At 68.9% G+C, this 56992-nt stretch carries 51 protein-coding genes (1 of these 51 cut by a window edge); 26 read left to right on the top strand and 25 right to left on the bottom strand.

What is annotated here, in order from left to right; all coding sequences use genetic code 11:
* From JR064_RS14655 to JR064_RS14620, 8 genes are all read right to left on the bottom strand, one after another.
* A protein-coding gene (locus JR064_RS14655) for an MFS transporter (RefSeq protein ID WP_206230204.1) crosses the window boundary here: on the bottom strand, positions 1-1590 show its 5' portion. 45 nt of this gene lie to the left of the window's left edge; only the first 1590 of its 1635 coding nucleotides appear in the window; it begins with the start codon at positions 1588-1590; the stop codon falls past the left edge of the window.
* Positions 1583-2002: a DoxX family protein gene (locus JR064_RS14650; RefSeq protein WP_206230203.1), complete on the bottom strand. Its 420-nt coding sequence runs from the start codon at positions 2000-2002 to the stop codon at positions 1583-1585. Before JR064_RS14650 ends, JR064_RS14655 begins: the two co-directional genes overlap by 8 nt.
* 93 nt (positions 2003-2095) lie before the next feature.
* Positions 2096-3988 carry an amidohydrolase gene (locus JR064_RS14645; protein ID WP_206230202.1) on the bottom strand — a complete coding sequence of 631 codons (1893 nt, stop codon included), beginning with the start codon at positions 3986-3988 and terminating at the stop codon, positions 2096-2098.
* Positions 3981-4262, bottom strand: a complete 282-nt coding sequence (locus JR064_RS14640; protein ID WP_179570223.1) for a DUF1427 family protein — start codon at positions 4260-4262, stop codon at positions 3981-3983. Before JR064_RS14640 ends, JR064_RS14645 begins: the two co-directional genes overlap by 8 nt.
* A 13-nt stretch (positions 4263-4275) precedes the next feature.
* Positions 4276-4929, bottom strand: coding sequence for an isochorismatase family protein (locus JR064_RS14635; RefSeq protein ID WP_206230201.1), 654 nt, complete (start codon positions 4927-4929; stop codon positions 4276-4278).
* 115 nt (positions 4930-5044) lie between these two features.
* Positions 5045-6451 (bottom strand): alginate export family protein, encoded by a 1407-nt coding sequence (locus tag JR064_RS14630; protein WP_206230200.1) that lies wholly within the window; start codon positions 6449-6451, stop codon positions 5045-5047.
* A gap of 26 nt (positions 6452-6477) precedes the next feature.
* Entirely contained in the window at positions 6478-7401 is a 924-nt protein-coding gene (locus tag JR064_RS14625) for a VOC family protein (protein ID WP_179570229.1), read from the bottom strand.
* 152 nt (positions 7402-7553) lie between these two features.
* Entirely contained in the window at positions 7554-8015 is a 462-nt protein-coding gene (locus JR064_RS14620; protein WP_206230199.1) for a winged helix-turn-helix transcriptional regulator, read from the bottom strand.
* A gap of 161 nt (positions 8016-8176) precedes the next feature.
* On the opposite strand from JR064_RS14620, the gene JR064_RS14615 reads away from it, so the two are divergent.
* The gene (locus tag JR064_RS14615) at positions 8177-9085 is read left to right on the top strand and encodes an SDR family oxidoreductase (RefSeq protein WP_206230198.1); all 909 of its coding nucleotides are present in this window, start codon (positions 8177-8179) and stop codon (positions 9083-9085) included.
* Between the two features lie 27 nt (positions 9086-9112).
* Here JR064_RS14615 and mnmE read toward each other — a convergent pair whose 3' ends face one another.
* From mnmE to rpmH, 5 genes are all read right to left on the bottom strand, one after another.
* Positions 9113-10453, bottom strand: coding sequence for a tRNA uridine-5-carboxymethylaminomethyl(34) synthesis GTPase MnmE (gene mnmE, locus JR064_RS14610; RefSeq protein WP_206230197.1), 1341 nt, complete (start codon positions 10451-10453; stop codon positions 9113-9115).
* Positions 10454-10482: 29 nt separating this feature from the next.
* On the bottom strand, positions 10483-13227 hold the full coding sequence (locus JR064_RS14605; protein WP_206230196.1) for a polysaccharide deacetylase family protein: 2745 nt from the start codon (positions 13225-13227) through the stop codon (positions 10483-10485).
* A gap of 94 nt (positions 13228-13321) precedes the next feature.
* A complete protein-coding gene (gene yidC / locus JR064_RS14600; protein ID WP_206230195.1) occupies positions 13322-15061 on the bottom strand; it encodes a membrane protein insertase YidC in 1740 nt (579 codons plus the stop codon).
* Between the two features lie 18 nt (positions 15062-15079).
* Complete coding sequence (gene rnpA, locus JR064_RS14595; RefSeq protein ID WP_206230194.1) at positions 15080-15517, bottom strand: ribonuclease P protein component; 438 nt, start codon at positions 15515-15517, stop codon at positions 15080-15082.
* A 38-nt stretch (positions 15518-15555) separates the two neighbouring features.
* Positions 15556-15696, bottom strand: a complete 141-nt coding sequence (rpmH, locus tag JR064_RS14590) for a 50S ribosomal protein L34 (protein ID WP_003469983.1) — start codon at positions 15694-15696, stop codon at positions 15556-15558.
* Between the two features lie 258 nt (positions 15697-15954).
* On the opposite strand from rpmH, the gene dnaA reads away from it, so the two are divergent.
* From dnaA to JR064_RS14530, 12 genes are all read left to right on the top strand, one after another.
* Positions 15955-17295, top strand: coding sequence for a chromosomal replication initiator protein DnaA (gene dnaA / locus JR064_RS14585; protein ID WP_179570243.1), 1341 nt, complete (start codon positions 15955-15957; stop codon positions 17293-17295).
* Between the two features lie 325 nt (positions 17296-17620).
* Entirely contained in the window at positions 17621-18721 is a 1101-nt protein-coding gene (gene dnaN / locus JR064_RS14580) for a DNA polymerase III subunit beta (protein WP_179570245.1), read from the top strand.
* A gap of 362 nt (positions 18722-19083) precedes the next feature.
* The gene (gene recF, locus JR064_RS14575; RefSeq protein ID WP_206230193.1) at positions 19084-20184 is read left to right on the top strand and encodes a DNA replication/repair protein RecF; all 1101 of its coding nucleotides are present in this window, start codon (positions 19084-19086) and stop codon (positions 20182-20184) included.
* A 113-nt stretch (positions 20185-20297) separates the two neighbouring features.
* Positions 20298-22760, top strand: a complete 2463-nt coding sequence (gene gyrB, locus JR064_RS14570) for a DNA topoisomerase (ATP-hydrolyzing) subunit B (RefSeq protein ID WP_206230192.1) — start codon at positions 20298-20300, stop codon at positions 22758-22760.
* Positions 22761-22841: 81 nt separating this feature from the next.
* A complete protein-coding gene (locus tag JR064_RS14565; RefSeq protein WP_179570251.1) occupies positions 22842-23693 on the top strand; it encodes a CPBP family intramembrane glutamic endopeptidase in 852 nt (283 codons plus the stop codon).
* 67 nt (positions 23694-23760) lie between these two features.
* The gene (locus tag JR064_RS14560) at positions 23761-24567 is read left to right on the top strand and encodes a M48 family metallopeptidase (RefSeq protein WP_179570253.1); all 807 of its coding nucleotides are present in this window, start codon (positions 23761-23763) and stop codon (positions 24565-24567) included.
* 157 nt (positions 24568-24724) lie between these two features.
* Positions 24725-25918 carry a tetratricopeptide repeat protein gene (locus JR064_RS14555; protein ID WP_179570255.1) on the top strand — a complete coding sequence of 398 codons (1194 nt, stop codon included), beginning with the start codon at positions 24725-24727 and terminating at the stop codon, positions 25916-25918.
* Positions 25919-26069: 151 nt separating this feature from the next.
* A complete protein-coding gene (locus JR064_RS14550) occupies positions 26070-26693 on the top strand; it encodes an energy transducer TonB (RefSeq protein WP_206230191.1) in 624 nt (207 codons plus the stop codon).
* 93 nt (positions 26694-26786) lie between these two features.
* On the top strand, positions 26787-27551 hold the full coding sequence (gene exbB / locus JR064_RS14545) for a TonB-system energizer ExbB (RefSeq protein WP_179570259.1): 765 nt from the start codon (positions 26787-26789) through the stop codon (positions 27549-27551).
* A gap of 42 nt (positions 27552-27593) precedes the next feature.
* Positions 27594-28019, top strand: a complete 426-nt coding sequence (locus tag JR064_RS14540; protein WP_184414452.1) for an ExbD/TolR family protein — start codon at positions 27594-27596, stop codon at positions 28017-28019.
* A gap of 3 nt (positions 28020-28022) precedes the next feature.
* Complete coding sequence (locus JR064_RS14535; protein ID WP_039004766.1) at positions 28023-28436, top strand: ExbD/TolR family protein; 414 nt, start codon at positions 28023-28025, stop codon at positions 28434-28436.
* Positions 28437-28857: 421 nt separating this feature from the next.
* On the top strand, positions 28858-29265 hold the full coding sequence (locus tag JR064_RS14530) for an ExbD/TolR family protein (protein WP_179570263.1): 408 nt from the start codon (positions 28858-28860) through the stop codon (positions 29263-29265).
* Positions 29266-29753: 488 nt separating this feature from the next.
* On the opposite strand, the gene JR064_RS14525 is transcribed toward JR064_RS14530, so the two are convergent.
* The 3 genes from JR064_RS14525 to cls form a co-directional block, all read right to left on the bottom strand.
* Entirely contained in the window at positions 29754-30506 is a 753-nt protein-coding gene (locus JR064_RS14525) for a pyridoxine 5'-phosphate synthase (RefSeq protein WP_206230190.1), read from the bottom strand.
* A 13-nt stretch (positions 30507-30519) separates the two neighbouring features.
* Positions 30520-30789 carry a hypothetical protein gene (locus JR064_RS14520; protein ID WP_179570267.1) on the bottom strand — a complete coding sequence of 90 codons (270 nt, stop codon included), beginning with the start codon at positions 30787-30789 and terminating at the stop codon, positions 30520-30522.
* Positions 30790-30969: 180 nt separating this feature from the next.
* A complete protein-coding gene (gene cls, locus JR064_RS14515) occupies positions 30970-32442 on the bottom strand; it encodes a cardiolipin synthase (RefSeq protein WP_206230189.1) in 1473 nt (490 codons plus the stop codon).
* Between the two features lie 108 nt (positions 32443-32550).
* On the opposite strand from cls, the gene JR064_RS14510 reads away from it, so the two are divergent.
* A complete protein-coding gene (locus tag JR064_RS14510) occupies positions 32551-33636 on the top strand; it encodes a PA0069 family radical SAM protein (protein ID WP_206230188.1) in 1086 nt (361 codons plus the stop codon).
* 210 nt (positions 33637-33846) lie between these two features.
* On the opposite strand, the gene JR064_RS14505 is transcribed toward JR064_RS14510, so the two are convergent.
* The gene (locus JR064_RS14505; protein ID WP_206230187.1) at positions 33847-34554 is read right to left on the bottom strand and encodes a 2OG-Fe(II) oxygenase; all 708 of its coding nucleotides are present in this window, start codon (positions 34552-34554) and stop codon (positions 33847-33849) included.
* Positions 34555-34612: 58 nt separating this feature from the next.
* On the opposite strand from JR064_RS14505, the gene JR064_RS14500 reads away from it, so the two are divergent.
* The gene (locus JR064_RS14500) at positions 34613-35179 is read left to right on the top strand and encodes a nucleoside 2-deoxyribosyltransferase (protein ID WP_338123897.1); all 567 of its coding nucleotides are present in this window, start codon (positions 34613-34615) and stop codon (positions 35177-35179) included.
* Between the two features lie 152 nt (positions 35180-35331).
* Here the strand turns inward: JR064_RS14500 and JR064_RS14495 are convergent, their stop codons facing one another.
* The 5 genes from JR064_RS14495 to JR064_RS14475 all read right to left on the bottom strand — a co-directional run bounded on the left by JR064_RS14495 (position 35332) and on the right by JR064_RS14475 (position 39147).
* The gene (locus JR064_RS14495; RefSeq protein WP_206230186.1) at positions 35332-35598 is read right to left on the bottom strand and encodes a hypothetical protein; all 267 of its coding nucleotides are present in this window, start codon (positions 35596-35598) and stop codon (positions 35332-35334) included.
* A 70-nt stretch (positions 35599-35668) separates the two neighbouring features.
* On the bottom strand, positions 35669-36109 hold the full coding sequence (locus JR064_RS14490; protein ID WP_206230185.1) for a DUF2267 domain-containing protein: 441 nt from the start codon (positions 36107-36109) through the stop codon (positions 35669-35671).
* 142 nt (positions 36110-36251) lie between these two features.
* Complete coding sequence (locus JR064_RS14485; RefSeq protein ID WP_191826680.1) at positions 36252-36884, bottom strand: LysE family translocator; 633 nt, start codon at positions 36882-36884, stop codon at positions 36252-36254.
* 199 nt (positions 36885-37083) lie between these two features.
* Positions 37084-37950: a hypothetical protein gene (locus JR064_RS14480; protein WP_206230184.1), complete on the bottom strand. Its 867-nt coding sequence runs from the start codon at positions 37948-37950 to the stop codon at positions 37084-37086.
* A gap of 180 nt (positions 37951-38130) precedes the next feature.
* On the bottom strand, positions 38131-39147 hold the full coding sequence (locus tag JR064_RS14475) for a class 1 fructose-bisphosphatase (protein WP_191826678.1): 1017 nt from the start codon (positions 39145-39147) through the stop codon (positions 38131-38133).
* Between the two features lie 97 nt (positions 39148-39244).
* On the opposite strand from JR064_RS14475, the gene JR064_RS14470 reads away from it, so the two are divergent.
* Positions 39245-40480, top strand: a complete 1236-nt coding sequence (locus JR064_RS14470; RefSeq protein WP_206230183.1) for an MgtC/SapB family protein — start codon at positions 39245-39247, stop codon at positions 40478-40480.
* A gap of 130 nt (positions 40481-40610) precedes the next feature.
* Here the strand turns inward: JR064_RS14470 and JR064_RS14465 are convergent, their stop codons facing one another.
* The gene (locus tag JR064_RS14465) at positions 40611-41813 is read right to left on the bottom strand and encodes an amino acid aminotransferase (protein WP_179570288.1); all 1203 of its coding nucleotides are present in this window, start codon (positions 41811-41813) and stop codon (positions 40611-40613) included.
* Positions 41814-42152: 339 nt separating this feature from the next.
* Here JR064_RS14465 and JR064_RS14460 point away from each other — a divergent pair, with 339 nt between their 5' ends.
* The 4 genes from JR064_RS14460 to JR064_RS14445 all read left to right on the top strand — a co-directional run bounded on the left by JR064_RS14460 (position 42153) and on the right by JR064_RS14445 (position 46289).
* Positions 42153-44279: a TonB-dependent receptor family protein gene (locus JR064_RS14460; RefSeq protein ID WP_191826677.1), complete on the top strand. Its 2127-nt coding sequence runs from the start codon at positions 42153-42155 to the stop codon at positions 44277-44279.
* A gap of 144 nt (positions 44280-44423) precedes the next feature.
* On the top strand, positions 44424-44759 hold the full coding sequence (locus JR064_RS14455; RefSeq protein WP_191826676.1) for a hypothetical protein: 336 nt from the start codon (positions 44424-44426) through the stop codon (positions 44757-44759).
* Between the two features lie 277 nt (positions 44760-45036).
* Entirely contained in the window at positions 45037-45561 is a 525-nt protein-coding gene (locus JR064_RS14450; RefSeq protein WP_206230182.1) for a hypothetical protein, read from the top strand.
* A 338-nt stretch (positions 45562-45899) separates the two neighbouring features.
* On the top strand, positions 45900-46289 hold the full coding sequence (locus JR064_RS14445) for a hypothetical protein (protein WP_225210138.1): 390 nt from the start codon (positions 45900-45902) through the stop codon (positions 46287-46289).
* A gap of 270 nt (positions 46290-46559) precedes the next feature.
* Here the strand turns inward: JR064_RS14445 and JR064_RS14440 are convergent, their stop codons facing one another.
* On the bottom strand, positions 46560-48500 hold the full coding sequence (locus JR064_RS14440; RefSeq protein WP_206230181.1) for a sigma-54-dependent Fis family transcriptional regulator: 1941 nt from the start codon (positions 48498-48500) through the stop codon (positions 46560-46562).
* 245 nt (positions 48501-48745) lie between these two features.
* On the opposite strand from JR064_RS14440, the gene adh reads away from it, so the two are divergent.
* From adh to JR064_RS14425, 3 genes are all read left to right on the top strand, one after another.
* On the top strand, positions 48746-50275 hold the full coding sequence (gene adh / locus JR064_RS14435) for an aldehyde dehydrogenase (RefSeq protein ID WP_179570300.1): 1530 nt from the start codon (positions 48746-48748) through the stop codon (positions 50273-50275).
* A 268-nt stretch (positions 50276-50543) separates the two neighbouring features.
* Positions 50544-51572 carry an alcohol dehydrogenase AdhP gene (gene adhP / locus JR064_RS14430; RefSeq protein ID WP_058363131.1) on the top strand — a complete coding sequence of 343 codons (1029 nt, stop codon included), beginning with the start codon at positions 50544-50546 and terminating at the stop codon, positions 51570-51572.
* Positions 51572-51967 carry a DUF779 domain-containing protein gene (locus tag JR064_RS14425; protein WP_206230180.1) on the top strand — a complete coding sequence of 132 codons (396 nt, stop codon included), beginning with the start codon at positions 51572-51574 and terminating at the stop codon, positions 51965-51967. Before adhP ends, JR064_RS14425 begins: the two co-directional genes overlap by 1 nt.
* Before the next feature lie 142 nt (positions 51968-52109).
* Here JR064_RS14425 and JR064_RS14420 read toward each other — a convergent pair whose 3' ends face one another.
* Positions 52110-52406, bottom strand: a complete 297-nt coding sequence (locus tag JR064_RS14420) for a hypothetical protein (RefSeq protein ID WP_206230179.1) — start codon at positions 52404-52406, stop codon at positions 52110-52112.
* Positions 52407-52571: 165 nt separating this feature from the next.
* Here JR064_RS14420 and JR064_RS14415 point away from each other — a divergent pair, with 165 nt between their 5' ends.
* The 3 genes from JR064_RS14415 to ligD are packed head-to-tail and all read left to right on the top strand — an operon-like array spanning position 52572 to position 56695.
* On the top strand, positions 52572-52967 hold the full coding sequence (locus JR064_RS14415) for a hypothetical protein (protein WP_206230178.1): 396 nt from the start codon (positions 52572-52574) through the stop codon (positions 52965-52967).
* On the top strand, positions 52967-53944 hold the full coding sequence (ku, locus tag JR064_RS14410; RefSeq protein WP_206230177.1) for a non-homologous end joining protein Ku: 978 nt from the start codon (positions 52967-52969) through the stop codon (positions 53942-53944). The genes JR064_RS14415 and ku overlap by 1 nt, the downstream gene beginning before the upstream one ends.
* Positions 53945-53950: 6 nt before the next feature.
* Positions 53951-56695: a DNA ligase D gene (ligD, locus tag JR064_RS14405; protein WP_206230176.1), complete on the top strand. Its 2745-nt coding sequence runs from the start codon at positions 53951-53953 to the stop codon at positions 56693-56695.
* Positions 56696-56992 lie beyond the last annotated feature (297 nt).

Here is a 56992-nt window from a genome sequence, read left to right as displayed (position 1 = left end):
ATCCAGCGCCAAAAAATGGTGCACCACCGGCCGCTCCGGGCCGATGTGGTAGCGCAGCGCGGCGTCCTGCAGGTCGGCGTCGGCATGCGAGACGCGCTGATGCTGGCGCAGATGCTCGGCCCAGGATTCGACCAGGAACCATTCCATCACCCGCTCCGGCTCGTTGCTGTGCTCGGTGATGCCCCAGGCGTAGGCGCCGTCGCGGCGCCGCTCCTGCGACAGCTCGCGCAAGGCATGCAGGAACGGCGGCCGGTCGGAAGCACGCACGCGGTATTCGATCTGCACCATCACCGGGCCGCGGTCGTGCGCCACCGGTGCGTTGAGCAAGGGCTCGGGCCAGTGGTTGGATGGCTGCAGGTCGGCCTCGCCCTTGGGCAGGCGCAGGCGATGGAACACCAGCGCGACCAGCAGCAGCGCGCCGGCGCCGAGCAGCAGCGTGGCGGCGATGCCGAGCTGCGCGGCGATCAACCCCCAGCCCAGGCTGCCGCCGGCCATGGCGCCGTTGAACACGGTCAGGTACACCGCCAGGCCGCGGCCGCGCACCCAGTTCGGCAGCACCGCCTGCGCCACGCCGTTCAGCGTGGTCAGCGCCACGATCCAGCCGACGCCGAGCACCAGCAACAACAGCACGGCGACCGTCTGCGACGGCGTGGCCGCCAGCGCCGCCATCACCGCCGCGGTCAGCACCGCGGCCAGCAGCACCAGGCCATCGGCGTCCAGGCGCTTGCGCAACTGCGGCAGCACGATCGCGCCGAGGATCGCGCCGACCCCGACCGCACCGAGCAGCACGCCGTAGAACCCGGCGCTGCCGCCGAGCATGCGCCGCGCCACCAGCGGCAGCAGCGCCCACACCGAACTGGCGAACACGAAGAACACCGCCGCGCGCAGCAGCACCACGTGCAACTCGCGGCTGGCGCGGGCATAGCGCAGGCCGGCACGAAAGGCGCCGAAGAACTGCTCGGACAGGCCGCTGTCGGCGACCTTGGCGCGCGGCCACCACAGCAGCGCAGCGACCACGAACACGTAGCTGAGCACGTCGCTGGCGTAGGCGGCGGCCGCGCCCAGGCTGGCCAGCAGCAGGCCGCCGCCGGCCGGGCCCAGCGCGCGCGCGATGTTGATGCCCAGCGAGTTCAGCGCCACCGCGTTCTTCAGGTCGGCGCGCGGCACCAGCTCCGGCACGATCGCCTGCCAGGTCGGCCCCATCAGCGCGCTGCCGATGCCGCCGACGAAAGTCAGCGCGACCAGGTATTCGACCGTGAGCGCGCCGGTCTTGGACAGCAGCAGCAGGCTGGCGCTGACGCTGGCCAGCAGCAGCTGCACGCAGATCAGGAAGCGGCGCCGGTCGAGGATGTCCGACAACACGCCGGCCGGGATCGCCAGCAGGAACACCGGCAGCGTCGCCGCGGTCTGCATCAGCGCCACCGCGGCAGGATTGTCGGACAGGTCGGTGACCAGCCAGGAACTGGCGACGTCGCGCATGAAGCTGCCGACGTTGCCGAGCACGGTGGCCGCCCACAGCACCGCGAACACGCGATGCCGCAGCGGGGCGAAGCTGCCGGTCGCCGGCGCGGGTGCGGTGGACTCAGCCATGCGCGCGCTCGCGCAGGTCGTGCCAGGCCACCAGCACGAAGCCGCCGACCAGGCCCAGGTGTTCGTAGAACGCGTTCATCGCCGCAAAGCGTTGCATGCCGCTCATCTCCCAGTAGCGGTTGGCCACGCACGCGGCCACCAGGGTGAAGCCGGCCAGCGCCATGGCGCCCAGCCAACGATACGCGCCGCTCAGGATCAGCAGCGACGCGCCCAGTTCCAGCACGATCACCGCCGCCGCCAGCGGCGCGGCCGGCGCCATGCCGAAGTGCACCATTTCCGCCACTGCGCCGTCGAAGGCGAAGGCCTTGACCAGCCCGCCCTGCAGATAGGCCGCGCACAGGCCGAGCAGCGCCAGCCAGCGCAGCCATGCCGGGGTGAGGCGCGTGCCGACCGAGCGGGTCGCCTCACGCATGGCGCACGCTCCGCGCGATGCCGGCGGCGCGCGGCACGCCAAGCGCACCGCTGCCGGCCTGCGTGCAGATCGCGCGCGTCGTACGCATCCGGCTCATACCGCCCAGCACGCGCAGCCCAGCGCGCCCCAGAAGCTCTTCAGGTCGGCGATCGGCAACTGGCTGCTCCACGCGGTGGCGTGCTGGTGCCCATGGATCGTGCAGTCGTGGGCGCAGCCGCAACTGGCCGCGATCCGTTGCGACAGTGCCGCCGGCGGCGCCTCGCCCCAGGCGCCGTAGCCGCGGAAGCTGCGCGCCGGCGACCAGTCCGGCAGCGCCGGCGGCGGCGGCGCTTCGTCGTGTTCGGCGAACGCGCCGCTGGCCCACACTACCTTGCCGCCGACCATGGTCAGTAGCGCGGTGGTATCGGCGATGTCGCTTTCCGCGCAGCCGAAGAAGTCGCGGTCCGGCACCACCAGATCGGCGAACTGGCCGGCCTGGATGCGGCCCTTCTTGCCTTCCTCGTTGCTGAACCAGGTGACGTGTTCGGTCCACATCCGCAACGCGGTCTCGCGGTCCACGCAATTGCGCTGCGGATACAGGCGCAGGCCGCCGACGGTGCGCCCGGTCACCAGCCACGCCAGCGACACCCACGGGTTGTAGGAGGCCACGCGGGTGGCGTCGGTGCCGGCCGAGACCTTGACCCCTTTCTCCAGCATGCGCTTGACCGGCGGCGTGGCCTGCGCCGCGCCGATGCCGTAGCGCTCGACGAAATACTCGCCCTGGTAGGCCATGCGGTGCTGCACGGCGATGCCGCCGCCGAGCGCGGCGATGCGGTCGATGGATTTTTCGGAAATGGTTTCGGCATGGTCGAAGAACCAGTGCAGCCCCTGCAGCGGGATCTCGCGGTCCACGCGTTCGAACACGTCCAGCGCGCGGCTGATGGTCTCGTCGTAGGTCGCATGCAGGCGCCACGGCCAGCGGTTCTGCGCCAGGATCCGCACCACGTCTTCCAGCTCGGTCTCCATCTGCGGCGGCATGTCCGGCCGCGGCTGGCGGAAGTCCTCGAAGTCGGCGGCGGAGAACACCAGCATCTCGCCGGCGCCGTTGTGGCGGAAGTAGTCGTCGCCCTGCTGGTAGCGCGAGCTGGCGGTCCAGTGGAGGAAGTCTTCCTTCTCCTGCTGCGGCTTCTGGGTGAACAGGTTGTAGGCCAGGCGGATGGTGAGCTGGCCGGCGTCGGCCAGTTCCTGGATCACCTTGTAGTCGTCCGGGTAGTTCTGGAAACCGCCGCCGGCATCGATCGCGCCGGTGACGCCGAGCCGGTTCAGTTCGCGCATGAATTGCCGGGTCGAATTGACCTGGTAGTCGTAGGGCAGCTTCGGGCCCTTGGCCAGCGTCGCGTACAGGATCGACGCGTTCGGCTTGGCCAGCAGCAGTCCGCTCGGGTTGCCCTCGGCGTCGCGCACGATCTCCCCGCCCGGCGGCGCCGGCGTGTCCTTGCCGTAGCCCACCGCGCGCAGCGCGGCACCGTTGAGCAGCGCGCGGTCGTACAGGTGCAGCAGGAACACCGGCGTGTCCGGCGCCACCGCATTGAGTTCGGCGATGGTCGGCAAGCGCTTCTCGGCGAACTGGTGCTCGCTGAAGCCACCGACCACGCGCACCCACTGCGGCGCCGGGGTGATCGCCACCTGCCGGCGCAGCATGTCCATCGCGTCGGCGAGGCTGCGCACGCCGTCCCAGCGCAGTTCCAGGTTGTAGTTGAGGCCGCCGCGGATCAGGTGCAGGTGGTTGTCGATCAGGCCCGGCAGCACGCAGCGGCCCTGCAGGTCGATGCGCCGGGTGTGCGTGCCGGCCAACGGCAGGATCTCCTCGTCGCTGCCGACCTGCAGGAAGCGGCCGTCCTGGATCGCCACCGCCGTGGCACTGGGACGCGCGCGGTCCAGGGTGGTGAAGCGGCCGCGGTACAAGATCAGGTCCGGCGCGGCGTCGGTCGCATGCGGCTCAGCCATTGTCGTGCTCTCCCCGTTCCGGTTGCGCCGGCGCTTGCGTGCGCTGCGGCAGTTCGCCGAACACGTGCGGCTTGACCTGGTGGTGGAACCACGAGGTCGGGTGGGCGTCGCTGCGCAGCAGCCGCTGCACCAGCGGCGGCAACTGCTCGCCCAGCAGGATGCCGAGCAGGCCGACCAGCGCGATCACCGGCGGCGCCGGCGAACGCACCTTGAACAGCGCGTAGATCACGCCGACCAGCAGGCCCAGGCCCAGCGATACCAGATAGGTCTTCATCGGCGCGCTCCGCTCAGCCTTCGTGGGCACCGAACATGGTCCGGGCATAGACGATGCCCAGGCCGTAGGCGCCGCCGTACTTGCGCGCCACCTCGGTGGTGGTGGCGTAGGTGTCGGTGCGCGCCCAGTCGCGCTGCAGTTCCAGCAGGTATTGCAGCGCGGTCATCGGCCGGCCGCCGGCCTGCACGATGCGCTCGATGGCGCGGTTGTGCGCCTCGGCCGAGACGTCGCCGCAGGCATCGGCGATCACGTAAACCTCGAAGCCCTGATCCAGCGCCGACAGCGCCGGGCCGACGATGCACACACTGGTCCACAACCCCGCCAGCACGATTCGCGGCTTGCCGATCTCGTTGACCCGCTGGATCACCGCCGCGTCTTCCCAGGTGTTCATCGACGTGCGGTCGAGCAGCGCCTGGCCCGGGAACGGCGCGACCACTTCGTCGAACATCGGCCCGGAGAAGCTCTTTTCCGCCACCGTGGTCAGGATCGTCGGCACGCCGAAGCTGGCCGCGGCGTTGGCCACCAAGGCGGCGTTGGTGCGCAGCGCGCCTGCGTCGATCGAGTGCGTGGCGAAGGCCATCTGCGACTGGAAGTCGATCATGATCAGGGTGTGGTCGCCCGGCGTGAGCAACGTGGCGCCCGGAACGGGCAGAGCGGCGAGCGGCATGGCGACATCCTGGTATGCGGGGGAAAGCGCGATGCTGGCGCGCGATGGCGGCGGCGTCTTGGAGATTCGTGTCGCGTTGTGCGCCAAGTGCAGGGCGGCGGCGTCCAGCGGACGCCTACCAGGCCCAGCGCAGTTCCACGCCGACATAGTCGCTGTCGCGCGCGCCGGCCTGGCGCAGCGCGCGGCCGACGTCGTAGCGCACCGCTTCCAGCGCTGCGGTGAGTTGCGGCGACAACGGACGCTGCAGCCGCAGCTGGGTGTAGCGGCCGGTCCAGCGTCCGCCATGGCCGGCGCTGCCGGCCACCGGCACAGTGGGCTGCAGGTACACGGCATCGGCGGTGCTCTGCCGCCACAGCAGGCCCACGCCCAGGGTCGCGGTCAGCGCCGGCGCGGCCTGCCACTGCAGCGACGGCTTGAAGTGCAGCAGATTGCTGTAGCCGGTGTAGCCGGCGAGCGCGAAGTAGTAGCCGTTCGGGAACAGCGGATTGAACGTGCCCACGCGGCCGTCGCCGGCGTGCGCGTCGCCGGAGGCGGCATCCAGTTGCAGACCCAGGCGTGGCTGCGTGGCGGGCCGCTGCCACGTGTAGCCGGCACGCGCGCCGACCGCCCAGGCACGGATCGCTTGCTGGCCGACGCTGCCGCGCTGCGCCATCGTTTCCAGGTCCCAGTCCGCGCCGCTGGCGGCGCCGGCGAAACGCAGGTCGAGCACATGGCGGCGCTCGCGGCCGCTGCCATCCAGGTAGTGCGCCTGATCGCGCGAGTACAGCGCGTAGTAGACGGACAGTTCGTTGTCGCCGAGCACTTTGCGCTCGGCGCGCAGCGTGCCGAAGCGCACGCGGCGGCTGGAGCTGTCGTCGAAGGCGCGCGCATCGGCGTACTGCACCGGCTGGCTGACGAACCCGAGCACGCGCCAGCGCGCGGTTTCCCAGTCGGCCCACACCGCATCGAACGACTGCCGCACGTTGGGGCCATCGCGCGAAGACACGAAGCGTTGCAGGTCGAAGGCGAAATCCTGCCGCCCCACGCGCGCCTTGAAGGTACCGGCGGCGAAGGCATGCTGGTAGGCGACGAAGGCCAGGCGCAGGTCGAGCCGGTTCTGGTCCGCGCCGGAATGCACGCGCTTGGCATAGGCGCGTACGTCCTCGAGTTGCGCGAACGCCTGCCAGTCGCTGCCCAGGCGCAGATCGGCGTGCAGCTGCAGCCGCTGCAGCAGGTAGGCATCGGCCGCGTCGCCGGTGCCCAGGCCGGGCGCGTCGTTCGACTCGAAACGCTCGCGCAGGTTGGCGCCCAGCGACAGGTAGCGTTGCGTGTCGTCGGCAGCCAACGGCAGGTACTTCAAGCGGTCCAGCGGCGTTTGCCGCAGGGCCGGATCGGCCAGCGCCAACCAGTCTTCCTGCCAGCGGTTGGTACTCGGCCGCGGCCGCGTCGCCGGCGCGTCCGGCTGCGGCGCTTGTTCCTCGGCGCGCACCGGCGCCGCGATCGCGATCGTGCCGGCCAGCGCCAGCAACGCACCGTGCCGCATGCGCCGGGCGCCGTGCACGTCCCCGCTCAATGCGCCAGCGGGCTATGGATCTCGGCGACGTAACCGCCCGGGAATTCCACCACCGCGCTGCGCCGGTCCTGCGCGGCGAACGGCGCCACCAGCACCCGCACGCCGGCCGCCTTGGCCTTGTCCAGGGTCTGCTGCAGGTCCTCGACTTCGTAACCGGTGGTGTCGCGGCCGTACGGATACGGCAGGTGACCGTCGCTGACCGCCACCGTGGTCTTGCCGAAATCCGAGAGCAGGCGGATGCGCCGGTAGTGTTCGCCGGGGCGGCCGATCTCCTGTCCCGGCGCCTGCCGCGCATCGTCCACGAGCTTGCCGTGGGAGAAGGCGAGGAAGCTGCGCACGAAGGCGTCGGCGCGGTCCGGCGACAGATACACACGGTTCTCCGGCAGCGTGCGGAACGCCGCGTACGACGGCGCGGTGGTATGCCAGTACAGCTGTGTGTTGACCCCACCCGGCCATTGCACCACCGCATCGCGGCCGATCGGGTCGGGGAACGGCGCGACCAGCACGTCGGCACCGGCGGCGCGCGCCGCGGCCACCGCCTGGTCCAGGTCGCGCACCAGCAGGCCGTTGCGCTCGGCGCCGAACGGATGCGGGACCGGCGTGGTGAAGCCGAACAGCGAGACCGTGCCGACCGGGGTCTGCAGCAGCTGCGAGGTGGTGCTGCTCGGCGTCGGCGTCACCGTCGCCACCACCTGGCGCGTGCTGGTGCCACCGAAGGTGGCCAGGAAGCTGGCGACGAAGCGGTCCACATCGGCCGGCGCGACGTAGACGTGGGTGGTGTCGTACTGCGGGGCGACCGCGACCGGCGGCGTGGCGGCGGAGCGCACGGCCGCCGACGGCGAGTGCGCGGCCATCGCGGCGAACGCGCCGAGCGACAGCAGGCTCGACGACAGCAGGGCGGCGGCGATTTTCGAACGCATACGGACTTCCTCGGCTGCACGAAGGCCGGCGCCGCGGCAACGGCGCTGGCAACCGGCACGCGATGCGCCGGCAACGGCATGCTGCGCGAGCGCGCGGCGGAGGTATTGGAAATTGGCGCGGTCTTGCGCCGCCGTGCGCGGCGCGGCGCCGGCTACGCGCGGCGGCGGCTGTCGCTGGCCGTGGCATCCGCCAGTGCGCTTTCGAACGCGGCGCGCGCCGCGCGCACCGCGGCGTGATTGGCCTCGGCCCACTGCACCAGCTGCGCCAGCGGCGCGGCCAGCGACTGCCCCAGCATGGTCAGCCGGTATTCCACGCCCGGCGGCACCAGCGGCAGCACCGCGCGCGCGACCAGGCCTTCGCGCTGCAGGTCGCGCAGGGTCTGGGTCAGCATGCGCTGGGAAATGTCCGGCACCGCGCGGCGCAGTTCGCCGAAGCGGTGCGGGCGCTCGGCCAGCAGCAACAGGAACAGGGTGCTCCACTTGTCGCCGATCTGCGCCAGCACGTCGCGCACCGGGCATCGGTCGATCGGCATGCCCTCGCCGCGGTAGTCGCGCAGCTTCTGGCTCAGCGGTGGCGCGGCCGACACGGCGGCAAACGGCGCGGAGGCGGACATGGCGGTTACCTCGAGGTAATCAGGGGCGGGAAAAGTGCCGTCTTTACAGCCCTGCGGCGATCCCTACTATGCACCTGGTTCCTTTTCCAGACCACCACGGTCGGGTTGCACGGCAGCGCCGCTTGGCGAGCTCCGGCACCGGCCACTCCCCAAGGAAACCCATGTCCACTCATCCCGACTCCCTGCTCGTCACCGGCGCCGGCGGCCAGTTCGGCCAGCGCGTGCTGGCCCACCTGCTGGACACGCTGCAGCTGCCGCCGGCGCGCATCGTGGCCCTGACCCGCCGTCCCGAGACCCTGAGCGCCTGGGCGGCGCGCGGCGTCGAGGTCCGCCACGGCGACTTCGACGCACCCGCATCGCTCGACACCGCGTTTGCGGGCGCGGGACGCCTGCTGCTGATCAGCACCGACGCGATCGACCGCCCCGGCCATCGCCTCGCCCAACACCAGGCGGCGATCGCCGCGGCCGCACGCGCCGGCGTGCGCCATGTGGTCTACACCTCCTGCCCCGAACCGCAGGATTCGCCGCTGCTGATCGCCGCCGACCACGCCGGCACCGAGGACGCGTTGGCCGCCAGCGCCCTGCCCGGCTGGACCGTGCTGCGCAACCACTGGTACTTCGAGAACCTGTTCATGAGCCTGCCGTCGGTGCTGGCCTCGGGCCATTGGTACAGCGCCGCCGGCGACGGCCGCATCGCGCATATCGCCCGCGACGACCTGGCGCGCGCTGCCGCGGTCGCGCTGGCCGGCGGCGGCGAGGCCAGGCGCACGCTGACCCTCAGCGGCGCGCGCGCCTACAGCACCGCCGAGATCGCCGCGTTGGTCGCGCAGACGCTCGGCAGGCCGATCCAGGTCGTGCCGGTCCCGGTCGAAGGCCTGGTCCAGGGCATGGTCGGCGCCGGGCTGCCGGAGCCGCTGGCGCGCGTGCTGGCCTCGTTCGACAGCAACACCGCCGCCGGCCGCGTGGCCACCGTCACCGGCGACTACCAGGCGCTGACCGGGCAGGCGCCGCAGCCGTTCGAACAGTGGCTGCAGGCCAACCGCGCGCAGCTCGCCGCGCTGGCGCCCTGAGCGCCGCGGGCAAGGGGGGAGCGTGCCCTACTTGCCGATGCAGAAGCTGGAGAAGATCCGTCCCAGCAAATCGTCGGCACTGAGATGGCCGACGATCTCGCCGAGCGCGGCGTGCGCCAGGCGCAGTTCCTCGGCGGCCAGTTCCAGCCGCTCGTAGCCCAGTTCGGCGGCTGCGGCCGCGGCGTGCTCCGCGGCGCGCTGCAGCGCCTCCACATGGCGTGCACGCGCGGAGAATTCGCCGTCGCTGCCGTCGCCGGCGGCATGCCCGGCGATCGCACGCAGGTGTGCATGCAGTTGCGCCAGGCCGCTGCCCGTGGCGGCGGAAACGTACACGCTGTCGGCTGTCGCCTGGGGTATCGCCTCGAGCAGGTCGCTCTTGTTGTGGATCCACAGCCGCTGCGGCACGTCGGCGATGGCTTCGGCGATGGCGGCGCGGCCGGCGTCCGCAGCGCGCGCATCGAGCACGATCAGCGCCAGGTCGGCGCGCTGCAGTTCCAGCCGCGCGCGGCGCATGCCTTCGCGCTCGATCGCATCGCCGCCGTCGCGCAGGCCGGCGGTGTCCACCAGGGTCAGTTCCACGCCATCCAGGCGCACCGTCTCGCGCAAGGTGTCGCGGGTGGTGCCAGCGATGTCGGTGACGATCGCGCGCTCGCTGCCGGCCAGCGCGTTGAGCAGCGAACTCTTGCCGGCGTTCGGCGGCCCCACCAGCACCGCGTGCAGGCCGTCGCGCAGACGCCGGCCGCGCTCGGCGTCCAGCAGCAGTTGCACGAGGTCCGCACGTGCCTGTTCCAGGCCGGCGCGGACCTGTTCGCCGCCCAGCGTGTCCAGCGATTCGTCGGCGAAATCGATCGCCGCCTCGGTGTGGATGCGCAGCCGGACCAGATGCTCGGCCAGGGCTTCGACGCGGCGCGAGAACACGCCGTCCAGCGACCGGCGCGCCGCGCGCGCCGCGCGCAGGTCGCCGGCGGCGATCAGGTCGGCGATCGCCTCGGCCTGGGCCAGGTCCAGCTTGCGGTTGAGGAAGGCGCGCTCGCTGAACTCGCCCGGCCGCGCCGGCCGCGCGCCGAGTTCGCAGCAGCGCGCAACCAGTTGCCGCAACAGCACCGGGCTGCCGTGCGCCTGCAGCTCCAGCACGTCCTCGCCGGTGAAGCTGCGCGGCGCCGGGAACCACAGCGCGATGCCGTCGTCGAGCGTCTCTCCCTGCGCATCGCGAAAGCGCGCATAGCGCGCCGTGCGTGCGGGCAAGGTACCCAGGCCGAGACCGGCGCCGATCGCCGCGGCCAGGCGCCCGGACACGCGCACCACGCCGACCCCGCCCGCACCCGGGGCGGTGGCGATGGCGGCGATGGTGTCGGCGGCGTGCGGCATGGCGAAGAACGTTCCGGCGGCGCTGCAGGCTACAACGTCTGCAGCTGGGTGCGCGCGTAGGCCGCCGAGGCGCCGCTCGGCTGCAGTTCCAGATAGGTCTGGAACGCGTGTTTGGCCTTGGCCGCATCGCCCATCTGCCGGTACGCATCGCCGAGATTGATGTAGGCCACCGCGCGCGAGGGATCGATCTTCAGCGTGTTCTCCAGCCAGCGCGCGGCCTGTGCGTACTTGCCCTGGCGGTAGTAGATGAAGCCGAGATTGTTGGCCGCCAGCGCGAAGTCCGGTCGCAGCTTCAGCGCTTCGGTGAACTGCGCCTCGGCCTCGTCGTAGCGCTTTTCCTTGTACAGCTGCAGGCCGCGGTCGTTGGCGCGCTGCGCCTGCTGGCGATCGGACAGCGGCCCGGCGGCGGCCGGCACCGCCAGCGGCCGCTCGCCGCCCTGCAGGTCCTTGACCACGGTAGGCTTGGCCGCCGGTGCCGCGGCCGATGCAGCCGTCGCCGTGGCGGGCGTGGCCACCGCCGGCACCGCCGCCGCGACCCGGTCGTTCATCGCGATCGCCGCCGAGGATAGCTGCTGGGTGTTGGCGGTCAGGAACTCGTCGCCGTCCGGCACCTGCAGCACGAACTCGCCGCCCTGCGAGCCGGGCAGGCTGCCGAACGCCGGCGTCTGCGGCGAGATGCTCGACACCGCCGGCGCCACGTACGCGGCCAGTTCGGTGCCGGTGATCAGGCCGTCGCCGTTGAGGTCGCCCTTGCCCGACAGCGCCTGCAGCAGCACCCAGGTGAACACCGAATGGCCGTTGGGGCCGCTGTCGGCGACCTGCTGGTCGGCGCCGCCGGCGGTGAGCATCTGCCGCGCCACGCGCCGCGCGTTCTCGCGCAGATAGGCGCCGGTGCCGCCGCCGCCGCGGGTCAGGCCCAGGCCGCTGTAGCAGGCGTCCATCACGAACAGCACGTGCTTGGCTTCCAGGCTCTCGGCGATGTCCTGGATCTCGGTCATCGGGATCGCGTCGGTGGCGAACTGCGCCGGGTCCGAGTCGGCCGGCACGATGTAGCCCAGGTCGCGCCCGGAGGCGAGCTTGCGGGTGGCGCCATGCCCGGCGAAGAACACGAACACGCGGTCGTTCTTGCCCACCCCGCCGTGCGCCAGGCGGTCGTGGAACGCGGCCAGGATGTTGTTGCGGGTGGCCTCCTGGTTCTTCAGCACGATCACCTGCGACGACGGGAAACCGAAGCTGCCGGTCAGCGTCTGCGCGATCGCCTGCGCGTCGTTGGCCGCGTACTGCAGCTTGGGCCAGTGCGCGTAGTCGTCGATGCCGATCACGATCGCCCACGACTTGTCGTAGCCGCTGGTCACCGCCGGCGCCGCGGCGTTGGCCGCCGCGCGCGCCACGCTGAAGTCGCGCCCGTTCCAGGCGGCGAACTGGTAGCCGTCGGCGCTGAGCCGGTCCAGGATCTGCGGCAGCGCCTTGACCGTGCGTGCGTGGATGTCGTGGAACAGCAGGATGCCGCGCTGCTCGCGGCCGACCTGCTCGAGCACGCGCTGCACGATCGATTCGGGCACCGGATCGGCCCAGTCCAGCGAGTCCACGTTCCACATCACCGACTTCAGCCCGGCTTCGCCGAGGATCTGCATGCCTTCGGCGTTGCGCGCGCCGTACGGGAAGCGGAACAGCGGCGCGCGCTTGGCATCGACCGCGCGCAGCATGCGGTCGGTGTCCAGGATCTGGCTGCGCAGCGCGGCGCCGGTTTCCTTGGACAGCTGCGCGTGGGTCAGGCTGTGGTTGCCGACCGTATAGCCCTGCTCCATCAGCTCGCGGCTGACGCTGGCCAGCGGCGCCAGTTCGACCTTGCCGTCGGCATCGAGCTTGCCCAGGTTGCGGCCGACCTCGAAGAACGTGGCCGGCACGTCGTAGCGCTTGAGGATGGCGACGATCTCGTCGGTGTACTCGCGATGCGGGCCGTCGTCGAAGCTCAGTACCACCGTCTTCGGCGGCAGGTCGCGGCCGAACACCTCGCGGTCGCTGTCTTTCATCGACATTGGATACGGGGTGATCACCCCGTAGTCGCGCAGGATGCGTTCGCGCGTGTACAGCGTGCCCAGATGCGCGACGTAGTCCTCCCACTTCTCGCGCTTCTGCACGATCGCGCGGGTGCGGTCGAAACGGCTGAAGATCGCGGTGATCTCGCGGTTGTAGCTGCGCTCGATCTCGTCCAGCGCTTCCAGATCCTCGCCGATGCGCTGGTGCAGCTTGATCGCCGGCAGCGAGGAATCCTTGCCGATGCGCGTCTGCCAGTCGGCCAGGATCTCGCGGAACGCCAGGCGGTCGGCGTCGTACAGGTCCGGCGCCGATTCGACGTAGTCCAGTAGCGCGCCGACCGCGGCGAAACGCTGCGCGTCCGGCTGCGCCAGCAACGCATCGAACTGCTTGGCCAACGCGTCGCGCCGCTCCAGGCCTTCGTGGAACAGCTGCTGGCCGACGCCGCTGGAGGTCTGCCGCTCGGCCGGCGACTGCTTGGCCTCGTCGGCCAGCAGCACGATGATCTTGCGCTGCGCCGCCAGCTGTTCCTGCAGCTGCGTGCGGATCGCCGCGGCCTGCGCCTGCAGCGCGGGCGAACCCGGCAACGGCGTGGCGTCGGTGTCCGCCGCGTGCGCGGACGGCGCGGCGCCCGCGGCGGTGGCCGTGGACGACGTGCTGCGCTGGCAGCCCGGCAGCGCAAGCGCGAGCAGGCACAGCGCGGTGGACAGCAGGGAGACGGAACGGCGGTCGAGCATGGCCCGGGACTCGCAAGGACGGTGGCAGGACAGGCGGGCGCGCAGTGCCGCGGCCGCATACGCAACGCCCGCCTGGCGGCGGGCGTTGTCGGATTTACTTCTTCGTCTTGGCCGGTGGTTTGGCGCCGGCACCGGCCGTGGCCGGCTCGCCGTGGCGCTTGGTCATCCACCACTGCTGCAGCAGGCCCAGCGAACCGTTGGTGACCCAGTACAGCACCAGGCCCGACGGCACGAAGGCCATCATCACGCCGAACACCAGCGGCATGAACTGCATCATCCGCGCCTGCATCGGGTCCATGCCCGGCGACGGCGTCAGCTTCTGCGTCAGCCACATCACCGCCACGTTGATCACCGGCAGGATGAAGTACGGATCGCGTGCGGTCAGGTCCTGGATCCAGGCGAACCACGGCGCCTGGCGCAGCTCCACCGATTCCACCAGCACCCAGTACAGCGCGAAGAAGATCGGCATCTGCACCAGCACCGGCAGGCAGCCGCCCATCGGATTGATCTTCTCCTTCTTGTACAGCTCCATCATCGCCGTCTGGAACTTCTGCTTGTCGTCGCCGTAGCGCTCCTTGAGCTGCTGGATGCGCGGCTGGAACTTGCGCATCTTGGCCATGCTCTTGTACTGCGCGGCCGACAGCGGATACAGCACCAGCTTGAGCAGGATCACCAGGCCGACGATCGACCAGCCCCAGTTGCCGAGCAGGGTGTGCAGGTGGCTGAGCACCCAGAACAGGCCCTGGCCCAGGATCGCCATCAGCGAGAACCGGCTGTAGTCGACCACGCGGTCCAGGCCGCGCACGTTTTCCTTGGCGATCTGGTTGACCAGCTTCGGGCCGACCCACAGCCGCGCCTCGCTGCTGGCGCGCGCGCCGGGGGCGACGGTGAAGCCCGGGCCGCGCGCCTCGATCACGTGGCGCGGGCCGTCGTTGGACAGCACGTACACCGCCTCCTGGTCGGCCTGCGGGATCCAGCCGGTGAAGAAGTGGTGCTGCAGCAGCGCGATCCAGCCGCCCTTGATGGTCTGGTTGACCGGGCCGTCTTCCAGGAAATCCTTGAACGCACGGCGCTGGTAGCCATCCTGCGCGCTGAACCAGGTGGCGCCGTTGAAGCTGAAGGAATCCGGGTTGGTCATGCCACGGCTGACAATGGTCGGCACCCGGCTCAGCTTGCGGAACACGTAGCCCTGCCAGGGCTTGCTGCCCTGGTTGATGATCTCGTCCTTGATCTGCACCGCGTAGTGGCCGCGCTGCACGGTGTAGACGCGGCGGATGCTGATGCCGTCCGGGCCGTTCCACACGAACGGCACCTGCAGCGCGTCCTGGCCCTTGGCCAGCACGTAGTCCTTGCCCGGCTGTTCCGGACGGAAACCGCCCGGACCCGGCGACGGCGCGTTGTTTTCGCCGACCCAGCCGCTGGTGGCGGTATACGGATGCACCGGATCCTCGGTCAGCAGCGCCACCGGCGGGCTGCCGGGCTGCTTGGTCTGCGGGAACAGCAGCAGGTCCGCGTCGAACACGCTGCGCCCGTCCAGGGTCAGGTGCAGCACGTCGGTGGTGATGGTGACCCGCGGCGCGGCACCGGCGGCGACCGGCGCGGCGGTCTCGCTGGCGGCGCCGGGCACGGCTGCAGCGCCGGATTGGGTGGCACGCGGCACCGCCGGTGCGCCGCTGGCGCCGGCATCGGCGTCCTGCGCGGGCGGCACCGTGGTCGCGGCCGCAATGGCGGTCGCATCGGCCGCAGGCGCGGCGTGCTCCTTGTTCCACTCCATCCACAACAGGGCCGCGACCATCAGCCAGGCAAAGATCAGGAAAAGGCGGGTCTGGTTCATCGGACAGGCAAGCTCGGCTCAGCCAGAAACGGGTTCTGACTTGGAAGTGGGGGAAGAAGGAGAGAGGGGCGGCGGCATTGTGCCGTCCGCAGCCGGGGCCGGCAATGCGCCAGCGCGACGCAGCAGGCGCAGATAGGCCTGGCGCAGCTGTTCGCCGCTGGCCTGGGCGGCGGCGCTGCGCGCCACCACCACATAGTCGCCCGGCGCCAGCCACGGCAGCAGATGCCGCGTGGCGTCGCGCAGGACGCGTTTGATGCGATTGCGAACCACCGCGCGCTTGTCGACCTTGCGCGACACGGCAAGGCCGAGCCGCGCAGGGTGATCGGCGCTGCGCCAGTGCAGGCTCATCAGCGGTTCGGAGCAGCGGCGTGCGGCATCGAACACGATGCGGTATTCCGCAGACGTGCGAACCCGCGCAGAGCGAGGAAATCGCCTACGCGGGTCGGGATGATTCACGGTCCGGATTGCAGGCGCCGCCTGGGGCGGCGAAGCAATCAAGCGCTAAGGCGCTTGCGGCCCTTGGCGCGGCGGCGGGCCAGGATCTTGCGGCCGTCGGCGGTCGCCATACGGGCACGGAAGCCATGGTCGCGCTTGCGCTTGAGGTTGCTGGGCTGGAATGTGCGCTTGGTGGCCATCGGGGCGCTCTGTCTGAATGAGGCGGAAAGAACCGGAAATTCTATAGAACCAACCGGGGTGCGGTCAACTGCTCTTTATCCGGCGCCAAGACGGGCGCTGCGTGCGGCCTGTGGATGGATCTGTGCATAGATGCGGGAAAACCATTCCAGACCCTGCGTGCCGATGGTAGTCTGACCCATCCGCTTTCCTCTTTTCACCGGCCGAGTGCGCCGCGATCGTTCGCGCCTCACGCCTGGTCTCTCAATGAATTACATCTGATGGATGCTTGGCCCCGTTGCCTGGAACGTCTGGAAGCTGAATTTCCAGCCGAGGACGTTCACACCTGGTTGAAACCGCTGCAAGCCGAACAGCGCCATGACAACAGCATGGTCCTGTACGCCCCGAACGCCTTCATCGTCGAACAGGTGCGCGAGCGCTACCTGGCGCGGATCCGCGAACTGATGACCTATTTCGCCGGCAGCGGCGAAGTGGCGTTGCAGGTCGGCTCGCGTCCGCGCGCGCCGGAGCCGGTGGCCCCGGTCGCCAGCGATGCGGCCGCCGCGCGCACGCCGCCGGCGCCGTTGCTGGAACCGTTCGCCGGCAACCTCGACTCGCACTACACCTTCGCCAACTTCGTCGAAGGCCGCAGCAACCAGCTCGGCCTGGCCGCGGCCACGCAGGCGGCGCAGAAACCCGGCGACCGCGCGCACAACCCGCTGCTGCTGTACGGCAGCACCGGCCTGGGCAAGACCCACCTGATGTTCGCCGCCGGCAACGCGATGCGCGAGCAGAACCCCAACGCGCGGGTCATGTACCTGCGCTCGGAACAGTTCTTCAGCGCGATGATCCGCGCGCTGCAGGACAAGACCATGGACCAGTTCAAGCGCCAGTTCCAGCAGGTGGACGCGCTGCTGATCGACGACATCCAGTTCTTCGCCGGCAAGGACCGCACCCAGGAAGAGTTCTTCCACACCTTCAACGCGCTGTTCGACGGCCGCCAGCAGATCATCCTGACCTGCGACCGCTACCCGCGCGAGGTCGAAGGCCTGGAGCCGCGGCTGAAGTCGCGCCTGGCCTGGGGCCTGTCGGTGGCGATCGACCCGCCCGACTTCGAGACCCGTGCAGCGATCGTGCTGGCCAAGGCGCGCGAACGCGGCGCCGAGATCCCCGACGACGTGGCGTTCCTGATCGCCAAGAAGATGCGCTCCAACGTACGCGACCTGGAAGGCGCGCTCAACACGCTGGCGGCCCGCGCCAACTTCACCGGCCGCGCGATCACCACCGAGTTTGCCCAGGAGACGCTGCGCGATCTGCTGCGCGCGCAACAGCAGGCGATCGGCATCCCCAACATCCAGAAGACCGTGGCCGACTACTACGGCCTGCAGATCAAGGACCTGCTGTCCAAGCGCCGCACCCGCTCGCTGGCGCGGCCGCGGCAGGTGGCGATGGCGTTGACCAAGGAACTGACCGAACACAGCCTGCCGGAGATCGGCGATGCGTTCGCCGGCCGCGACCACACCACCGTGCTGCACGCCTGCCGGCAGATCAAGCACCTGATGGAGACCGACGGCAAGCTGCGCGAGGACTGGGACAAGCTGATCCGCAAGCTGAGCGAGTAGCGGGCCGGCACTGCGCCGGAGAGGCGCGGATCCGCACCCTTGCGAACGCTCCGGTGCGGCATGGTCGGAAGCGCCGGATAAATCGGTGCATGACTTCGCGACAAATCCGGTAGAAACTGTGGATAAAGTGCAGCGCGGCGGCGCCGGCAAAACTATCCACAGGTTTCCCCACCCCTTCAGGGGCAGTAATACCCGGGATTGAGAGGGCGAAAAACCCTTGCATTCCAGATAGTTAAGCTACCTTTGCACCGAAAATCGCTCTACCATCACCACCAAGCTTTTGATTTATTCCATATCTTTTTAAAGCATAGGGGCACGGAACCACATGCGTTTCACACTGCAGCGCGAAGCCTTCCTCAAGCCATTGGCGCAAGTCGTCAATGTGGTCGAACGCCGCCAGACCTTGCCGGTTCTGGCCAACTTCCTGGTGCAGGTGCACGACGGGCAACTGTCGCTGACCGGTACCGACCTGGAAGTGGAAATGGTGTCGCGTATCGCGGTCGACGACGCCCAGGACGGCGAAACCACGATTCCGGCACGCAAGCTGTTCGAGATCATTCGGGCGCTGCCCGACGGCAGCAAGATCACCGTCTCGCAGACCGGCGACAAGATCACCGTGCAGGCCGGACGCAGCCGCTTCACCCTGGCCACGCTGCCGGCCAACGATTTCCCCTCGGTCGACGAAGTGGAAGCCACCGAGCGGGTGCTGGTGCCGGAAGCGGCGCTGAAGGAACTGATCGAGCGCACCGCGTTCGCGATGGCGCAGCAGGACGTGCGCTACTACCTCAACGGCCTGCTGTTCGACCTGCGCGACCAGACCCTGCGCTGCGTGGCCACCGATGGCCATCGCCTGGCGCTGTGCGAGACCGAGCTGGAGAACGCCGGCGGCGCCAAGCGCCAGATCATCGTGCCGCGCAAGGGCGTGACTGAGCTGCAACGCCTGCTGGAAGGCGGCGATCGCGAGGTCGAGCTGGAAGTGGGCCGTAGCCACGTGCGGGTCAAGCGCGACGATGTCACTTTCACCTCCAAGCTGATCGACGGCCGTTTCCCCGATTACGAAGCGGTGATCCCGATCGGCGCCGACCGCGAGGTCAAGCTGGATCGCGAGGCGCTGCGCGCCGCGCTGCAACGTGCGGCGATCCTGTCCAACGAGAAGTACCGCGGCGTGCGCGTGGAAGTCTCGCCGGGCCAGCTGAAGATCAGCGCGCACAACCCCGAGCAGGAAGAAGCGCAGGAAGAGATCGAGGCCGACACCAAGGTCAGCGACCTGGCGATCGGCTTCAACGTGAACTACCTGCTCGACGCGCTGTCGGCGCTGCGCGAGGAGTTCATCGTGATCCAGCTGCGCGACGCCAACTCCTCGGCCCTGGTCCGCGAGGCCAGCAGCGCCCGCTCGCGCCACGTGGTGATGCCGCTGCGCCTCTGACCTGCGCAGGGAGTTAGTGTTCCACGTGGAACACAACAAGAAACCCGGCCTCGTGCCGGGTTTTCTTTTGCCCGGGTGAGCCGGCGCTCTTGACGCCCCGACTTGCTCCCTGTGGGAGCGACTTCAGTCGCGACGGGGGGACTTACCGCTGCCGATCGATGTCTCCAGGAACACGCCTTTGGGCGCGAATGGCCTCGCAGGACCAGCCATTTCCCAGGCTCGCCGACCGCATCGACCCAAACCCCGATCGCCAGGCGTCGCCCGCGACAGGACGTTCGCGACAGCTTTGGGTATGCTGCCGCCCTACCCTGATGAGCCGACCCGCGTGCGCCCGGTGCGAGCGCCTCGCCCCGATTCCGCGTATGCACGTCTCCCGCCTCGATCTTCATCACCTGCGCCGCTTCGCCGCGTTGGAACTGGCGCCTGCGCCGGGCTTGAACCTGATCACCGGCGACAACGGCGCCGGCAAGACCACCATCCTCGAGGCCATGCACCTGATGGCCTACGGCCGCAGCTTCCGCGGGCGGGTGCGCGATGGCCTGGTCAGCCAGGGCCAGGACGCACTGGACGTGTTCGTCGAATGGCAGGAACGCGGCCCGGAGCCGCAGCAACCGCGCCGCCGTCGCGCCGGGCTGCGCCATAGCGGCCAGGACTGGCGTGGCCGGCTCGATGGCGAGGACGTGGCCTACCTCGGCACGCTCTGCGCGGCGTTGGCGGTGGTCACCTTCGAGCCGGGTAGCCACGTGCTGGTCAGCGGCGGTGGCGAACCGCGCCGGCGTTTCGTCGATTGGGGCCTGTTCCACGTGGAACCTGACTTCCTGGGGCTGTGGCGTCGCTACGCGCGGGCGCTCAAGCAGCGCAATGCCCTGCTGAAAAGCGGCGGCGGCGGCGCGGCCCTGGATGCCTGGGACCACGAGCTGGCCGAGGCCGGCGAACCGCTCACTTCCCGCCGCGAGCATTACCTGGAACGCCTGCTGCAGCGCCTTTTGGCGCTGGGTCCGGAGCTGGCGCCAGCGCTGGGTATCCAGCACCTGCAGTTCGCGCCGGGTTGGCGCCGCCACGAGGTGCCGCTGGCCGATGCGCTGTTGCTCAACCGCGAGCGCGACCGCCAGTACGGCTATACCTCGGTCGGGCCGCACCGTGCCGACTGGAGCCTGGAGTTCGCGGCCATCCCCGGCCGCGACGCGCTGTCGCGCGGCCAGGCCAAGCTCACCGCCCTGGCCTGCCTGCTGGCCCAGGCCGAGGACTATGCCGAGCAACGCGGGGAGTGGCCGGTGATCGCCCTGGACGACCTGGCCTCGGAACTGGACCAGCACCACCAGCGGCGCGTGCTGCAGCGGCTGCGGGCCGGGCCGGCGCAGGTGTTCGTCACCGCGACCGAAACCCCGCAGGCCCTGGCCGACATGGCGTTGCCGATCGCGCGGTTCCACGTGGAACATGGGCGCCTGCTGGTCCAGCCTTAGGCTCGCGGGGGCTGGGTGCCCGTGGCTGCTATAATTCCTGTCATTCCCTTATCGAGCGGCGCGAACCGGCCCCGGCCTGTCTTCGCCGCCTTGTGGAGCCTACGGCACGCGCAATGACCGACGAACAGAACACCCCACCAAGCACCGGCAACTACGACGCGAACAGCATCACCGCCCTGGAAGGCCTCGAGGCGGTTCGCAAGCGGCCTGGGATGTACATCGGCGACGTCCATGACGGCACCGGCCTGCATCACATGGTGTTCGAGGTCGTCGACAACTCCATCGACGAGGCCCTGGCCGGACACGCCGACCACGTCTCGGTGACGATCCACGCCGACGGTTCGGTATCGGTGTCGGACAACGGGCGCGGTATCCCGGTCGGCAAGCACGAGCAGATGAGCAAGAAGCTCGGCCGCGAGGTGTCGGCGGCCGAGGTGGTGATGACCGTGCTGCACGCCGGCGGCAAGTTCGACGACAACAGCTACAAGGTCTCCGGCGGTCTGCACGGCGTCGGCGTCAGCGTGGTCAACGCGCTGTCGGAGAAGCTGCTGCTGGACGTGTTCCAGGGCGGCGCCCATTACCAGCAGGAATTCAGCAACGGCGCGGCCGTCGCCCCGCTCAAGAAGCTGGGCGAGACCGGCAAGCGCGGGACGACCGTTCGTTTCTGGCCATCGGTCCTGGCGTTCCACAACAACGTGGAATACCACTACGACATCCTGGCGCGTCGCCTGCGCGAGCTGTCCTTCCTCAATTCCGGGGTCAAGATCGTGCTCGCCGACGAGCGCGGCGAAGGCCGCCGCGACGACTTCCACTACGAAGGCGGCATCCGCAGCTTCGTCGAGCACCTGGCGCAGCTGAAGACCCCGCTGCACCCGCACGTGATCTCGGTCAGCGGCGAGCACAACGGCATCACCGTGGAAGTGGCGCTGCAGTGGACCGACTCCTACCAGGAGACGATGTACTGCTTCACCAACAATATCCCGCAGAAGGACGGCGGCACCCACCTGGCCGGCTTCCGCGGCGCGCTGACGCGCGTGCTCAATACCTACATCGAGCAGAACGGCATCGCCAAGCAGGCCAAGATCAACCTGACCGGCGACGACATGCGCGAAGGCATGATCGCCGTACTGTCGGTGAAGGTGCCGGATCCGAGCTTCTCCAGCCAGACCAAGGAAAAGCTGGTCAGTTCCGACGTGCGGCCGGCGGTGGAGACCGCGTTCGGCGCGCGCCTGGAGGAATTCCTGCAGGAAAACCCCAACGAGGCCAAGGCCATCGCCGGCAAGATCGTCGATGCCGCGCGCGCCCGCGAGGCCGCGCGCAAGGCGCGCGACCTGACCCGCCGCAAGGGCGCGCTGGACATCGCCGGCCTGCCCGGCAAGCTGGCCGACTGCCAGGAGAAGGATCCGGCGCTGTCGGAGCTGTTCATCGTCGAGGGCGACTCGGCAGGCGGCTCGGCCAAGCAGGGCCGCAACCGCAAGAACCAGGCGGTGCTGCCGCTGCGCGGCAAGATCCTCAACGTGGAACGCGCGCGCTTCGACCGCATGCTGGCCTCCGACCAGGTCGGCACGCTGATCACCGCGCTGGGCACCGGCATCGGCCGCGACGAGTACAACCCGGACAAGCTGCGCTACCACCGCATCATCATCATGACCGACGCCGACGTCGACGGCGCGCACATCCGCACCCTGCTGCTGACGTTCTTCTACCGGCAGATGCCGGAGCTGATCGAGCGCGGCTACATCTACATCGGCCTGCCGCCGCTGTACCGGCTCAAGCAGGGCAAGCAGGAGCTGTACCTGAAGGACGACAACGCGCTCAACGCCTACCTGGCCAACAGCGCGGTCGAGGGGGCCGCGCTGATTCCCGCCAGCAACGAGCCGCCGATCACCGGTGCGGCGCTGGAGAAGCTGCTGCTGCTGTTTGCCAGCGCCAACGAGGCGGTGGCGCGCAATGCGCACCGTTACGATCCGGCGCTGTTGACCGCGCTGATCGACCTGCCGCCGCTGGACGTGGCGCAGCTGGAAGCCGAGGGCGACCGCCACCCGAGCCTGGAGGCCCTGCAGGCCGTGCTCAACCGCGGCAGCCTGGGCACCGCCCGCTACGAGCTGCGCTTCGAATCGGCAAATGAGCAGAAATCGGCGACGTTGACTGTTGTTCGTCGCCACATGGGCGAAGAACTGATTAGTTGGGTGCCCATGACGGCTTTCGAAGGCGGCGAACTGCGTCCGCTGCGCGAGGTCGCGCTGGCGTTGAACGGGCTGGTCCGCGAAGGCGCGCAGATCGTGCGCGGCAACAAGACCCAGTCGATCAGCAGCTTCGCCCAGGCGCATGCCTGGTTGTTCGACGAGGCCAAGAAGGGCCGGCAGATCCAGCGCTTCAAGGGCCTGGGCGAAATGAACGCCGAGCAGCTGTGGGAAACCACGGTGAACCCGGATACGCGTCGCCTGCTGCAGGTACGCATCGAGGACGCGGTGGCCGCCGACCAGATCTTCAGCACCTTGATGGGCGACGTGGTCGAGCCGCGCCGCGATTTCATCGAGGAAAACGCGCTGAAGGTCGCCAACCTCGACATCTGACGCGGCATCGCCGCCGCCCCCGGCTCGTGCCGGGGGCCGGCATCGTTCCGCTCCCCTAGCCTGCTCTCGCCCAGGATCGCGATGACCTCGCTGCCGTCGCCTACGCCCGCCACGCCCCCGCTCACCCAGGCCGCGCCGCCGTCCGGCTGGGGCAAGCCGGTGCTCGGTTTCGTCCTCGACGTGCTGCTTGCCGCGGTCGTGCTGTTGGCCGTCAGCGTGCTGTCCGGCCTGGTCTGGGGCGTGGTGCGCGGCTTCCAGGTCACCATGGAACTGCGGGCGCAGGGCATTGCCGCCGATCGGCTGGCCTCGGCCGTGGCCTCCCAGCTCGGCCAGCCCGGGGCGCTGGCGCAGCTGCTGATCGCCCTGGTCAGCACCCTGTCCGCGGCCTTGCTGCTGTATTTCCTGCGCCGCCCGGCCAGCGCGGCCGAACGCCGCGCCTCCTGGCAGGCCGCGCGCGTGCCGGCAACCTGGGGTTGGGTGCTGCTGGTCGCGGTGGCGGTGTTCGTGGGCAGCAGCGTGCTGTCCAACCTCGGCGCGCAGCTGGGGATCAAGCCGGTGCCGACCAACCTGCCGCTGATGCGCGAAGCGATGACGCAGATGCCGTTGTTCCTGGTCGTGTTCGCGGTGCTGATCGCCCCGGCCTACGAGGAACTGCTGTTCCGCCGCGTGCTGTTCGGGCGCCTGTGGGATGCCGGCCGGCCGCGGTTGGGCATGGTGCTCAGCGGCGCCGCATTCGCGCTGGTGCACGAATTGCCCGGCACCACCGGCAATGGCGTGGCCGAAACCCTGCAGCTGTGGCTGGTCTACGGCAGCATGGGCGCCGCGTTCGCATGGCTGTACAAGCGCACCGGCACGTTGTGGGCGCCGATCGCCGCGCACGGGCTGAACAATGCCGTCGCTGTCGCGGCGTTGTACTGGTTTGGCACAACTTGAAGATTTGTTTGACGAAAAGTTAAGACGTGTGCCACCACACTGCGATGCGTGTCATAGGGGGACCCGTATGAAGAAGGTTGTACTGGGGGCATCGATCGCGGTGCTGCTGGCAGCGTGCGCGACCACTACCTCGCCGACCGGGCGTACCCAGGTCGTGGGTGGCGTGTCGCAGCAGGAACTCGATCAACTCGGCCTGAAGGCCTTTGCCGAGACCAAGGCCAAGGAGCCGATCGACTCCGATCCGAAGCGCAATGCCTACGTGCGCTGCGTGGTCAACGCCCTGGTCGCGCAGTTGCCGCCGCAGTGGCGCGGCACCGCATGGGAAACCGCCCTGTTCGACGACAAGGAACCCAACGCGTTCGCGTTGCCCGGCGGCAAGGTCGGTGTCAACAGCGGCATCTTTACCGTGGCCAAGAATCAGGATCAGCTGGCGGCGGTGCTCGGCCACGAGATTGGCCACGTGATCTCGCGTCACCACGAAGAACGCATCACCCGCCAGATGGGCACCCAGACCGGCCTCAGCCTGCTCGGCGCGCTGGCCGGTGCGCGCTACGGCAGCGCCGCGGCCGACACGGTGGGCCAGGTCGGCGGCATGACCGCGCAGGCCGCGTTCCTGCTGCCGGGTTCGCGCACCCAGGAAAGCGAGGCCGACGTGGTCGGCCAGCGGCTGATGGCGCAGGCCGGGTTCGACCCGGCGCAGGCGGTGGATCTGTGGAAGAACATGATGGCCGCCGGCGGCCAGCGCCCGCCGCAATGGCTGTCCACCCACCCCGATCCCAGTGCCCGCATCGGCGAACTGCAACGCGATGTCGCTACGCTTGAGCCCGTGTATGCGCAGGCGCGCAGCGCCGGGCGGACGCCGAAGTGCGGTTGAGCGCATCGGCGCCGCCGCGCATGGGCGCGCGCCGTGCATGGCAATGCGTCCTAAAAACGTTTTCACCACGTACAGGTTTCTGTTAGTTTTGCTGGCTCGGCCCTGGATGGCCGCTCCGTCTTCCGTGCCGCTCAGGGCGGTTCCACCGAGGTGATCCATGAAATTCAGTATCCGCAAGCAAGCGCTGTTGTCCCTGGTGATCACTGCTGCCCTCGGCGGCGCGGTGGTGACCGACGCTGTCGCGCAGTCCGATCGTTCCGAGCAGCGCTCCTCGCGCAAGTCCAAGAACGAAAAGGCCGCGGTGATGTTCCCCAACGCCACCCGCCAGGAGCCGACCGGCAAGCCGTCGGCCAAGCTCGGCAGCAAGCTGCAGAAGCTGATCGACACCTATAACAAGGGCGAGGACTACGCCGGCGTGCGCACCCAGGCCGACGAGATCCTGGCCAATAGCGCGGCCAACGAATACGACAAGTCGATCGCCGCGCAGCTGGCCGCGCAGGCCGCCTACAACCTGGACGACAGCAAGGCCGCCAAGCAGTACCTGCAGCAGGCGATCCAGTTCAACGGCCTGGACAACAACGGCCACTTCCAGTCGATGCTGATGCTGGCGCAGCTGCAGCTGCAGGACGACGAGACCGCCGCCGGCCTGGCCTCGCTGGACAAGTTCCTGGCCGAATCCAAGTCGACCCGCCCGGAAGACCTGATCCTCAAGGGCCAGGCGCTGTACCAGACCGAGCGCTACCAGGAGGCGATCCCGGTGCTGCAGCAGGCCATCGCCGCGTCGCCCCAGCCCAAGGACAGCTGGAACCAGCTGCTGATGGCGTCCTACGCCGCCGCCGGCCAGACCGGCGAAGCGGTCAAGGCCGCCGAAGCGCTGGCGGCGAAGACGCCGAACGACAAGAAGGCCCAGCTCAACCTGGCCAGCATGTACATGCAGGCCGACCAGATGGACAAGGCCGCCGCGGTGATGGACAAGCTGCGTGCCGCCGGGCAGTTGACCGACGAGAAGGAGTACAAGCAGCTGTACTCGATCTACGCCAACACCGACAAGAAGGAAAAGGACGTCATCTCGGTCATCAACGAAGGCCTGCAGAAGGGCATCCTCAAGCCTGACTACCAGACCTATCTGGCGCTGGCGCAGTCGTACTACTACACCGACCAGGTGCCGCAGGCGATCGAGAACTGGCAGAAGGCCGCGCCGTTGTCCAAGGACGGCGAAACCTATCTGAACCTGGCCAAGGTGCTGCACCAGGAAGGCCGCATCCCGGAAGCCAAGCAGGCCGCGCAGCAGGCGCTCGCCAAGGGCGTCAAGAAGCCGGAAGACGCCAAGAAGATCATCAATCTGAAGTAAAAAGCAAAAAAAGCCCCCGAAAACCAGTGCTTAAAGTAGTGCAGGTCACAGGGATTGGTATAAGCTTGGAGGTTCCTGCGGTGTCAAGCCGCCTGAACTGGGATTCAGATTCGTCGCGAATCCCGGCCCCCCTAAATCGAGTCATTGGCGCATGACGGAACAATTGGTCATCAATCGGCATTACGACAGAGATGAAGCTTCCGGCCTCAGCTGGCCGCGCATCATCGGTATTGCCTTCGTAATCGCGCTGCATCTGGCAGCGCTGATGTTGTTGCTGATTCCAGCCGTTGCGCCGAAGGCGGCAGCGGAGAAGGAACGCAACATCGTCGTCACCCTGGTCGACGCCCCGCCGCCGCCGGTCAAGAACCTGGCGCCGCCGAAGCCGACCCCGTTGCCGCCGCCGCCGGAAGCCCCGGTGATCGATGTGCCGGAGCCGCGCCCGAGCGACATCGCCACGCCGCCGTCGCCGCCGTCGCCGCCTGCTGCCGCGACCGACATCGGCGCCAGCGTCGATATCTCGTCGAAGAACATGAACCCGCCGAAGTACCCGCCGTCCGCATTCCGGTCGGGCGCGGAAGGCGAGGTGATCCTGATCATCGATGTCGATGCAAACGGTAACGTCACCAACGTTTCCGTCGAGAAATCCAGCCGCAATCGCGATCTGGACCGCGCCGCCATGGAAGCAGCGCGCAAGTGGCGGTTCAATTCCGCTGTCGTCAATGGACAGAAGACCGCCGGCCGCGTCCGCGTACCGGTCAACTTCGCGCTGAACTGATACAAAGGCAGCAGGCCGGCGCACCCGCCGGTCTGCAGGCCCTGTCTACTCTTTGCACCACCCTCATCACCACACACAACAAAGGTAAGCGTCATGCTGCAGGAAATTTTCATCGCCGCTGCTGCGGGGGGCAACAACGCATCGAACGCCCTGTCGCAGATGGGCTTCGAGCACCTGATCACCGAGATGACCTCCAAGCCGGGTGACTTCGCCGTCTCCTGGGTGGTGCTCATCACCCTTATCATCATGTCGGCGTCGTCCTGGTACTGGACCGTCATCAACATCTTCCGCGCCACCCGTCTGAAGGGCCAGGCCGATCGCGTCACCAGCCTGTTCTGGGACACCCCGAATGCGCAGGACGCCATCCGTGCGATGGAAGAGCAGCCGGCCAGCGAGCCGTTCTCGAAGATCGCGCTCGACGCCGCTCAGGCCGCTGCGCACCACCAGCGCGCCGAAGCCGGTGCCGGCACCGGCCTGGGCGAGACCCTGAGCCGTTCGGAGTTCGTCGACCGCGCCCTGCGTCAGGCCGTGACCCGCGAAAGCACCAAGCTGCAGTCGGGCATGACCCTGCTGGCCACCGTCGGTGCGACCGCGCCGTTCGTCGGTCTGCTGGGTACGGTGTGGGGCATCTACGGCGCGCTGATCAAGATCGGTGCCACCGGCTCCGCCTCGATCGACGCCGTTGCCGGCCCGGTGGGTGAAGCGCTGATCATGACCGCGATCGGTCTGTTCGTCGCGATCCCGGCCGTGTTCGCGTTCAACTTCTTCAGCAAGGTCAACAGCTCGACGATCGCCAAGTTCGATACGTTCGCCCACGACCTGCATGACTTCTTCGCCACTGGTTCGCGCGTTCGCTGATCCGCGGTCGAGTAGTCCACGCAACGATTAACGGAGCCCGTTATGGCTTTCAGTAGTGGTAACAGCGGCGGCCCCATGGCCGACATCAACGTCACGCCCCTCGTGGACGTGATGCTGGTGCTGCTGATCATCTTCATCATCACGGCACCGCTGATGTCCCACAAGGTCAAGGTGGAGCTGCCCCAAGCCAACCTGAAGCAGGATCCGGACAAGGACGAAAAACGTTCCAATCCGATCACGCTGGCGGTCAAGGAAGACGGGTCGCTGTACTGGAACGACGAGCCGATTTCCAAGGAAGCCCTGGAATCGCGCTTCTCCACCGCTGCCCAGCAGACCCCGCAGCCGCCGCTCAACCTGCGTGGCGACCGCACGACCAAGATGCGTACGATCAACGAGATCACCAAGATCGCGCAGGGTCAGGGCATGCTGGACGTCGGCTTCGTTGCGACCAAAGAGAAGGGGAACTGAGCCATGGCGTTCAGCTCAGGAAGCGGCCGTGGTCCCATGGCCGACATCAACGTCACGCCGCTGGTCGACGTGATGCTGGTGCTGTTGATCATCTTCATCGTGACCGCGCCGATCATGACCTACCCGATCGACGTGGACCTGCCGCAGCGAGTGATCAACCCGCCGCCGCAGTTGCGCGATCCGCCGCCGCCGATCGATCTGCGTATCGATGCGTCGAACCAGCTCTTCTGGAACAACAGCCCGGTGGCTGTGACGGCGCTTCCGCAGATGATGGAAAACGAAGTACAGCGCGATCCGACCAACCAGCCGGAACTGCGCATCGATGCCAATCCGGATTCCGAATACGAAGTGATGGCCAAGGTGCTGGCCGCCGCCAAGAATTCGGACATGAAAAAGATCGGCTTCGTGCAGCAATAAGCTCTACCGCAACACCTCAGTCATGACGCGACTGCAACGCCACCGGCAACGGTGGCGTTTTTTTTTGGGCGGCGTCGTGCAAACCGGCAGGAGATCGACGCCGGCATGCGACTGCTCGCAGGTTCGGCAACGCGCCGTCGGACCCATTGTGGGAGGCGACTTCAGTCCCGACCGGCTGCACCCTCGATGCAACGCCTGTCGGCAACCGACGACCGTTTGCGCCGAAAGCCGATGCTTTCCTCCTCCTGGCCCATAAGCGGAAAACCGCGTTGGCAGACGGCTGCGCGATGCTCCGCGGTGCCGCACCGCCAATCACGCCCCACGGCATCTCCAGCGTCCTGCGCCTGGCCCCTCGCGCGGCGCCCTGTCCCAGGTGTAGGCTGGAGATGCGACACCACAACCACAGGACAGGAGGCAGGCCATGGCTTTCAGTACCGCAGGGAACCGGGGACCGTTGTCGGAAATCAATGTCACGCCGCTGGTCGATGTCATGTTGGTGCTGTTGATCATCTTCATCGTGACCGTGCCGCTGGTGACGCGGCCGATCACCATGAACCTGCCGCAGCGTGTCGACACGCCGCAGCGGCCGCTCGAGCCGCCGCCGCCGATCCAGTTGCGCCTGGACGCCAGCGGCCAGCTGTTCTGGAACGCCAGTCCCCTGCCCCTGGCCGAGCTGCAGCCGCGGCTGCAGGAGGCGATGGCGCAGGCCGCCGGCAACACCCCGGAGCTGCGCATCGAGGCCAACCCCGATGCCGAATACGAGGTGATGGCCAAGGTGTTGGCCGCGGCCAAGAACGCGCAGGTGGACCGCATCGGCTTCGTGCAGTGATACGTTCTAGCGCAACAGCTCCGTCATGACGGACTGCAAACGCCACCGGCAACGGTGGCGTTCTTTTGTTTGGCGATGGAGCGAAAACAAAAGTGCCGCCGTCGGTTTTGTTGTGGCGTCGTTTGTGCCGATATAGCTTCTCGAGAAGAGCGAGCTTCCCATCGCCACGGTGCAGCGCACGCCCGATCCATATGAAATGGATTGGCTCCCGAACGCGCGCGCTCCGCTTTTACCGTCCAGCGCGGCACTAGCGCCGGCTGACAATGCCCATCGTGGGAGCGACTTCAGTCGCGACGAACTCTATCGATAAGGCCCGTCGCGACTGAAGTCGCTCCCACAGGTCGCAATTGGCATGACGATTCGCAACGGGGCGGCCCAGGCCATTGGTTCCGACGGCCTCAGGTCGGCAGGCTCGGCCGTTGCCGATGGCCTGCTCTCCCCCAGAGACTCCCGCACAAGCTCCCGTCTCTGCTCGAAACGCAGATGGGCTACCGCGCAGCAGCCAGGATCTGGAGATACGCCTTCACCGTGGCATCGAGTCCGGCGTACAGCGCTTCGCCGATCAGCGCGTGCCCGATCGACACCTCCAGCACCTGCGGCACCGCGGTCAGGAACGCGCCGAGGTTGGCCTGGGCCAGGTCGTGGCCGGCATTGACGCCCAGCCCGGCGGCCTGCGCGCGGCGCGCGGCCGCGGCGAAGGCGGCCGGCGCTGCGGCGTCGCCGCGGTCGAACGCTTCCGCATACGGCCCGGTGTACAGCTCGACGCGGTCGGCGCCGAGTTCGGCGGCGCGTGCCAGGTCCGGGTTGTCGGCATCCACGAACAGGCTGACCCGGCAGCCCAGGGCCTTCAGCTCGGCGACCAGCGGACGCAGCCGTTCGCTGTCGCGAGCGAAGTCGAAGCCATGGTCGGAGGTCAGTTGGCCGTCGCCGTCCGGCACCAGGGTGGCCTGCGCCGGACGCACCTGCGCGCACAGCGGAATCAGCCCCGGATAGCCCGGCCGCGGCGGCGCGAACGGATTGCCTTCGATGTTGAATTCCACGCCGCGCGCGCGGGTCAGCTCGGCCAGCGCCAGCACGTCCTCGGCATGGATGTGGCGCCGGTCCGGGCGCGGGTGCACGGTGATGCCGTGCGCGCCGGCGTCCAGGCAGGCGCGCGCCGCCTCGAGCACGCTCGGCAGTTCGCCGCCGCGCGAATTGCGCAGCACCGCGATCTTGTTGACGTTGACGCTGAGTCGGGTCATCGGCGGGCGGCGCCTACGAGGAGATCGCGTCGTCGCTGGCCGCGGCGGCCGCCGCGCGGCGCGCCTCGGCCTGTTCGCGCAGCCGGCGCAGCTCGGCCGGATCGATCATCGGTGCCGCGTCGCGTTGGCTGGCGTCGCCGATCTTGGCCACGTACCAGCCGCGCGCCCAGGCAAGCAGGAATCCCAGCGCCGCCAACAAGGCCAGCACCAGCAACGACATGTGCGGCGTGGAGAACGCCAGGACGAAGGCAGCGAGCGCGAGCAGCAGAAAAAGCCAGTACATGACGATCTCCCCAAGGATGGGCGCAGTGTAGCGCCGCCCGGGCGACCGGTTCCACGGCGAACCGTCGGAACGGGCGTCGTGCCGCCATTCAAGCCGAGCCCGCAGGGTCTCGCTCGCATACGTCCCCGCTCCCTGGCACGCGCAAGCAAGGCGCGACCTGTCCGGGGATCGACGACGCGCCTACAGCAGCGGCGAGGTCAGCCGCGCCATCGCTTCGGGCAACCGGTAGCGCCACAGCGAACGCTTGCGGTCGTCGCGCACCTGCACTGCATCGGCGATCTCGCGGCCGATCAGCGTGGCCAGCTCCTGGGTCATCTGCCGGTCGCGGAACATCGCCGAGACTTCGAAATTGAGCCGGAAACTGCGGTTGTCGAAATTGGCGCTGCCGACGATGCACAGTTCCTCGTCGACGATCAGCGCCTTGCTGTGCAGCATGCGCGGGCCGTACTCGTAGATCTTGACCCCGGCCTGCAGCAATTCGTCGAAATACGAGCGCGCCGCCAGCGTCACCAGCCGCGAATCACTGCGCTTGGGCACCAGCAGGCGCACGTCGAGCCCGCCCAGCGCGGCCGAGGTCAGCGCCATGCGCGCGGCCTCGCCCGGCACGAAATACGGCGTCACCAGCCACACCCTGCGCTGCGCCTCGTAGATCGCCGCCACCTGCATGCGGTGGATGCTCTCCCACGACGAATCCGGACCGGACACCAGCACCTGCGCCTGGATCGCGCCGTCGTCGCGGCCGGGCATGTCGTGCGGCCAGATCTTCGCCATGTCGAAGGCGTCGCGGCCCTGGCGGGTGGCGTACAGCCAGTCCTCGACGAACACCAGCTGCAGGCTGCGCACCACGTGGCCCTCGCAGCGCACGTGCAGGTCGCGGTAGGCGTCGGGGCGCAGCGCCTCGTTCTCCTCGTCGGTGACGTTGATGCCGCCGGTGAAGCCGATGCGCCCGTCGATCACCACGATCTTGCGGTGGGTGCGCAGGTTCACCCACGGCCGCTTGAACTTGAACGGGCGCAGCAGCTGGGTGGGATGGAACCAGGCCGCCTCGCCGCCGGCGTCCAGCAGCGGCTGCAGGAAGCGCTTGCGCACCTGCGAGGAGCCCACCGCATCCAGCAGCAGGCGTACCTTGACCCCGGCGCGGGCGCGCTCGACCAGCGCATCGCGGATGCGCGTGCCGCTGCGGTCGGGATTGAAGATGTAGTACTCCAGGTGCACGTGGTGCTGCGCGGCGGCGATGTCGCGCACGATCGCCTCGTAGGTGGCGGCGCCGTCGACCAGCCATTGCGCGGTGGTCGCCGAACTCGGCGCCAGGCCGGTGGTGGCCTGGGCGATCTTGGCCAGCTCGGTGCAATCGGCGTCGGGCGGGCAGACGCTGCTGTAGTGCTCCATGCCCGAACGCGAGCGACCGCGACGCAGGCGTTGCCGCTTCACCTTCTGCGGGCCGAGCAGGTAGTAGATGACGAAGCCGAGGTACGGCAGCGCCGCCAGCGACAGCACCCAGCTCAGCGTCGCCGCCGGCTCGCGCTTCTGCAGCACGATCCAGCCGCTCAGCCACAGGATGTACAGCAGATAGGCGGCGGTGAGGTAGGCGCCGAAATGGGGAATGCCGGTCAGCCAGTCCCAGGTGTTCTGCAGGGTCGCGAATACGAACATCGGCGGATTCTACGGGGCCGGCGCGGCTCCTGCGCGTGGCGCTGAAAGATTCAGCGTTGCCCGCGTGCCGTCGCAGTGGCTGAGACCGTGGCGGCGTAGCCTGTGCGGATGAGCACGGCCATCAAGGGACGCGGCGCCGGCAGCCACCTGCCCGGCCGCTTCGAACGCACCATCAGCCAGGCCGAGGACGACGGCTGGCATCCCGACGACAGCGAGGAATTCGCCGCGCCGCGGCTGCGCACCGAGGTGCGCGAGGAGACCGCGCGCAGCATCATCAGCCGCAACCAGTCGCCGGACGTGGGCTTTTCGCAGTCGGTCAATCCGTACCGCGGCTGCGAGCATGGCTGCAGCTACTGCTTCGCGCGTCCCAGCCACGCCTATCTGAACCTGTCGCCGGGGCTGGACTTCGAGACCCGCCTGTTCGCCAAGACCAGCGCGCCGGAACTGCTGCGCCGCGAACTGGCCAAGCCCGGCTACGTGCCCAGCCCGATCGCGCTGGGCATCAACACCGACGCCTACCAGCCGATCGAGCGCAAGCTGCAGCTGACCCGGCGGCTGATCGAGGTGCTGTGGGAAACCCGCCATCCGTTCTCGCTGATCACCAAGAACGCGCTGGTCGAGCGCGACCTGGACCTGCTGGTGCCGTTGGCGCGCGAGAACCTGGTCAGCGTGCACTTCTCGGTCACTTCGCTGGACCCGCGCCTGTCGGCGCGGCTGGAGCCGCGCGCCTCGGCGCCGCACGCGCGGCTGCGCGCGATGCGCACCCTGCACGAGGCGGGGGTGCCGGTGGGGGTGATGGTGGCGCCGGTGATCCCGTGGATCAACGATCACGAACTGGAAGCGGTGCTGGAAGCGGCGCACGCCGCCGGCGCCGACTCGGCCGGCTACGTGCTGCTGCGGCTGCCGCACGAGGTCGCGCCGCTGTTCCGCGACTGGCTGCAGGCGCACCATCCCGACCGCGCCGCGCACGTGATGAGCACGGTGCAGCAGCTGCGCGGCGGCAAGGACTACGACGCCACCTTCGGTAAGCGCATGCGCGGCGAAGGCGTCTATGCCGACCTGCTGGCGCGGCGTTTCGCGCTGGCGCACAAGCGGCTGGGCTACGCGGAACGCACGCGCCGGCCGCTGGATTGCGGCCGCTTCGTCAGGCCGCTGCCGCCGCGCGCGCCGTCGCCGCAGGGCGTGCTGTTTTGAGGCGGGGAGTCGGGATTGGGGATTCGTAAGAGCGCGCAAAGGCGTGCTGCGGTAGCCGCTGACTTCGTCCCTAGTTTCGCCGGAACGCGGCCGCAGTGACCGGGATAGATCCGGCTGGCGACGAGAACGTGCGCCAGTCAGTGGCCAAACGAAAGCCGGCAGGCCAACAGCCGCCGCATCCCGCTGTTGCGAATCCCCAATCCCGACTCCCTACTCCCGGCCGTAAAGCGCCTGCGCCGACTGGAACAGGATCCAGCTGGTGGCGATGAACTTGTCGCCGCCCTGCGGGCGGTTGCCACGGTGGGTGTGGGTGAACGCGGTCGGGGCGATCAGCAGGCTGCCGGCGCGCGGCGCGATCTTGCGCTGCTGGAACAGGAACTCGGTTTCGCCGTCCTGAAAGTCGTCGTTGAGGTACAGCGTCCACAGCAGATGCCGGTGCAGGGTTTCGGCGCCGGGATCGCGCGGGTACAGCTCGCAATGCCAGTACGGATAGCCGCCTTCGCCCGCGGCGTACCACTGCAGGTTGATCGCGCCCGGACGCAGGCAGGTGCGGGCCAGGTTGGACAGCGCCGCGTCGTCGAGCAGCGCGAAATCGTCGGCACCGAGCCGGTGCGGCTGGCCGTCGGCGCCGGGCACCTGCAGCATCAGCGGCGAGATCAGTGCCTGCGGGTACTTGCGCAGGTAGCCGAGCAGGCCGGCGAACACCGCCTGCTGCAGCCGCTGTTCCACGTCGCGCCACGGCTCCAGGCCGCTGATGCGCAGGTCGCGGCTATGCTTGAGCTCGGGGAATACGCCGCTGCCGACCTCGCCCGGCTGCAACTGCGAACTGGCGCGGAGACGGCGCATGATCGCGGCGCAGTCCTCGCGGGACATGGCGCCGTCGAAGACCTCGATGAAATCGGGAGTGGAATCGGACATCGCGCGACCTTACCAGCGATCCCGCGGCATCGCAGCTGTGTCGTTGGCATCCCTCCATGTGCGCGCCGACAATGAGCGCCCCGCTGCCCACCTGCCCTCGCCGATGATCCGCACGCTGTACCTCGCCGGCCCCGACGTGTTCCGCCCCGATGCCGCCGCGCGCGGCGACGCCTTGAAGGCGCTGTGCCGCGAATTCGGATTCGATGGCCTGTTCCCGCTGGACCAGGCGGTGCCGGCGCACATCGCCGACCCCGCCGCGCAGGCGCGCTGGATCTATGAGGCCAACATCGGCCTGATCGCGCAGGCCGATGCGGTGCTGGCCAACCTGGATTTCTTCCGCGGCCCGGAGCCGGACAGCGGCACCTGCTTCGAGGTCGGCTACGCCGTCGCCCTGGGCAAGCCGGTGTACGGCTACATCCCCGACGACGGCAGCTTCGCCCAGCGCATCCGCGCCCGCCATCCCGGCGCGATCGGCGCCGACGGCCGCGTCGACACCCACGGCTGGCACTTCGAGGAATTCGGCCTGCCGCTCAACCTGATGCTGGCGGTCCCGGCGCCGCTGGTGGTCGGCGACGCGCGGCGCGCGTTGGCGCGGTTGCGGGAGGATCTGGGCGTGGAGGGATAGGTACAGGCGCGCTGAGCGAAGCGGCATAAGGACCGGTCGCGCGCGCCGTTCGCGTCAACCAACCATAGAAATCGTGACCGCAGACTCGACCGGTTGGACCAGGCGCAACCACTACCGGTATCGCTACGAAGGAATGTTGATCTCCTGGGAGCTCAGCTTCCTTTCGAAGAACTGCCACGAATCGAATAGCCGAGCAATACCAGCCACGCGATCAGGGCCAGCAGCGTCGGCAACTGGAAGTTGCTCGACGTGCCGAGGGTGAAGCTCCTCGCCGCAAAGAAGATGAGCACCCACAGCGCCAGGTTGGCGATCACGATCGGCCGGCGCGAACGGTGCCGGGTGAGCCAGGAAATGACGCTAGGCATCAGCGCGACCGGCGCTGTGGCGAAGAAGAACATGAGGAAGACCGTCTGGTTCATCGCAATCCTGTTCCCTGCCGCCCTCCCAAGATGGGGCGTTTCAACTTGAAAGGTACCTTCTTGGGCAGGCTCAGGCGACGCGAACGGACGGTGCGACGGACCAGAACGCGGCGGCACCGACAGGCAATGTCGCCAATACCCGGTCCAGCTCGACGTTGTCGACGTTCCTGCGCAATGCCTGGGCGACGGCCTGCACCGCGTTGGGCGGGGCGAAATTGTGCGCCGCGCGAACCGAACGGACTTCCGCCAACAGCTCCTCATCCGGGCCGAACGCCAGGATCGGCGCTTCGCTGTCCCAGCCTTCGACGAACAGCGCACGCAGCACCGGCGGCAGGATGTCGGCAAAACGGAGGCCTTCCTGGACAGTGAGGCGACGCCGGAAGGTGTGCAGCACGCCGACCACCATGTTCCAGGCCATGTTGGTCGTCGCCAGATCCGACGCGTCGCGCGCATCGACCATGAAGCGTTCGAACTCCAGCGATGCGTTTTGGTATGCGAAGGGCCATGTCATGCGTGGATCGCCTGATGCTGTGGCCAAACCGTGCGCCGAAGCGGCCTGACCGGAGTGAAGGGATGCTCCGCAGCGCAATCATCGCGCGGACGGCAATCGACGGCGGGCCGCGGCATCCCTGTCCGCCGCCGCGGTCCTGCCGCTACTGCGGCCGGAAGCGCAACAGCACGATGCCGAACCCGATGAAGATGGTGCCGACGACGCGGTCGAACAGCCGACGCAAGCCGGGCCGGGACAGGTAGCGGCGGATGCCGTGCCCGCCGATGCCGTAGACCGCGTACCAGAACAGCTCGCACGCGGCGAAGGTGGCCACCAGGATCGCGAATTGCGGCCACTGCGGCTGGGTCTTGTCGACGAACTGCGGCAGGAACGCGGCGGCGAACAACAGCAGTTTGGGATTGCTCAATCCGATCGCCAGCCCGCCACGGAACAACTGCAGCGGCGACAGCGACGCAGTCAGGGGCGGTGCGCCTTGCGGGTCCAACGGCGCCTCCCCGCTACGCCAGGCGGCGATTCCCAGCCACAGCAGATAGCCGACGCCGGCGTAGCGCAGCACCTCGAACACGCGCGGCGACGCGTCCAGCACCGCGCCCAGGCCTGCCGCCGACGCCAGCAGCACCAGCACCACCGCCAGCAGGCAGCCGGCCATCGCCAGCAGGCTGCGGCGTACGCCGAAACGCACGCTGCGCGTCATTACGTGCAGCATGTTCGGCCCCGGCGTGCCCGACAACACGAACACCGTCAGCAAGAACATCCACCAGACATGCAGGCTCATGGCGCAGCGGCTCGCGGGAAGTGACATCGCATCGTAGCAACGGCGCGGCAAGCATGCCATGCGAGGAACGCCGTCGCCCGCGCACTCACGTAGCGCCGCGCGGTTTCCAAGCGGCGAATGCCGCTGTCAGGCCTGCGCACGGCGACGGCGACGGCGACGGCGAAGCGGCGGCGGTCGAACCGGTGTGCAGGCGGCGACGCTAGAAATAACCGCCCTCGGCATCGCGCCAGATGTCGTAACCGTCCAGCTCTTCCGCGGTCACCGAGGACGGCTGCACGAATCGCGCTTCCCAACCGGAAAAGGAGGCAGTGGAGATAGGCAGGTGGCCCATGCCCATCGGGACGTCGTCCGGCCGGTCCACGCCGGCCATGTACAGCGTGGTTTCGTCGATGCGCGCGGGAGGTTCCGGGTACACATTGCTGTAGACACGAACATGGACGCCATGCGCGTCCAGCTTGAGGATCTTGAGCGGCACGAACCCGCCGTTCTCCCGCTCGGTCACGTAGAGGCCGCCTTGCTGCCACTGGACAGTGTCGGCAGGCGAAGCCGCAACGGGTTTTCCGAACAGGCGCGTACGCAATCTTTCGAGCATGTGGTGTCCCTTGGTCCAACGTTGCATCGGTCTGCACGCCGGGTTCGGCGTGGTCGCGGTCCGGGGCGGAGCGAACGGCGCCAACACGCTCGTTCCACAAGAATGACAGGCGGCTTCCGGCATGAAAACAGCTTCCGGGGACGCCACCGGCAGCGGTGCCCTGCAATGCACGCACAGGAATTCGCTGTCCGGGTTCCTGTCGCCAGCGCGAACATAGCGCACGCCGTGATCATCGAACTCCACGACCCACCAATTCCGATCGTGATCGTATTGGGCGGTTCCGTGGCCTTCGAGATCTTCGTCGTCATCCGACGCATCCACGGCAATGAGCGGCATGCCTTCTTCAAGCACCAGGCCGGCATTCGCCAGGTCGCGCAGCGAGCCGAATGTGTCCAGCACGACGGCGGTTCTTTGCGGATTCCTGACGCCGCGAACGAGGCCATTGAAATCGGCGTAGATGCGAGTCGTCGACATACTTGCGTGCCAAATACGCGTTGGACCGCGTCAATGCGGCCTGCCCCATCGTCGCCTCGCGGCAGTCGGCGCGTCAATCCAGAACCCGCCGGCGACATAGCCGCAGGTAAAACGACGACACCCGCGCGCAAGCGGGTGTCGTCGGTCGCAACCGGCGTGCCGGACAGCGTGAAGCCGCGCTCAGCCTTGCGCCTGGTCGTGCTCCACGTGATACCGCACCGCCTCGGCCACCTCGTTCTTCGAGCCCAGGAACACCGGCACGCGCTGGTGCAGCTGCTCCGGTTGCAGGCCGAGGATACGCTCGCGGCCGGTGCTGGCGGCGCCGCCGGCCTGTTCGACCAGCAGGCCCATCGGGTTGGCTTCGTACATCAGGCGTAGCTTGCCGGCCTTGCCCGGGTCCTTCTTGTCCCACGGGTAGATGAAGATGCCGCCGCGGGTCAGGATGCGGTGCACGTCGGCCACCATGCTGGCGATCCAGCGCATGTTGAAGTTCTTGCCGCGCGCGCCTTCGCTGCCGGCGAGCAGGTCGGCCACGTAATGCTGCATCGGCGCTTCCCAGTGGCGCTGGTTGGACATGTTGATCGCGAACTCGGCGGTGTCCTCGGGGATGCGCATGTCGGCCTGGGTCAGCAGGAAGCTGCCTTCCTCGCGTTCCAGGGTGAAGGCATGGGTGCCGTGGCCCAGGGTCAGCACCAGCATCGTGCTGGGGCCGTAGATGCAGTAGCCGGCGGCGACCTGGGCGGTGCCCGGTTGCAGGAAGTGTTCGTCGCCGGGCTTGTCGGTGCCTGGCGGCGCGCGCAGCACCGAGAAGATGGTGCCGACGGAGACGTTGACGTCGATGTTGGAGCTGCCGTCCAGCGGATCGAACAGCAGCAGGAAGTCGCCGCTGGGATATTTGTCGGGCACCGGCTGGCTGTGGTCCATCTCCTCCGACGCGCAGGCGGCCAGGTGGCCGCCCCAGGCGTTGGCTTCGAGCAGGATGTCGTTGCTGAGCACGTCCAGTTTCTTCTGCGCCTCGCCCTGCACGTTGCCGGTGCCGGCGTCGCCGAGCACGCCACCCAGGGCGCCCTTGCTGACCGCGATGGAGATGCGCTTGCAGGCGCGGGTCACGATGGTGATGAGCTGGCGCAGTTCCGGGCCGATGCGGCCGGCGTGCTGTTCTTCGATCAGGAAGCGGGTCAGCGAGGTTCGCGACATGGGCGCAGGCAGCCTTTCGTGGGGGATTGACCACCATTGTCGGGATTGCGGCCCACACTGCCAAGCGCGGCTATGCTGGGCGCAACGGGGAGCGATCATGGCGCTGGAGTTGGAACCTGCACTGGTGCGCACGCTGGCAGCGGCGCTCGGACTGGGTTTGCTGATCGGGCTGGTGCGCGAGCGCGGCGGTGCCGCGCACCGTGTCGCGGGATTGCGCACGCATGCGCTGGCCGCGGTGGCGGGGGCGGTGGCGCTTGGCCTGGGCGAGGCGAGCTTCGTGGTGGTGATCGCGACCATCGGCGTGTTCTCCGCGCTGGCGTATCGCAACACGCGCGCGCGCGATGCGGGTCTCACCGGCGAGGTGACGCTGCTGCTGACCGGGCTGCTCGGTGGCCTGGCGACGCGGATGCCGGCGGTGGCCACGGCCCTGGGGATCGTGGTGGCGCTGTTGCTGTACGCCAAGGCGCCGTTGCACCGCTTCAGTCGCACGGTGCTCAGCCAACGCGAGGTGGCCGATGGCTTGCTGTTGCTCGCCGCCGCGCTGGTGGTGCTGCCGCTGCTGCCCGATCGCGGCTACGGCCCGCTGGGTGCGATCAATCCGGCCAAGGTGTGGCGGCTGGTGGTGTTGGTGATGGTGGTCGGTGCGCTCGGCCACGTCGCGCTACGCGTGGTCGGCAATCGCTGGGGGCTGGCGATCGCCGGCCTGTTGGCCGGCTTCGTGTCGTCCACCGCGGCGGTGCTGGATTTCGGCCGCAAGGTGCGCGCGGATCCGACGCTGCTGCGGCCGGGTGTGGCGGCGGCGTTGTTCGCCAACCTGGCCTCGCTGAGTCTGTGTGTGCCGATCCTGCTGACGATCTCGCCCTCGCTGCTGCAGCTGTTGTGGCCGGAACTGGCCGCGGCCGGGACCACGCTGCTGGTCGGTGGGGTGCTGGGGTTGCGCGCCGGCGACGGCAACGAACCGCCACTGGCGACCGCACAGGGGCGCATGTTCCGCTTCGGCCAGGCGTTGGGTTTTGCAGCGGTACTGGCGGGGTTGACCTGGGGATCGGCGCTGCTGGCAGGCTGGATCGGACCCGCTGGCGCGATCGCCGCTTCGGTCGTCTCGGCGTGCGCCGAACTGCACGCGGCGGTGGCCACGATGGCCACGTTGGCCGGAACCGGCGAGATCGCCGCGGACAGTGCGCGGCCGTGGCTGCTGGGGCTGCTGGCGGCCAGCCTGGGAACCAAATCGGTGATTGCGTGGGTCAGCGGTGGGCAGGCGTATGGCCTGCGCGTGACCGCCGGTCTGCTGGCGGCGCTGCTGGCAGCAGCGTGCCCGCTGCTGCTGCGCTGACGGTGCGCGCGACAGATGCCCATGCTGCCGCTTCAATGTTCTTACTCTCCGCCACGCCTGGCGGCGGAACGCCGCGGAACGCCAGGACCGGCAGATGCAGGTCCTGGCGAGTGCAGCGCCGCCGTGCGGATCAGCCCTTGTGCACGGTGGCCACGGCCTGGGTCACGTAGTCCAGGTTGGCCTGGCTCAGCGCGGCCACGCAGATGCGGCCGGTGCCGACGGCATAGATGCCGAACTCTTCGCGCAGCCGGTCCACCTGCGCCTTGCTCAGGCCCGAGTACGAGAACATACCGGCCTGCTGCTGGATGAAGCCGAACTCCGGCGCGCCGAGGGCGGCCAGCTTCTGCACCATGCCGGCACGCAGCGCGTGGATGCGCTCGCGCATTTCGGTCAGCTCCTGCTCCCACATCGCGCGCAGTTCGGGGCTGGTGAGCACGCCGGCCACCAGCGCGGCGCCGTGCGTGGACGGGCTGGAGTAGATGGTGCGGATGATGCGCTTGACCTGCGACTGCACCGCCTTGCTCTCGGCCGCGGTGGCCGAGACCACCGACAGCGCGCCGACGCGCTCGCCGTACAGCGAGAACGACTTGGAGTACGAACTGGCGACCACGTAGCTGTCCACGCCGGCTTCGGCCAGCAGGCGCACCGCGTAGGCGTCCTCGTCGATGCCCTTGTCGAAGCCCTGGTAGGCGATGTCGACGAACGGGAACAGGTTGCGTTCCTTCAGCAGCGCGGCGACCGTGCGCCATTGCTCCTGGGTCAGGTCGGCGCCGGTCGGGTTGTGGCAGCAGGCGTGCAGCAGCACCACGGTGCCCGGCGCGAGCTTGTTCAGGTCGGCGAGCATGCCGTCGAAGTTCAGGCCGTGCGTGGCCGCATCGAAATAGGTGTAGTCGACCACGTCGAAGCCGGCGGCCGAGAACACCGCGCGGTGGTTCTCCCAGCTCGGGTTGCTGATGGCGATGGTCGAGGTGGACAGCAGCTTCTTCAGCAGGTCCGCGCCCACGCGCAGCGCGCCGCTGCCGCCGATGGTCTGCGAGGTGGCGACGCGGCCGGCGGCCAGCAGCGGCGACTCGGCGCCGAACAGCAGCTTCTGCGTGGCCAGGTCGTACGCCGGCAGGCCGTCGATCGGCAGGTAGCCGCGCGGTTTGGCGTCCTGCGCCAGCTGCCGTTCGATCTGCTGGACGGCGCGCAGCAGCGGAATGCGGCCGCTCTCGTCGTAATAGATGCCCACGCCCAGGTTGACCTTGGTCGGGCGGGAATCGGCGTTGTAGGCCTCGGTCAGGCCCAGGATCGGGTCGCCTGGGACCTGTTCCACGTTTGCAAAGAAGGACACGGCGGTACTCGTTTGGTGGCGAAAGGTGGGGGCCGGGAGGGACCGGAGCCGGCGCGGTCAAACGCCCCATCCTAGCAAACGCAGGTCCTTGCGTGGCGGGGCTTTGCGCTAGGGCGCGTCCTCAATCCCCAAGCAGATCGCGCCACTCGTGTGCGTGCACGAGGCAAGCAGCAGAAGGCGTGGTGGAGGATGGTTCCACCCGGGCGATGACGTAGCGCTGAGGACGCACACGCGCGGCCCTGCGGGTTGGGCCTGACAGACCCAACGCGGCCTACTTGGGAATCGATGACACGCCCTGGGCGGCGTGCGACCGGGCGGCGCTTGGGCGATGATGCACGCATGCCCAATCGCCATCCCCTTGCCCTGCTCTGCGGCCTCTGCGCCGCGGGGCTGTCGCCCGTCGTCTGCGCCGCTGCGGCCGATGCCGATCCCGCCACCCTGCCGGTCGTGCAGGTGCAGGCCGCACGGGTCAGCGGGGTGGACGATTTCGACCTGCCGGCCTCGCTGACCGCGATCACCGTCGGCGACAGCAACCGCACCGGCGTGCAGGTCGCCGAGGCCTTGGCCGGCGTGCCCGGGCTGCTGGCCCGCGACCGCCAGAACTATGCGCAGGACACGCAGCTGTCGATCCGCGGCTTCGGCGCGCGTTCGGCGTTCGGCGTGCGCGGCGTGCGCCTGCTGCTGGACGGCATCCCGGCGACGATGCCGGACGGCCAGGGCCAGCTGTCGCACTTCAACATGTTGGGTGCCGAGCGCATCGAGGTGCTGCGCGGCCCTTTCTCGGCGCTGTACGGCAACTCCTCCGGCGGCGTGGTGCAGCTGTGGAGCGCCGACGGCGCGCCCGACGACCCGTGGCGGCTGCGCAGCACCGTCGGCAGCAACGGCACGTATAGCGCCGGGGCGCAGCTGCAGGGCCAGCAAGGCGACGTGCACTACAACGTGGCCGCCACCCACTTCCGCACCGACGGCTACCGCGACCACAGCCAGGCGCGGCGCGAATCGGTCAACGCCAAGTTCGGCTTCGACCTGGCCCCCGGCCGGCGCCTGGACCTGGTGCTGAACTACCTGGACGCGCCGTGGGCGCAGGATCCGCTGGGCCTGACCCGCGCCCAGTTCCATGCCGATCCGCAGCAGGCCACCGCCGTGGCGACCCAGTTCGATACGCGCAAGTCCACGCGCCAGGCGCAGGCCGGGGCGATCTTCACCCAGCAGGTGGACCAGCAGACCTGGCGGCTGATGGGCTACGCCGGGCGCCGCGACGTGCAGCAGTACCTGGCGGTGCCGGTGGCGGTGCAGGCCAATCCGCTGCATGCCGGCGGGCTGATCGACCTGGACGGCGACTACGGCGGCGTGGACGCGCGCTGGGCCTGGCAGGGCGAACTCGGCGGGCGACCGTTCCAGCTCACCGTCGGCGCCAATGCCGACCGCCAGAAGCAGCACCGCACCGGCTACGAGAACTTCGTCGGCAGCACGCTGGGGGTGAAGGGCCGGCTGCGCCGCGACCAGGAGGACCAGGTGCAGAACGTGGACCAGTTCGCCCAGGCCTGGTGGCAGTTCAGCGAGCGCTGGTCGCTGCTGGCCGGGCTGCGCCACAGCCAGGTGCGGTTCCGGTCCGACGACGCCTACATCGTCGGCCGCAATCCGGACGACAGCGGCAGCACCGATTATTCGGCGACCACGCCGGTGGCCGGGGTGGTGTTCCGCGCCACTGACGACCTGCGCTTCTACGCCTCGGCCGGCCGCGGCTTCGAGACGCCGACCTTCAACGAGCTGGGCTATCGCAACGACGGCGGGGCCGGCCTGGCGCTGGACCTGTCCGCGGCCAGGAGCGAGAACCTGGAACTGGGCGCGAAATGGCGCGACCAGGCCGGCGCGGCCTGGGAAGCGGCGCTGTTCCGCGCCAATACCGACGACGAACTGGCGGTGGCCAGCAACACCAACGGCCGCAGCACCTACCGCAACATCGGCCGCACCCGCCGCCAGGGCGCCGAGGCCAGCTACCTGCTGCCGCTGGGCGACACCGCGCAGCTGCAGCTGTCCTACACCTGGCTGCAGGCGACCGTGCGCCAGGCCTACCTGACCTGCGCCAGCAGCGGCTGCGCCACGCCCACCGCGCGGGTGGCGGCCGGTTCGCGCCTGCCCGGGGTGCCGCGCCAGCAGTTCTTCGCGCGCTGGCAGTGGCAGCCGCGCGCGTGGCAGTTCGCGGTCGAAGCGGTGGCCGCCGGCGACACCGTGGCCAACGACCTGGCCACCGAGACCGCCCCCGGCTACGCGCTGCTGAACCTGGAGGCCTCGCGCCGCTGGAGCACGGCGCATGGCGCGCTGCGCACCTTCGCGCGCATCGACAACGCGCTCGACCACGCCTACATCGGCTCGGTCATCGTCAACGACAGCAATGGCCGCTACTACGAGCCGGGACCGGATCGCGGCTATACGGTCGGGTTGCAGTGGGATTTCGCGCATTGAGGCGGCTTTCGAAGTAACGCCCTCCCCTCGGCACCATGATCCTGTTCGGAAGGTGCCCGGCAGGGACGGGCGAACGTCGCAGGCGTTCAGCGCGTACCTGTCCCCTGCCCTCACGGCCATCCCCGCCCCGCTTTGGAGACGCTGATGAAAACCGCATTGCTGCTGGCGCTCGCCGTCCTCGCACCGGCCACCGCGCTGGCCGCTTCCGTCACCGGCACGCTGGTCGGCGGAGGCGGCGTCGACGACATGACCATCGTCGTGCGCGCGGCCGATGGCCGGGAAGTCGAAGCGTATTGCGCGACCCGCTGCGGCGACTGGTTCGTCGCCGAGCCGGAGAGCGACGTGTTCGCGCTCAACAAGGCATTCAAGGGCAAGCGGGTCGCGCTGGACTACGCGACCGAAGCCAACGGCGACCGGATCGCCGGCCCGGGTCCGGACGACCGGCTGCTGTTCGTGAAAAGCGTGCGCATCGTTCCGTGAGGCCGTGTTCGCACGACGCGGCTTCTCGCGGACGTCGGTGGCGCGAAGTGCAGCCGTGGTGCGTCTGCGCGTAAGCGCAAGCCATGCCGCACGCAGCGCATGACATATGCGCTTTTCACAAACGGCCGCTAGCGACGCTTAGGTGGGAGCACCGATCGAACGGCGGTCCGACCTGCGCACCGAGGCATGCGTCAGCTCGCGTGCCACGCCGCATGCCGCGCGACAGGTGCCGCCGCATGGATGGTCCGTGCAGGCGCCGACCTCGCGAGACGTTGCCGTGGAAGAAAAACTCGATCGCTTGCTGGCCGACATCGCGCACCTCAAGCAGAAGCTGGAGGCGGACAAGACCGTGGCCGAGCGCATTTTCTGGGTCATGGAGAAGACGCTGGCGCCGCTGGCGATCGCGGTGCTGGCGTTCTGCGGCAACACCGCCGCCGACAAGATCTCCGCTGGCCAGCTGGCGCTGGCCAGGCTCGGCGTGCAGGCCAAGCAGAACGAATTCGCACGCACGCTGCAGAGCAAGTACGTCGAACTGTTCTATGCCGACATCACCTCGGGCGATCCCGAGCGGCAGGGCAATGCGCTGGGCCTGCTGCGGCTGATGGATCCGGGCCTGGCGCTGCAGCTGGCCACGTTCGTGGCGGCCAACCCCGCCGCGTCGCCGTCGATCAAGACCCAGGCCGAGGCCACCCGGCAACAGATCCAGCGCGACAACGGGAACGGGGCACCGGCAGCGAACGCGCCAACGCTGCCCTCGCCGGCCGCCGCGTCGCCGTCGCTCCCGCCTGCGCGGCCGCGTTGATGCGCGAGGGTGCATTGCGCCCGTGCATCCGATGCGGAGCGATGGCCATCGTGCGCGAGCGCCGCGATCGAATCGGAATGCCGTGGCCGCCCGCAGCGAATCACGTCAGGCAGGTGCCGCGATCCGATGCGCGGGCCGGGAGACACGACACAGCCGCGATAGGCGAAGTGCCGTGACGAAAATCAGAAAATCCCCCTCGTTCCGTCTACAAAACACGGTTGAGGTGTCTACCGGCCACGGCTGGTTCGCTGGCGGCTGCGGCGCCGGCGGGATTAGTTTAAAGCCGCGTTTCGAAGGACCCATCCACACCTCAATCGATGCATCGCCGGAGAGAGCACATGGCAGAGAAAGCCGACAAGGCCGTCCTGGCCGAGGGCGTCAGCGCGACGCTCTATCAGGGCACGTTCGTCGTCAACAACGGCACCGGGCAGACCATCACCAACGTCAGCGTCAAACACACCTGCGGAAATTTCGTCAACACATCGGTTGCCGTGTCGCTGGCGCCGGGCGAGTCGGCCCCGCCGGTGAAACTGGAAGCGCAGACCGGTTCCAACGACTACTGGAGCCTGTCGTTCCAGATGGGCAACGTCTCGCGCAGCCGCAGCAGCAAGCAATGCAATTACGAGACCGAAGATGCGCCGAACACCTGCGTCATCGCCCTGTACGACGACAGCTTCAGCGTGATCACGCCGAAGAGCTCGCCGTGCCTCAACAACGCCTACGACTGAGCGCAGCCGGCAGCGCGTCGCCCTCGCAGGCGACGCGCTGCCGATGCCGCGTCGCGTCCGGCAAGCGCGGGCGTCGGCACGCCTCTGGCACGGCGTGGCGCATGCGGCGCGCAGGAGATCTTCATGTAGGAGCGACGTCAGTCGCGACAGGCTCTACCGGGAATTCCTGTCGCCACGGAAGTCGCTTCTACACGGGGCATTTCTACGCATCGGAATGCGCCAGTGCCGCAGCGATGCAGGGACAACGGCAGTGCCTGCACGCGCGATCGCTCAACCCGCGCCGAGTCCGAGCCGGCGGTACAGCGTGCTGCGGCTGACGCCGAGCTGGCGCGCGGCGCGGGCGACGTTGCCGCCGCAGGCGTCGAGCGCCTGGCGCATCGCCGCCAGGGCGAGGCTGTCCAGATCGGTCGCGTGCGGTGAGGCGCTCGCAGGCATCGCCGGCAGTTCGCCGGGCGATCCGCCCTGCCCTGGCACCGCATCGCCGCCGGCCGCGCGCATGCCGCGCGCCGCGCCGGGCAGGTAGGCCGGCAACGCGTCGACGTCCACCACGGCACCGGCGTCGCTCAGTGCCACCAAGGTCCGCAGGCAGGCCACCAGCTGGCGCAGGTTGCCGGGCCACGGATAGGCGCTCAGCGTGGCCAGTGCTGCATCGGTCAGGCGCCGGCCCTGCCCCACCCGCGCCCACAGTTCCTGCACCAAGCCGCGCCGATCCGGATGCACGCTCAGCGCCGGAATCTGCACGCTGTGATGGGCGATGCGGTAATACAGGTCGGGGCGGAAACGCCGCTCGGCCATCGCCTCGTCCAGGTCGCGGTGGGTAGCGCAGATCAGCGCGAAATCCAGCTTCACCGGCTTGCCGCCGCCCAGCGGCAACAGTTCGCGTTCCTGCAGCACGCGCAGCAGGCGCGGCTGTAGCGCCGGCGGCATGTCGCCGATCTCGTCCAGGAACAGCACGCCGCCGTCGGCCTGGCGCAGCAGGCCGGGGCTGCCGTGCTTGCGCGCGCCGGTGAAGGCGCCGTCCTCGTAGCCGAACAGTTCGGCTTCGATCAAGCCTTCCGGCAGCGCCGCGCAATTGACCGCGACGAACGGCTTGCCGGCGCGCGCGCTGCGCCGATGCAGTTCGCGCGCGAACACTTCCTTGCCGGTGCCGGTCTCGCCCTGCACCAGCACCGGCAACTGCGCATCGAGCACGCGCCGCGCGCGTTCCAGCGCCAGCTCCTGCGCGGCATCGAACAGCGGCGCATCGGCGCCGTGCTGCGCGCGCGTGGCCGCGGACACGGTGATCGGCGGCTGCTGCGAACGCCGCCGCGGCCGCACGTCGCCGATGCTGTCGACGCGCCCGTGCAGGGCGCGGCCCTGCAGGTCGAACACGCTGCCCTGCTGGCGCAGCCGCGACAGCGGTTCTTCGAACAAGGCCGCATAGGGCGCGCGGCCCAGGTCGTGCCGCTCCAGTCCGAACAGGCGCAAGCCGGCCTGGTTGGCCGCGACCAGCTTGCCGTTGCGGAACGCGAGCAGGCCTTCGCGCGCCGTGCCGAGCAGCGCCGCATCGTGGTGCACGCGCAGCAGTTCGCAATCGGCGATGCCGTCGTCGAAATAGCGGTGTTCGATGCTGGCCACCGCCATCCGCGCCAGTCCCAGCGCGTGCATGTGCTGCACGCTGGCGTCGCCGGAAATGTCCAGCACGCCGGCCAGCTGGCCGTAGGGATCGAAGATCGGCACTGCGGCGCAGCTGAGGATCTGGTGCGGCGCGAAGTAATGCTCGCCGCCGCGCACTTCCACCGAGCGGCTCTCGACGATGGCGGTGCCGATCGCGTTGGTGCCGACCTGGGTCTCGCTCCAGCACGCGCCCGGCATCAGCGCCACGCGCCCGGCCTTGTCGAGGAAGCCCGGGCTGCCTTCGGCGTCGAGGATCCAGCCGGCCTCGTCGGTCAGCAGCACGATGCTGCCGGTGGCGGCGGCATCGCCGGCCAGGCCTTCCAGTTCGGCGCGGGCCAGCCGCCACAGGCGCTCGTGCGCTTCGCGCAATTCGCGCAGGCGCGGCGCGCTGACCGGCTCGATCGGCGGCGTGCCCTGCGCGGGCAGGCCCAGACGCTGGCAGCGCTGCCACGACTGCAGGATGGTGTCCGGTACCTGGCCGACCGGGGCGCCGCCGCGCTCGAAGAAGATCCGGCGGGCGTGGCCAAGCTGGTGCTGCGATTGCTGTTGCGCCATGACGGCTCCGCTGTCGCAAATTGCGACAGGTGTTGGGACAGGTGTTTCGATAAACACCACATCCGCCGCCTGCGCGCAATCGGCACGCGTGACGCGCTGCAACAGGAATGGCGCCGCCGTGTCGATTGGCCGCGGCGCGCGGCCATGACGCGGCGCAACAGCGAAAACCTGGCATCGCTCTTGCGGTTACCGCCTACCTGGATGGGCCTGTGCCCCTTCCTTTCCCACCGCCGCAGGAGACCCCGATGAACGCCGTCACCACCGCCAAGCCGCATGCCACCGATCCGCAGTCCATCTTCAAGTCGCGCTACGGCAATTTCATCGGCGGACAATGGGTGGAACCCAAGAGCGGCCGCTACTTCGACAACAGCACGCCGATCACCGGCAAGGTGTTCACCTCGGTGGCGCGCTCCGACGCGCAGGACATCGAGGCCGCGCTCGACGCCGCGCACGCGGCCAAGGACGCCTGGGGCAAGACCTCGGCCACCGAGCGCAGCAACGTGCTGTTGAAGATCGCCGATCGCATCGAGCAGAACCTCGAGCTGCTGGCCTATGCCGAGACCTGGGACAACGGCAAGCCGCTGCGCGAGACGCTCAACGCCGACGTGCCGCTGTGCGCCGACCACTTCCGCTACTTCGCCGGCGCCATCCGCGCGCAGGAAGGCGGCATCTCGGAGATCGACAGCGACACCATCGCCTACCACTTCCACGAGCCGCTGGGCGTGGTCGGGCAGATCATCCCGTGGAACTTCCCGCTGCTGATGGCGTGCTGGAAGCTGGCGCCGGCGATCGCCGCCGGCAACTGCGTGGTGATGAAGCCGGCCGAGCAGACCCCGGCCTCGATCCTGGTGCTGATGGAGGTGATCGGCGACCTGCTGCCGCCGGGCGTGCTCAACGTGGTCAATGGCTTCGGTCTGGAAGCGGGCAAGCCGCTGGCCAGCAGCCCGCGCATCGCCAAGATCGCCTTCACCGGCGAGACCACCACCGGCCGGCTGATCATGCAGTACGCCAGCCAGAACCTGATCCCGGTGACGCTGGAACTGGGTGGCAAGTCGCCGAACATCTTCTTCGCCGACGTGATGGCCGAGGATGACGATTTCCTGGACAAGGCGATCGAAGGCTTCGTGCTGTTCGCGTTCAACCAGGGCGAGGTGTGCACCTGCCCGTCGCGCGCGCTGATCCAGGAATCGATCTACGACAAGTTCATGGAGAAGGCGCTCAAGCGCGTGGCCGCGATCAAGCAGGGCAATCCGCTGGATCCCAACACCATGGTCGGCGCGCAGGCCTCCAGCGAGCAGCTGGAGAAGATCCTGTCCTACATCGACATCGGCAGGCAGGAAGGCGCCGAGGTGCTGATCGGCGGCGAGCGCAACGCCCTCGACGGCGAGCTGGCCGGCGGCTTCTACGTCAAGCCGACGGTGTTCAAGGGCCACAACAAGATGCGCGTGTTCCAGGAGGAGATTTTCGGGCCGGTGGTGTCGGTGACCACGTTCAAGGACGAGGCCGAGGCGCTGGCGATCGCCAACGACACCTTGTACGGACTGGGCGCCGGCGTGTGGAGCCGCGATGCGTCGCGGCTGTACCGCATGGGCCGCGCGATCCAGGCCGGGCGGGTGTGGACCAACTGCTACCACGCCTATCCGGCGCACGCTGCGTTCGGCGGCTACAAGCAGTCGGGCATCGGCCGCGAGAACCACAAGATGATGCTCGACCACTACCAGCAGACCAAGAACCTGCTGGTGAGCTACTCGCCGAAGGCGTTGGGGTTCTTCTGAGTCCGGCCGCGTCGCCGGGGCCGCCGCGCTCAGCGGTGGCCCCGCGCGTCGCCCGTGCTCACGCCGGACGTCGCGCTGCCGGCGCATGGTGACGCACGCCATTGCCATGTGTGTCTGCCTGTCGCCCTGGTCGCGGCGCGCGCGTGCGGCTCGACCTGCCGTGGTTGCGCCATGGCGCCGCAGCGGACGTCGCTTCCTGATTTGGATCAAAGCGCGCCATCGCCGGATCAGCGATGGTGCTGTCACCCGTTCTCCCAAGGAGTGCTGCATGAACAAGACGATGAAAGCCGCCGTGGTGCGCGAATTCGGCAAGCCGCTGACGATCGAGGAAGTGGAGGTGCCGCGGCCGCAGGCCGGCGACATCCTGGTCAAGATCGAAGCCTGCGGCGTGTGCCATACCGACCTGCATGCGGCCGAGGGCGACTGGCCGGTGAAGCCGAACCCGCCGTTCATTCCCGGCCACGAGGGCGTGGGCCATGTGGTCGCGGTGGGCGCCGGCGTGGGCCACGTCAAGGAAGGCGACCGGGTCGGCATTCCGTGGCTGTATTCGGCCTGCGGGCATTGCGAGCATTGCCTGGGCGGCTGGGAGACGCTGTGCGAGGCGCAGCAGAATTCCGGCTACTCGGTCAACGGCGGCTTCGCCGAGTACGCGCTGGCCAACGCCGACTACGTCGGCCATCTGCCGAAGAACATCGGCTTCGTCGAGGTCGCGCCGATCCTGTGCGCCGGCGTCACCGTGTACAAGGGCCTGAAGGTCACCGACACCAAGCCCGGCAACTGGGTGGTGATCTCCGGCATCGGCGGGCTCGGCCACATGGCCGTGCAATACGCCAAGGCGATGGGCCTGAACGTGGCCGCGGTGGATGTGGACGACGCCAAGCTGGCGCTGGCCAGGCGCCTGGGCGCCACGGTGACGGTGAATGCGCTGACCACCGACCCGGTGGCCTACCTGAAGAAGGAGATCGGCGGCGCGCACGGCGCCCTGGTCACCGCGGTGTCGCCGAAGGCGTTCGAGCAGGCGATCGGCATGGTCCGCCGCGGCGGCACGGTGTCGCTGAACGGGCTGCCGCCGGGCCAGTTCCCGCTGGACATCTTCGGCATGGTGCTCAATGGCGTGACCGTGCGCGGCTCCATCGTCGGCACCCGCCTGGACCTGCAGGAATCGCTGGACTTCGCCGAGCAGGGCAAGGTCGCCGCGACCGTGGCCACCGCCACGCTGGAGAACATCAACGAGGTGTTCGCCCGCATGCGCGCCGGCCAGATCGAAGGCCGCATCGTGCTGGACATGGCCGCCTGATGGACGCCGCCACGCCCGTCTCCGGCGTGCCGCTGCAGGTGCTGGCGACGTTGCCGGCGCTGCAGCTGATCGACACGCTGCGCGCGCGACATGGCCCGTTGCTGTTCCACCAGTCCGGCGGCTGTTGCGACGGGTCCTCGCCGATGTGCTATCCGCAGGACGATTTCATCGTCGGCGACCGCGACGTGCAACTGGGCGAGATCGGCGGCGCGCCGTTCTACATCAGCGCCTCGCAGTTCGAATACTGGAAGCACACCCAGCTGATCATCGACGTGGTGCCGGGGCGCGGCGGCATGTTCTCGCTGGAGAACGGCGAGGGCGTGCGCTTCCTGGTGCGCTCGCGGCTGTTCGGCGACGCGGAGTATGCGGCGTTGCAGGCGGCGGGGAAGGTGTGAGAAGCCGGGATTGGGGATTGGGGATTCGTTGACGGCGGGAGCTGCCGAAGGACTGTAGGAGCGGCTTCAGCCGCGACAGGAGCTGTCGATTCATGCAGCCTGTCGCGGCTGAAGCCGCTCCTACAGGGGCGATGGCGCTGGCCTATGGGGCCTTGGACGGCACGAACGGCGAGACCGGATCGCTGGCCGGGAAGGTCTCTTCCAGCGCCTCGTCTTGGTTGGCGTCGGCGTGGTGCTTGTGCGCGTGCTCCTCGCTGGCGCTATCTGCCGCGTTGCCGTCGGGCGCAGGGCGGCCCGCGCCGGTGCGCGGCTCGTGTTCGACGATGGTGTCGGGGCGGTCGCCGGCGCCGCGGTCCTCGCGGTCCTGGGCGGCGCGCTTGCCGCGTTGTTCGCCGGGAACCGGGTCGTTGCGACGCAGCGGGTCGGTGGGTGTGGACATGGCCGATTCCTCCTGTTGGGGTTGGGAACGTGCGTACAGTGCAGCGCGATGGCGGTGAAGCCGCTGCGAATCGCAATGCGTCCACATCGCTGTCACGAACGCCTAACGGCGCCGGCGCTACTGCTGCCCATCCCCATGCCGCCGATGCCGCCCGGAGCTTCCGCCATGTGCCCCAGCGCCCGCCCCGATCCACTGTTGTTCAATGCCCACTTGGATCCGTTGCCGGCCATGCTGCCGCACGGTCCCGACGCTGCAGGTCCGCGTCCGCACGACGCCGCGGACTACCGCCAATACAGCCTGGCCGACTATCGCCAGCGCCGCGACCGCCACGGCACCCCGTGGCGCGACCTGTGCCCGGCCTATGCGTTCGCGCTGCGCACCCATGCCGGCGGCTGGCCACGCGCGCCCATGGCCGACACCGACGGCGAACTGGCCGCGCATTGGGAGCAGGTCCGCGGCGAATCGCAGCTGGACTGGGGCCAGGCACGGCCGGTGATCGAGGATGCGTGGCAGGCGCTGGACCATCTGCCGGCGCCGGCACTGCACCTGGAGGCGCACTGATGGCGCGTCCGATCTGGACCGGCACCCTGTCTTTCGGCCTGCTCAACGTGCCGGTGGCGCTGATGTCCGGCGAACGCCGCGTCGACCTGCACTTCCGCATGCTCGATGCGCGCGACAAGCGCCCGATCCGCTTCGAGCGGGTCAACGCCGACACCGGCGAAGAGGTGCCGTGGAAGGACATCGTCAAGGCGTTCGAATACAGCAAGGGCAACTACGTGGTGGTCGAGCAGAAGGACATCGCCTCGGCCGCGCCGGAAAGCCACGAGACGGTGGAGGTCGAGGCCTTCGTCGACGCCGCCGACATCGACCTGCGCTATTTCGAGAAGCCCTACGTGCTGGTGCCGGGCAAGAAGGCGGAGAAGGGCTATGTGCTGCTGCGCGAGACGCTGCGCGCCACCGGCAAGGTCGGCATCGCGCGGGTGGTGATCCGCACCCGCGAATACCTGTCGGCAGTGCTGCCGCAGGAAGACGCGCTGGTGCTGATCCTGCTGCGCTATCCGCAGGAACTGGTCGCGCTGGACGACTACACGCTGCCCAGCGGCAAGGCCGCCGACTACCGGATCAGCGCCAAGGAAACCGAGATGGCCGCACAGCTGATCGACTCGATGTCCGGCAAGTGGGACCCGGCGTCCTATCACGACGAATTCCGCGAGCGCCTGCAGGCGGTGATCCAGAAACGGATCAAGGCGCAGGAAGGCACCGCGCAGGTGGACGACGAAGCCGACACGCCGCAACGCGAGGATGCCGCCACCAACGTGGTCGATTTCATGTCGCTGCTGCAGAAGAGCCTGGACGCCAAGCGCCGCACTCCGGCGAAGAAGGCGGAGGCGGCGCTGCCGGTCAGCAAGACCGCGAAGAAGCCGGCCAGGAAAGCGGCGAAGAAGGCCGCCAAGCCCGCCGCGAAATCCGCGGCCAAGGCCAAGCCGGCGAAGAAGACCGCCGCAAGCAAGGCGCCGGCGCGGCGCAAGGCGGGGTAGGGCGCGATGACGCTGCGCGAGTACGCCCGCAAACGCCGCTTCGGCGCGACCCCGGAACCGGCCGACGACAGCGTCGCGACGCCGTCGCGGCGCCCGATCTTCGTGGTGCAGCTGCACCACGCCAGTTCGCGCCACTACGATTTCCGCCTGGAAGCCGATGGCGTGCTGAAGAGTTGGGCAGTGCCGAAGGGCCCGTCGCTGCGGGTCGGCGAAAAGCGCCTGGCGGTGCAGGTGGAAGACCATCCGCTGTCCTATGCCGGCTTCGCCGGCGATATTCCCGAGGGCCATTACGGTGCAGGCCATGTCGACGTGTTCGACCACGGAACATGGTCGTGCGACGGCGAACCGCTGGCCGCGATCGCCGCCGGCAAGCTGGATTTCGTGCTGCACGGCGAGCGCCTCAACGGCAACTGGAAACTGGTGCGCACCGCGTTGCGCGGCAAGCAGCCGCAGTGGCTGCTGATCAAGCGCGACGACGCGTTCGCCGCCGATCGCGATGCCGACGACCTGCTGCAGGAGCCGGTCTCCGCGCCTGCGCCGAAGCGCGCGGCCAAGGCCGCCAAGCCCACCAAGGCCGGCAAGGCCTCCAAGCGTGCGCGCGATGCAGCCCCGGCCAAGCCTGCCGCCGCTGGCGCTGCGGCCCCGTCGGCCGCGCGGCCGCGGCGCAGCGATGCGGCCTGGCGCAAGCGCGCACTGGCGCTGGACGGTGCGCGCGATCGCCCGTGTCCGCCAGGCGAGCGCGCGCAGCTGACGCTGCTGCGCGACCGCGCCCCCGACGGTGCGCAATGGCTGCACGAGATCAAGTGGGACGGCTATCGCCTGCTCGCCGATCTCGATGCCGGCCAGGCGACGCTGCGTTCGCGCAACGATCAGGCCTGGACCGAGACCTTCCCCGAGGTCGCGCACGCGGTGCAGGCGTTGCCGGTGAGCGAGGCGCGGCTGGATGGCGAACTGGTGGTGCTCGATGCCGATGGCCGCAGCGATTTCTCCGCCTTGCAACGGGTCATCGAGGGAAGTTCCAAGCAGCCGCTGCGCTACCTGGTGTTCGACCTGCTCGGCATGGCCGGCGTGGACCTGCGCGAGGTCCCGCTGCTGCAGCGCAAGCAACTGCTGCGCGCGCTGCTCGGCGACACGCCTGGCGTGCTGGCCTACAGCGATCACGTGCTCGGCCATGGCCCGGAGGTGTTCGCCGCGGCGGCGGCGAAGGGCTACGAAGGCGTAGTCAGCAAGCGCGCGGACGCGCGCTATCACGGCGGCCGCGGCGGCGACTGGGTCAAGACCAAGCACGAGAACAGCGACGATTTCGTCATCGTCGGCTATACCGATCCCAAGGGCGCGCGCAGCGGCTTCGGTTCCTTGCTGCTGGCGCAGCGCAGCGATGGCGGCTTGCGCTATGTCGGCCGGGTCGGCACCGGTTTCGACGAATCGGGCCTGCGGCGCTTGCTTGCGCAGCTGCAGGCGCTGCACAGCGAGCAGGCAGTAGTGGACATTCCCGCGCATGCGCCGTTCCCGCGGCGCAGCGTGCACTGGGTGCGGCCGCAACTGGTGGCCGAAGTCGCCTTCCGTGGCTGGGCCAAGGAAGGGTTGTTGCGCCAGGCCGCATTCAAGCGCCTGCGCGAGGACAAGCCGCTGCAGGATCTCGGCGGCGATCGTGCGCCGCCACCGGCGGCAGCCCCAGGCAGCCATGTCGTGGCGGCTCGCGCTGCGGCATCGGCGAAGAAGACCGCGCCGGCCGCGCGCGGGCCGGCCACGCCGGCAAAACGCAGCACATCCAAAGGCGATGCTACGAAAAACGGCGCCGCCAAGCGCAAAGCGGCAACTGCCAAGTCCGCGCCGCGCGCAAGCACCGCGGCGCGGAAGGTCGCTTCCTCCGCCAGCGCTGACGCCGATGCCGCGGCGGTCGTCATCACCCACCCCGAGCGCGTGGTGTACCCGGGTGCCGGCATCAGCAAGGGCGAGGTCGCCGATTACTACCGTGCCATCGCGCCATGGTTGCTGCAGGAAGTCGCTGGGCGTCCGCTGTCGTTGCTGCGCTGCCCCGATGGCGCCGGCGGCGAATGCTTTTTCCAGAAGCACAACAACCGCGCACTCGGCGAGCATGTACACGCGATCGCACTGAAGCAGAAGAGCGGCACCGAGGACTACCTGTACATCGACGATCTCGCCGGCCTGCTGGAGCTGGTGCAGATGAACACCCTGGAGTTGCATCCCTGGGGGTCGACCGTGGACGATCCCGAGCATCCCGACCGGCTGGTGTTCGACCTGGACCCGGGCGAGGGCGTGAGCTGGGCGCAGATCAAGGCCGCCGCGCGCGAGATCCGCACCCGCCTGCGCGAGACCGGGCTGGAAAGCTTCGTGCGCCTGTCCGGCGGCAAGGGCCTGCACGTGGTAGTGCCGATCGTGCCCGGCGCGGACTGGGAGCAGGCGCGCGATTTCTGCGAAGCCTTCGCCCAGGCGCTGACCGCGTCCGCGCCCGACCGCTACGTGGCCACGATGAGCAAGGCCAAGCGCACCGGGGTGATCTTCGTCGATTGGCTGCGCAACGGCCGTGGCAACACCAGCGTGTGTTCGTGGTCGCTGCGCGCGCGCGCGCACGCCACGGTGGCGGTGCCGCTGCGCTGGGAGGAACTGGCGCGGATCGCCTCGCCGCAGGCGTTCCCGCTGGCCAAGGCGCTGCAACGCGCCGCGCGTTTGCGCGAACATCCGTGGAAGGAGATGGACAAGCTGCGGCAGCGCTTGCCGGGGACGTGAAACGGCGATCGGGCGGATCGCCATGCGGTTGCCTGCGCATGGCAACTCCGGCAGGAGCCATAGCAGGTCACGTTGATCACCGATCGTGAAACGTCGACACGAAGACGGCGGCGATGCCCGCTGCCGATGCCGATGTCGGGTACGGTCGCTATCGATTGCGGCAGCTTCGTCTTCCCGGCTGCGGATGCCGTCGCGACTGAAGTCGCTCCTACAGGAAGCACCGCTTGCTACGGACGGGTTGGTCCTCGCGTCTCCACTGTAGGAGCGACTTCAGTCGCGACGAGCGGAGCCCCGATC

Origin of the sequence: Xanthomonas bonasiae, from assembly GCF_017163705.1 — a bacterium.
GTDB classification, from domain to species: Bacteria; Pseudomonadota; Gammaproteobacteria; order Xanthomonadales; family Xanthomonadaceae; genus Xanthomonas_A; species Xanthomonas_A bonasiae.
Note: the sequence above shows the minus strand (reverse complement) of the source record. Positions and strands in the feature narration are given on the sequence as shown.

Bases quoted from the DNA above. Each gene is read 5' to 3' on its own strand.
- JR064_RS14425 (WP_206230180.1), top strand. From the start codon at position 51,572: ATGGACGCCGCCACGCCCGTCTCCGGCGTGCCGCTGCAGGTGCTGGCG.
- adhP (WP_058363131.1), top strand. From the start codon at position 50,544: ATGAACAAGACGATGAAAGCCGCCGTGGTGCGCGAATTCGGCAAGCCG.
- JR064_RS14535 (WP_039004766.1), top strand. From the start codon at position 28,023: ATGGCGTTCAGCTCAGGAAGCGGCCGTGGTCCCATGGCCGACATCAAC.
- JR064_RS14560 (WP_179570253.1), top strand. From the start codon at position 23,761: ATGAAGAAGGTTGTACTGGGGGCATCGATCGCGGTGCTGCTGGCAGCG.
- JR064_RS14525 (WP_206230190.1), bottom strand. From the start codon at position 30,506: ATGACCCGACTCAGCGTCAACGTCAACAAGATCGCGGTGCTGCGCAAT.
- JR064_RS14650 (WP_206230203.1), bottom strand. From the start codon at position 2,002: ATGCGTGAGGCGACCCGCTCGGTCGGCACGCGCCTCACCCCGGCATGG.
- dnaA (WP_179570243.1), top strand. From the start codon at position 15,955: ATGGATGCTTGGCCCCGTTGCCTGGAACGTCTGGAAGCTGAATTTCCA.
- rpmH (WP_003469983.1), bottom strand. From the start codon at position 15,696: ATGGCCACCAAGCGCACATTCCAGCCCAGCAACCTCAAGCGCAAGCGC.
- JR064_RS14620 (WP_206230199.1), bottom strand. From the start codon at position 8,015: ATGTCCGCCTCCGCGCCGTTTGCCGCCGTGTCGGCCGCGCCACCGCTG.
- JR064_RS14460 (WP_191826677.1), top strand. From the start codon at position 42,153: ATGCCCAATCGCCATCCCCTTGCCCTGCTCTGCGGCCTCTGCGCCGCG.
- JR064_RS14605 (WP_206230196.1), bottom strand. From the start codon at position 13,227: ATGCTCGACCGCCGTTCCGTCTCCCTGCTGTCCACCGCGCTGTGCCTG.
- JR064_RS14440 (WP_206230181.1), bottom strand. From the start codon at position 48,500: ATGGCGCAACAGCAATCGCAGCACCAGCTTGGCCACGCCCGCCGGATC.
- JR064_RS14550 (WP_206230191.1), top strand. From the start codon at position 26,070: ATGACGGAACAATTGGTCATCAATCGGCATTACGACAGAGATGAAGCT.
- mnmE (WP_206230197.1), bottom strand. From the start codon at position 10,453: ATGCCGCACGCCGCCGACACCATCGCCGCCATCGCCACCGCCCCGGGT.
- JR064_RS14490 (WP_206230185.1), bottom strand. From the start codon at position 36,109: ATGACATGGCCCTTCGCATACCAAAACGCATCGCTGGAGTTCGAACGC.
- JR064_RS14445 (WP_225210138.1), top strand. From the start codon at position 45,900: ATGGCAGAGAAAGCCGACAAGGCCGTCCTGGCCGAGGGCGTCAGCGCG.
- JR064_RS14630 (WP_206230200.1), bottom strand. From the start codon at position 6,451: ATGCGGCACGGTGCGTTGCTGGCGCTGGCCGGCACGATCGCGATCGCG.
- ku (WP_206230177.1), top strand. From the start codon at position 52,967: ATGGCGCGTCCGATCTGGACCGGCACCCTGTCTTTCGGCCTGCTCAAC.
- dnaN (WP_179570245.1), top strand. From the start codon at position 17,621: ATGCGTTTCACACTGCAGCGCGAAGCCTTCCTCAAGCCATTGGCGCAA.
- JR064_RS14635 (WP_206230201.1), bottom strand. From the start codon at position 4,929: ATGCCGCTCGCCGCTCTGCCCGTTCCGGGCGCCACGTTGCTCACGCCG.
- JR064_RS14455 (WP_191826676.1), top strand. From the start codon at position 44,424: ATGAAAACCGCATTGCTGCTGGCGCTCGCCGTCCTCGCACCGGCCACC.
- JR064_RS14485 (WP_191826680.1), bottom strand. From the start codon at position 36,884: ATGAGCCTGCATGTCTGGTGGATGTTCTTGCTGACGGTGTTCGTGTTG.
- JR064_RS14540 (WP_184414452.1), top strand. From the start codon at position 27,594: ATGGCTTTCAGTAGTGGTAACAGCGGCGGCCCCATGGCCGACATCAAC.
- JR064_RS14475 (WP_191826678.1), bottom strand. From the start codon at position 39,147: ATGTCGCGAACCTCGCTGACCCGCTTCCTGATCGAAGAACAGCACGCC.
- recF (WP_206230193.1), top strand. From the start codon at position 19,084: ATGCACGTCTCCCGCCTCGATCTTCATCACCTGCGCCGCTTCGCCGCG.
- JR064_RS14645 (WP_206230202.1), bottom strand. From the start codon at position 3,988: ATGGCTGAGCCGCATGCGACCGACGCCGCGCCGGACCTGATCTTGTAC.
- JR064_RS14615 (WP_206230198.1), top strand. From the start codon at position 8,177: ATGTCCACTCATCCCGACTCCCTGCTCGTCACCGGCGCCGGCGGCCAG.
- ligD (WP_206230176.1), top strand. From the start codon at position 53,951: ATGACGCTGCGCGAGTACGCCCGCAAACGCCGCTTCGGCGCGACCCCG.
- JR064_RS14495 (WP_206230186.1), bottom strand. From the start codon at position 35,598: ATGAACCAGACGGTCTTCCTCATGTTCTTCTTCGCCACAGCGCCGGTC.
- JR064_RS14470 (WP_206230183.1), top strand. From the start codon at position 39,245: ATGGCGCTGGAGTTGGAACCTGCACTGGTGCGCACGCTGGCAGCGGCG.
- JR064_RS14480 (WP_206230184.1), bottom strand. From the start codon at position 37,950: ATGTCGACGACTCGCATCTACGCCGATTTCAATGGCCTCGTTCGCGGC.
- cls (WP_206230189.1), bottom strand. From the start codon at position 32,442: ATGTTCGTATTCGCGACCCTGCAGAACACCTGGGACTGGCTGACCGGC.
- JR064_RS14415 (WP_206230178.1), top strand. From the start codon at position 52,572: ATGTGCCCCAGCGCCCGCCCCGATCCACTGTTGTTCAATGCCCACTTG.
- JR064_RS14555 (WP_179570255.1), top strand. From the start codon at position 24,725: ATGAAATTCAGTATCCGCAAGCAAGCGCTGTTGTCCCTGGTGATCACT.
- adh (WP_179570300.1), top strand. From the start codon at position 48,746: ATGAACGCCGTCACCACCGCCAAGCCGCATGCCACCGATCCGCAGTCC.
- exbB (WP_179570259.1), top strand. From the start codon at position 26,787: ATGCTGCAGGAAATTTTCATCGCCGCTGCTGCGGGGGGCAACAACGCA.
- yidC (WP_206230195.1), bottom strand. From the start codon at position 15,061: ATGAACCAGACCCGCCTTTTCCTGATCTTTGCCTGGCTGATGGTCGCG.
- JR064_RS14420 (WP_206230179.1), bottom strand. From the start codon at position 52,406: ATGTCCACACCCACCGACCCGCTGCGTCGCAACGACCCGGTTCCCGGC.
- JR064_RS14640 (WP_179570223.1), bottom strand. From the start codon at position 4,262: ATGAAGACCTATCTGGTATCGCTGGGCCTGGGCCTGCTGGTCGGCGTG.
- gyrB (WP_206230192.1), top strand. From the start codon at position 20,298: ATGACCGACGAACAGAACACCCCACCAAGCACCGGCAACTACGACGCG.
- JR064_RS14505 (WP_206230187.1), bottom strand. From the start codon at position 34,554: ATGTCCGATTCCACTCCCGATTTCATCGAGGTCTTCGACGGCGCCATG.
- JR064_RS14530 (WP_179570263.1), top strand. From the start codon at position 28,858: ATGGCTTTCAGTACCGCAGGGAACCGGGGACCGTTGTCGGAAATCAAT.
- JR064_RS14625 (WP_179570229.1), bottom strand. From the start codon at position 7,401: ATGCGTTCGAAAATCGCCGCCGCCCTGCTGTCGTCGAGCCTGCTGTCG.
- JR064_RS14520 (WP_179570267.1), bottom strand. From the start codon at position 30,789: ATGTACTGGCTTTTTCTGCTGCTCGCGCTCGCTGCCTTCGTCCTGGCG.
- JR064_RS14510 (WP_206230188.1), top strand. From the start codon at position 32,551: ATGAGCACGGCCATCAAGGGACGCGGCGCCGGCAGCCACCTGCCCGGC.
- JR064_RS14565 (WP_179570251.1), top strand. From the start codon at position 22,842: ATGACCTCGCTGCCGTCGCCTACGCCCGCCACGCCCCCGCTCACCCAG.